This window comes from Flavobacterium labens (genome assembly GCF_048286755.1).
Lineage (GTDB): Bacteria > Bacteroidota > Bacteroidia > Flavobacteriales > Flavobacteriaceae > Flavobacterium.
Genome location: NZ_JBLVPL010000006.1, coordinates 115,343 through 173,013, shown reverse-complemented (window position 1 = coordinate 173,013; position 57,671 = coordinate 115,343). Strand labels below are relative to the sequence as shown.

46 protein-coding genes and 1 tRNA gene (2 of these 47 running past the window's edge) are annotated in these 57,671 nt (G+C 33.5%); 15 read left to right on the top strand and 32 right to left on the bottom strand.

Features of this window, described 5'->3' with window-relative positions:
- The 11 genes from ACNQF8_RS13195 to ACNQF8_RS13145 all read right to left on the bottom strand — a co-directional run.
- Window positions 1-763, bottom strand: partial view of an LptF/LptG family permease gene (locus ACNQF8_RS13195; RefSeq protein WP_417953719.1) — the 5' portion only. 671 nt of this gene lie to the left of the window's left edge; only the first 763 of its 1,434 coding nucleotides appear in the window; the start codon lies at window positions 761-763; its stop codon lies beyond the left edge, outside the window.
- Between the two features lie 8 nt (window positions 764-771).
- A complete protein-coding gene (gene lolA1 / locus ACNQF8_RS13190; protein WP_470303435.1) occupies window positions 772-1,416 on the bottom strand; it encodes an outer membrane lipoprotein periplasmic chaperone LolA1 in 645 nt (214 codons plus the stop codon).
- Between the two features lie 49 nt (window positions 1,417-1,465).
- Window positions 1,466-3,913: a DNA translocase FtsK gene (locus tag ACNQF8_RS13185; protein WP_315212088.1), complete on the bottom strand. Its 2,448-nt coding sequence runs from the start codon at window positions 3,911-3,913 to the stop codon at window positions 1,466-1,468.
- An 18-nt stretch (window positions 3,914-3,931) separates the two neighbouring features.
- Entirely contained in the window at window positions 3,932-4,306 is a 375-nt protein-coding gene (locus ACNQF8_RS13180; RefSeq protein ID WP_282712649.1) for a diacylglycerol kinase family protein, read from the bottom strand.
- 10 nt (window positions 4,307-4,316) lie between these two features.
- Window positions 4,317-4,814 carry a thiol peroxidase gene (gene tpx, locus ACNQF8_RS13175; RefSeq protein ID WP_417953718.1) on the bottom strand — a complete coding sequence of 166 codons (498 nt, stop codon included), beginning with the start codon at window positions 4,812-4,814 and terminating at the stop codon, window positions 4,317-4,319.
- 186 nt (window positions 4,815-5,000) lie between these two features.
- Window positions 5,001-5,258 (bottom strand): DUF6952 family protein, encoded by a 258-nt coding sequence (locus tag ACNQF8_RS13170; RefSeq protein ID WP_315212094.1) that lies wholly within the window; start codon window positions 5,256-5,258, stop codon window positions 5,001-5,003.
- 111 nt (window positions 5,259-5,369) lie between these two features.
- A complete protein-coding gene (locus tag ACNQF8_RS13165; RefSeq protein WP_091172170.1) occupies window positions 5,370-5,678 on the bottom strand; it encodes a thioredoxin family protein in 309 nt (102 codons plus the stop codon).
- 85 nt (window positions 5,679-5,763) lie between these two features.
- Window positions 5,764-6,402 carry a peroxiredoxin gene (locus ACNQF8_RS13160; protein WP_338645011.1) on the bottom strand — a complete coding sequence of 213 codons (639 nt, stop codon included), beginning with the start codon at window positions 6,400-6,402 and terminating at the stop codon, window positions 5,764-5,766.
- Window positions 6,403-6,543: 141 nt separating this feature from the next.
- On the bottom strand, window positions 6,544-8,154 hold the full coding sequence (locus ACNQF8_RS13155) for a glycoside hydrolase family 3 protein (protein WP_417953717.1): 1,611 nt from the start codon (window positions 8,152-8,154) through the stop codon (window positions 6,544-6,546).
- Between the two features lie 202 nt (window positions 8,155-8,356).
- Window positions 8,357-9,625, bottom strand: a complete 1,269-nt coding sequence (locus ACNQF8_RS13150) for an MFS transporter (RefSeq protein WP_417953716.1) — start codon at window positions 9,623-9,625, stop codon at window positions 8,357-8,359.
- A gap of 27 nt (window positions 9,626-9,652) precedes the next feature.
- Window positions 9,653-11,185, bottom strand: coding sequence for a glycoside hydrolase family 10-like protein (locus ACNQF8_RS13145; RefSeq protein ID WP_417953715.1), 1,533 nt, complete (start codon window positions 11,183-11,185; stop codon window positions 9,653-9,655).
- 246 nt (window positions 11,186-11,431) lie between these two features.
- Here ACNQF8_RS13145 and ACNQF8_RS13140 point away from each other — a divergent pair, with 246 nt between their 5' ends.
- Together ACNQF8_RS13140 and ACNQF8_RS13135 are read left to right on the top strand one after the other, a co-directional pair.
- Window positions 11,432-14,347 (top strand): FAD-binding and (Fe-S)-binding domain-containing protein, encoded by a 2,916-nt coding sequence (locus ACNQF8_RS13140; RefSeq protein WP_417953714.1) that lies wholly within the window; start codon window positions 11,432-11,434, stop codon window positions 14,345-14,347.
- A gap of 274 nt (window positions 14,348-14,621) precedes the next feature.
- Entirely contained in the window at window positions 14,622-16,553 is a 1,932-nt protein-coding gene (locus tag ACNQF8_RS13135) for an amino acid permease (RefSeq protein WP_417953713.1), read from the top strand.
- Window positions 16,554-16,755: 202 nt separating this feature from the next.
- On the opposite strand, the gene ACNQF8_RS13130 is transcribed toward ACNQF8_RS13135, so the two are convergent.
- Complete coding sequence (locus tag ACNQF8_RS13130; protein ID WP_417953712.1) at window positions 16,756-17,607, bottom strand: EamA family transporter; 852 nt, start codon at window positions 17,605-17,607, stop codon at window positions 16,756-16,758.
- A gap of 182 nt (window positions 17,608-17,789) precedes the next feature.
- A tRNA-Arg gene (locus ACNQF8_RS13125) sits at window positions 17,790-17,863 on the bottom strand.
- Between the two features lie 102 nt (window positions 17,864-17,965).
- Here ACNQF8_RS13125 and ACNQF8_RS13120 point away from each other — a divergent pair.
- The gene (locus ACNQF8_RS13120) at window positions 17,966-18,478 is read left to right on the top strand and encodes an adenine phosphoribosyltransferase (protein ID WP_417951539.1); all 513 of its coding nucleotides are present in this window, start codon (window positions 17,966-17,968) and stop codon (window positions 18,476-18,478) included.
- Here the strand turns inward: ACNQF8_RS13120 and ACNQF8_RS13115 are convergent.
- From ACNQF8_RS13115 to ACNQF8_RS13100, 4 genes are all read right to left on the bottom strand, one after another.
- Window positions 18,475-18,615, bottom strand: a complete 141-nt coding sequence (locus tag ACNQF8_RS13115; RefSeq protein WP_417953711.1) for an SsrA-binding protein — start codon at window positions 18,613-18,615, stop codon at window positions 18,475-18,477. The genes ACNQF8_RS13120 and ACNQF8_RS13115 overlap by 4 nt on opposite strands.
- Window positions 18,616-18,693: 78 nt before the next feature.
- Window positions 18,694-20,373, bottom strand: a complete 1,680-nt coding sequence (locus ACNQF8_RS13110; protein WP_417953710.1) for a M56 family metallopeptidase — start codon at window positions 20,371-20,373, stop codon at window positions 18,694-18,696.
- Between the two features lie 23 nt (window positions 20,374-20,396).
- Entirely contained in the window at window positions 20,397-20,765 is a 369-nt protein-coding gene (locus tag ACNQF8_RS13105; RefSeq protein ID WP_417951542.1) for a BlaI/MecI/CopY family transcriptional regulator, read from the bottom strand.
- A 146-nt stretch (window positions 20,766-20,911) separates the two neighbouring features.
- Complete coding sequence (locus ACNQF8_RS13100; RefSeq protein WP_417953709.1) at window positions 20,912-22,129, bottom strand: MDR family MFS transporter; 1,218 nt, start codon at window positions 22,127-22,129, stop codon at window positions 20,912-20,914.
- 96 nt (window positions 22,130-22,225) lie between these two features.
- On the opposite strand from ACNQF8_RS13100, the gene ACNQF8_RS13095 reads away from it, so the two are divergent.
- The 5 genes from ACNQF8_RS13095 to ACNQF8_RS13075 all read left to right on the top strand — a co-directional run bounded on the left by ACNQF8_RS13095 (window position 22,226) and on the right by ACNQF8_RS13075 (window position 25,879).
- The gene (locus ACNQF8_RS13095; RefSeq protein WP_417953708.1) at window positions 22,226-22,828 is read left to right on the top strand and encodes a DUF1684 domain-containing protein; all 603 of its coding nucleotides are present in this window, start codon (window positions 22,226-22,228) and stop codon (window positions 22,826-22,828) included.
- A complete protein-coding gene (locus tag ACNQF8_RS13090) occupies window positions 22,828-23,493 on the top strand; it encodes a TatD family hydrolase (RefSeq protein ID WP_417953707.1) in 666 nt (221 codons plus the stop codon). Before ACNQF8_RS13095 ends, ACNQF8_RS13090 begins: the two co-directional genes overlap by 1 nt.
- A gap of 18 nt (window positions 23,494-23,511) precedes the next feature.
- The gene (locus ACNQF8_RS13085; RefSeq protein WP_417951546.1) at window positions 23,512-24,225 is read left to right on the top strand and encodes a tRNA threonylcarbamoyladenosine dehydratase; all 714 of its coding nucleotides are present in this window, start codon (window positions 23,512-23,514) and stop codon (window positions 24,223-24,225) included.
- A gap of 82 nt (window positions 24,226-24,307) precedes the next feature.
- Window positions 24,308-24,982, top strand: coding sequence for an HAD family hydrolase (locus tag ACNQF8_RS13080; protein WP_417951547.1), 675 nt, complete (start codon window positions 24,308-24,310; stop codon window positions 24,980-24,982).
- Window positions 24,983-25,033: 51 nt separating this feature from the next.
- On the top strand, window positions 25,034-25,879 hold the full coding sequence (locus tag ACNQF8_RS13075) for a DUF2911 domain-containing protein (RefSeq protein ID WP_315207726.1): 846 nt from the start codon (window positions 25,034-25,036) through the stop codon (window positions 25,877-25,879).
- A gap of 257 nt (window positions 25,880-26,136) precedes the next feature.
- Here the strand turns inward: ACNQF8_RS13075 and ACNQF8_RS13070 are convergent, their stop codons facing one another.
- The 12 genes from ACNQF8_RS13070 to ACNQF8_RS13015 form a co-directional block, all read right to left on the bottom strand.
- Window positions 26,137-27,861 (bottom strand): sodium:solute symporter family protein, encoded by a 1,725-nt coding sequence (locus tag ACNQF8_RS13070; RefSeq protein WP_417953706.1) that lies wholly within the window; start codon window positions 27,859-27,861, stop codon window positions 26,137-26,139.
- 122 nt (window positions 27,862-27,983) lie between these two features.
- Entirely contained in the window at window positions 27,984-30,515 is a 2,532-nt protein-coding gene (locus tag ACNQF8_RS13065; protein WP_417953705.1) for a PIG-L family deacetylase, read from the bottom strand.
- 140 nt (window positions 30,516-30,655) lie between these two features.
- Complete coding sequence (locus ACNQF8_RS13060; protein WP_417951550.1) at window positions 30,656-31,192, bottom strand: hypothetical protein; 537 nt, start codon at window positions 31,190-31,192, stop codon at window positions 30,656-30,658.
- Between the two features lie 175 nt (window positions 31,193-31,367).
- A complete protein-coding gene (locus ACNQF8_RS13055; RefSeq protein WP_315207717.1) occupies window positions 31,368-31,871 on the bottom strand; it encodes a hypothetical protein in 504 nt (167 codons plus the stop codon).
- 177 nt (window positions 31,872-32,048) lie between these two features.
- Window positions 32,049-32,366: a hypothetical protein gene (locus ACNQF8_RS13050; RefSeq protein WP_099715266.1), complete on the bottom strand. Its 318-nt coding sequence runs from the start codon at window positions 32,364-32,366 to the stop codon at window positions 32,049-32,051.
- 192 nt (window positions 32,367-32,558) lie between these two features.
- Window positions 32,559-34,379 (bottom strand): hypothetical protein, encoded by a 1,821-nt coding sequence (locus ACNQF8_RS13045; RefSeq protein WP_417983524.1) that lies wholly within the window; start codon window positions 34,377-34,379, stop codon window positions 32,559-32,561.
- Window positions 34,380-34,494: 115 nt separating this feature from the next.
- Window positions 34,495-35,694 (bottom strand): AI-2E family transporter, encoded by a 1,200-nt coding sequence (locus ACNQF8_RS13040; protein ID WP_417951554.1) that lies wholly within the window; start codon window positions 35,692-35,694, stop codon window positions 34,495-34,497.
- A gap of 190 nt (window positions 35,695-35,884) precedes the next feature.
- Window positions 35,885-36,415 (bottom strand): mechanosensitive ion channel domain-containing protein, encoded by a 531-nt coding sequence (locus tag ACNQF8_RS13035; protein ID WP_417953732.1) that lies wholly within the window; start codon window positions 36,413-36,415, stop codon window positions 35,885-35,887.
- A 12-nt stretch (window positions 36,416-36,427) separates the two neighbouring features.
- A complete protein-coding gene (locus tag ACNQF8_RS13030) occupies window positions 36,428-37,012 on the bottom strand; it encodes a Maf-like protein (protein ID WP_417951555.1) in 585 nt (194 codons plus the stop codon).
- Entirely contained in the window at window positions 37,005-37,928 is a 924-nt protein-coding gene (locus tag ACNQF8_RS13025; protein WP_417951556.1) for a geranylgeranylglycerol-phosphate geranylgeranyltransferase, read from the bottom strand. The genes ACNQF8_RS13030 and ACNQF8_RS13025 overlap by 8 nt, the downstream gene beginning before the upstream one ends.
- Window positions 37,929-37,969: 41 nt before the next feature.
- Window positions 37,970-38,497, bottom strand: a complete 528-nt coding sequence (locus ACNQF8_RS13020) for a KdsC family phosphatase (protein WP_315207708.1) — start codon at window positions 38,495-38,497, stop codon at window positions 37,970-37,972.
- Complete coding sequence (locus ACNQF8_RS13015) at window positions 38,481-39,254, bottom strand: Rossmann-like and DUF2520 domain-containing protein (protein WP_315207706.1); 774 nt, start codon at window positions 39,252-39,254, stop codon at window positions 38,481-38,483. The genes ACNQF8_RS13020 and ACNQF8_RS13015 overlap by 17 nt, the downstream gene beginning before the upstream one ends.
- 200 nt (window positions 39,255-39,454) lie before the next feature.
- Between ACNQF8_RS13015 and ACNQF8_RS13010 the strand changes: the two genes are divergently transcribed.
- Entirely contained in the window at window positions 39,455-42,661 is a 3,207-nt protein-coding gene (locus tag ACNQF8_RS13010; protein ID WP_417951558.1) for a cytochrome c biogenesis protein, read from the top strand.
- A gap of 54 nt (window positions 42,662-42,715) precedes the next feature.
- Here the strand turns inward: ACNQF8_RS13010 and ACNQF8_RS13005 are convergent, their stop codons facing one another.
- Window positions 42,716-43,456 carry a helix-turn-helix domain-containing protein gene (locus tag ACNQF8_RS13005; RefSeq protein ID WP_417951559.1) on the bottom strand — a complete coding sequence of 247 codons (741 nt, stop codon included), beginning with the start codon at window positions 43,454-43,456 and terminating at the stop codon, window positions 42,716-42,718.
- Between the two features lie 728 nt (window positions 43,457-44,184).
- Between ACNQF8_RS13005 and ACNQF8_RS13000 the strand changes: the two genes are divergently transcribed.
- The 3 genes from ACNQF8_RS13000 to ACNQF8_RS12990 all read left to right on the top strand — a co-directional run bounded on the left by ACNQF8_RS13000 (window position 44,185) and on the right by ACNQF8_RS12990 (window position 53,519).
- Window positions 44,185-44,655, top strand: a complete 471-nt coding sequence (locus ACNQF8_RS13000) for a T9SS type A sorting domain-containing protein (RefSeq protein ID WP_417951560.1) — start codon at window positions 44,185-44,187, stop codon at window positions 44,653-44,655.
- A 429-nt stretch (window positions 44,656-45,084) separates the two neighbouring features.
- The gene (locus ACNQF8_RS12995) at window positions 45,085-50,412 is read left to right on the top strand and encodes a beta strand repeat-containing protein (RefSeq protein ID WP_417953703.1); all 5,328 of its coding nucleotides are present in this window, start codon (window positions 45,085-45,087) and stop codon (window positions 50,410-50,412) included.
- Window positions 50,413-50,438: 26 nt separating this feature from the next.
- Window positions 50,439-53,519: a fibrinogen-like YCDxxxxGGGW domain-containing protein gene (locus tag ACNQF8_RS12990; RefSeq protein ID WP_417953702.1), complete on the top strand. Its 3,081-nt coding sequence runs from the start codon at window positions 50,439-50,441 to the stop codon at window positions 53,517-53,519.
- A gap of 88 nt (window positions 53,520-53,607) precedes the next feature.
- On the opposite strand, the gene ACNQF8_RS12985 is transcribed toward ACNQF8_RS12990, so the two are convergent.
- A complete protein-coding gene (locus ACNQF8_RS12985; protein WP_417953701.1) occupies window positions 53,608-54,393 on the bottom strand; it encodes an anti-sigma factor in 786 nt (261 codons plus the stop codon).
- Entirely contained in the window at window positions 54,393-54,923 is a 531-nt protein-coding gene (locus ACNQF8_RS12980) for an RNA polymerase sigma factor (RefSeq protein WP_099715280.1), read from the bottom strand. The genes ACNQF8_RS12985 and ACNQF8_RS12980 overlap by 1 nt, the downstream gene beginning before the upstream one ends.
- Before the next feature lie 230 nt (window positions 54,924-55,153).
- Here ACNQF8_RS12980 and ACNQF8_RS12975 point away from each other — a divergent pair, with 230 nt between their 5' ends.
- The 3 genes from ACNQF8_RS12975 to ACNQF8_RS12965 all read left to right on the top strand — a co-directional run.
- The gene (locus tag ACNQF8_RS12975) at window positions 55,154-55,807 is read left to right on the top strand and encodes a DUF4331 family protein (protein WP_417951564.1); all 654 of its coding nucleotides are present in this window, start codon (window positions 55,154-55,156) and stop codon (window positions 55,805-55,807) included.
- A gap of 73 nt (window positions 55,808-55,880) precedes the next feature.
- A complete protein-coding gene (locus ACNQF8_RS12970) occupies window positions 55,881-56,435 on the top strand; it encodes a DUF4331 family protein (protein ID WP_282713455.1) in 555 nt (184 codons plus the stop codon).
- A 94-nt stretch (window positions 56,436-56,529) separates the two neighbouring features.
- Window positions 56,530-57,671, top strand: the 5' portion of a protein-coding gene (locus ACNQF8_RS12965; protein WP_417951565.1) for a tetratricopeptide repeat protein. Its footprint extends 154 nt past the window's final position; 1,142 of the gene's 1,296 nt are visible here — the first part of the coding sequence; the start codon lies at window positions 56,530-56,532; the stop codon falls past the right edge of the window.

Here is a 57,671-nt window from a genome sequence, read left to right as displayed (position 1 = left end):
TTACATCGGTCTTGTTTAATTCAGATAAATCGATGTTGATGATTTGTTTTTTAAAGGAACTTTTAGCAAAAGGCATTTTACTGCGATCTTCATATTTTTTAGGAACAATATCCTCATAGTAATATCCGTCGTTTAATACTAATTGTAAAATACTGGATTGTTCACTACTGATTAATTCCCCATCTTTTGCTTTAATTACGGTTTTACTTCCGTCACCAATTTTAGATTTTTTGTGAATTGTCACACCGGTAAGAATATTGCCTTGTTCGCCGGATTTTTTATTTACCTTAATGTTGTAAAAACCCACATCATTAAACTGACCTTCGGCTATAGCCAATGCCGGTTTTACCTGTGCAATGTTTTTTCTGAAATTGATGAATTTGTATTCAGCATACGGAATCACATTATTCGAAAAGAAAAAAGCAACAATACTTAATAAAACGATGAATACTGTCAAACTTCTCATTGCTCTTTGCAATGATATCCCCGAAGATTTCATTGCTGCAAATTCATAATTCTCAGCCAAATTACCAAAAGTCATTATGGAGGCCAATAGTATAGAAAGCGGTAATACCAATGGTACAATTCGAGGCATAGAAAATGCCAAGAATTTAATAATCATTAATAAGTCTAAATCTTTACCCGCCAATTCAGATATGAATAACCAGACTGTTTGAAGTATAAAAATGAAAAATAGGATTACAAATACCGTAGCAAATGTAGTCAAGAATGTTTTTAATAAGTATTTGTCAAGAATTTTCACCTAATAAATTAATCTAATTTGTTGATGTAGTAATTTGGATATTTACTTTCCGCAAATGTAAATTGATTTTTTGACAAAGGTTGGTTGGTTTTGAAAGAATTAACCGTTAATGTTGTTTTTGTACCTTTTTTACCCAGTTCTATTAAGTTATAGATGTGTTTTGTTTGGATATCAATCCCAAGTAATACTTCTTTTCTCTGATCTTTTGAATTGGTAGGAACTAATTTTATATACTGAATTTTTCGGCCTTTTACGTTTTGTAAAATATCCATATTGTATTTATATCCCGTATTGAAAAAGGTTAACATTTTCGAAGGAGTAATCGCATTATCATCTTTTTCGTTAACTTTAGAAATAGTAATCTCCTCATCTTCTGGAACAATAGTATATGTCTTTTTACCATCAAAAATTTTAGTCACTCCCATAAAATTCAATACATATTGATTTCCTTTCATGGTTACATTTCCTTTACTGTCTTGATTGATGTTTTCTTTAGCGTTATTTAAAGAATACTTGAAATCGATTACGATTGTATTGTAACTTTTAACTTTAGCGGTAACTTGATCTAGAAGTTCTTTTGCTTTTTTGTCTTGTGCTTGTATTGAGAAACTAAAAAATAATAATGCTGCAATTAAAAGAAATTTTTTGCCCATACTTTCTGTATTGTTTTTTTTAGATTCTTGAATTTTTGATTTCATGGTATTAATTGTTTTGTTCATTGTTGAAAAATTGATCAAGAGAACTCATGTCCAGAATGTTTACACTTCGTGCTTTACTTCCTTCAAAAGGGCCTACAATTCCTGCAGCTTCGAGTTGATCAATCAATCGACCTGCTCTGTTGTAGCCTAATTTTAGTTTTCTTTGTAACAATGAAGCTGAACCTTGTTGTGCATTTACAATGATTTCGGCGGCTTCTCTAAACAAAGTATCTCTATCGGAGATATCCATATCAAGATTAATGCCACTTTCCTCCCCAACGAACTCAGGAAGTAAATAAGCTGTTGCATACGCTTTTTGAGAACCTATAAAATCAGTGATTTTCTCCACTTCGGGAGTATCGATAAAGGCACATTGTACACGCACGACATCATTACCGTTAGTATAAAGCATATCACCACGTCCTATCAATTGATCTGCACCCTGAGTATCCAGAATAGTTCTTGAATCAATTTTTGAGGTCACTCTAAAAGCTATTCTCGCAGGGAAATTGGCTTTTATTAAACCTGTAATTACATTTACCGATGGTCTTTGTGTGGCTATAATCAAGTGAATTCCAATGGCTCGTGCCAATTGTGCTAAACGGGCGATAGGAACTTCGACTTCTTTACCGGCAGTCATAATCAAATCGGCAAACTCATCGACAACAAGAACGATGTAAGGTAAAAATCGGTGTCCGTTTTCAGGATTTAACTTTCGAGCCTTAAATTTATCATTGTATTCTTTGATGTTACGCACCATCGCATCTTTCAATAAAGAATAACGATTGTCCATTTCCACACAAAGCGAATTCAAAGTGTTGACAACTTTTGCATTATCGGTAATAATAGCGTCATCCATATCTGGAAGTTTCGCTAAATAATGTCTTTCTATTTTGTTAAAAAGGGTCAATTCAACTTTCTTAGGGTCAACCAAAACAAACTTCACTTCGGCTGGATGTTTTTTGTACAAAAGAGAAGTCAGCACGGCGTTTAAACCAACAGATTTTCCTTGTCCTGTAGCTCCCGCCATCAATAAGTGAGGCATTTTAGCTAAATCCACGACAAATGTTTCGTTCGAAATTGTTTTTCCAAGAGCGATTGGTAATTCCATTTCAGCTTCCTGAAATTTGGCAGAGCCAATAACACTTTTCATCGAAACCATCGTTGGATTCTTATTCGGAACCTCGATTCCTATTGTTCCTTTTCCCGGAATAGGAGCGATGATACGAATTCCTAATGCCGAAAGTGACAATGCAATATCATCTTCTAAACTCTTGATTTTTGAAATACGAATTCCCGCTTCGGGTACAATTTCATATAACGTTACCGATGGTCCTACGGTCGCTTTTATTTGTGCAATTTCTATTTTGTAATTGCGAAGCGTATCAACAATTCGGTTTTTATTTTCTTCTAATTCTTCTTGATTGATTGTAATTCCGCCAGTCGAATATTCTTTTAATAAATCGATCGTAGGAAATTTATAATTGGATAAATCCAAAGTTGGGTCGAATAATCCAAAATCAGCGACTAATCTTGAAGCTAGATTTTCCTCTATAATATCTTCTTCCGGAGCTGTTTCTATTACAAAAGATTCATCAGCATTTGAAATAACTTCTGGAGTTGCAACCGGTGTAACCTGCATGGCAAGCGGTTTTGCAACAGGATCTCTATTGATGTCAGATGAATTACTGATGGTTGGCTTCAACGCTTCTTTGTTAATTTCGAATTGTGATCCATTTGTTTTTAAATGAATATCGTCCAGCTCGTCTTCAACAACAGCAAATTCTTCCAGATTATAACCACTTTTTCCATTATTAACTGGATTGGTGATTGGAACTGCTTTCATTTCTTTTTTAGTAGTATCAAAAAAGGACTGAATACTCTCTGGAGAAAGTTTGATTTTAAAAATTATATAAATGATTAGTCCGAATAGTAAAATCAATAATGTTCCTGTTTTTCCAATGTAGTCCTGCAGGAATAGATTCAATTCATATCCAACAGTTCCTCCTAATTCAGGCGCTGAAGTAGCAAAAAATCCAAATAAAACGGATAAGATAATGATTACGAATAAATCCCAAAACCAAATGTTCTTGAGCTTTGCTAAAGCAATACCAAGAACCATGTATATTCCGGTAAGGAAAAATAAGCGCACAAAAATAAATGCAGCAATTCCAAAACCTTTATAAATAAGTAAATCAGCTAAAAACGCACCAAATTTCCCCAACCAATTGTGAACTATTTCAGCTCTGTTAGTTAATTCTCTAACAGCGCTTTGATCTTGTTGTCCATAAATGAAAAAGGAAATAAACGCAAATAATAAAGCTATTGAAAACAATACCAAAAGAGAACCAAAAACAATTTTGTGTTGTTTAGTAATTTTTAATGGATTATTTCCCTCGGCTTTAGCGTCGTTCTTTTTATCTAAAGGAGCTGTTTTTTTTATTTTTGCCATTCTGGATTATAATAATATCTAAAGTAATATTGGGATATATATGATTAAACCGATTGCTATTGCTGTTAAAGCTGCAAAAAATACTGCCCCTGCTGCAATATCTTTGATGAATCCAATTCTTTCATGATAATTAGGATGAATAAAATCAGCTACTTTTTCAATTGCTGTATTTAAACCTTCAATACTCATGACCAAACCAATGGCTAAAGTTTGAAAAAGCCATTCTGTTTTAGAAATGCCAAAATAAAACCCAGCAATGGTAATCAATATTCCTATTGAAAATTGTACCATAATGCTGTGTTCTGTAGTAATTAATTTTACGGCACCTTTAAAAGCGTAAGAAACGCTTTTTAATCTTCCGGTAAAGAAAGTATTATCTTTTTGAAACTCCATCAAGATGTGATTAAAGTACCGCTAATGCAGCTTCGTAGTTTGGTTCATCTGCAATTTCAGCAACTTGTTCTGTATGCGTGATTATTCCGTTTTCATCAACAACAATAATAACTCTTGAATGTAATCCGGCCAACGGTCCGTCAGTAATTTCTAAACCATTTGCTTTACCAAAACTTCCTTCTAGAAAATCAGATAAATTGACAACATTTTCAAGTCCTTCAGCTCCACAAAAACGTTTTTGTGCAAAAGGTAAATCTCTTGAAACACATAAAACTGTTGTATTTTCTAAAGTACTGGCACTTTCATTAAATTTACGAACAGATGCTGCACACGTTCCGGTGTCAACACTTGGAAAAATATTTAAAACTAATTTTTTACCTGCAAAATCACTTAATGAAGCTACAGAAAGATCTGTTTTAACTAATTTAAAATCAGCAATTTTTGTACCTACTTTTGGTAATTCTCCTGAAGTGTGTATTGGATTTCCACCTAATGTAATTGAAGCCATAATGTTTGTTTTTTAATGAGGTTCAAAAGTATGAAAATTATTTAAGAATTTGTCCTCAAATGTCGTGATAAGTTTACCATTTTGGTTCAAATTATCAACCACAAGATTTCAATGTGTTTTTAGTTTGTTGAATAAAAAAACGCACTCGTTGCGGAGTGCGTTTTAGAAATATTGAATTATTTTTTTTTATTTATCGATGGAACCCATAACACGTTTCATGAATGTGTTTAAAGCTTCTTTTTTATCAGTTCCGGTTTTTACCAGCTTATTGACTTCTAAAGCGCCATACATATTAGAAATTAATTCCCCAATAACATCTAATTCTTCATCTTTCAATGATGAAATTTCAGTCATTGCTTCCAGAACTTCGATTGTTTCTATGATGTAATCTTCATCATTCTCTTCTATAAACTGCGTTAAATGCTTAATTACAGGTAATTTCATATTTTTTTAAAGTTTCAAGTTTAATGTTTTAAAAGTTTAAGGTTTTGAACTGCTGTTACCTTAAATTTATTTATAAAGTCAGGTAACTTTAAACTTTAAACTAAGAAATCATTAAACTATTTCGTTCACTAATTCAATTAACACTTCTTGTTTATTTGTTTGTGTTTCGTTTACCAGTTTTCCATTTACAAAAGTGGCAAAAGTTGGTAAATTACTAACATTTGCTAATTTTCTGGATTCCGGGAAATTCTCAGCATCAACAAGAGCAAAAGTGATTGTTTCGTTTTCTGAAGCTAATTTTTTGAATTTTGGCTTCATAATTCGGCAATTTCCGCACCATGATGCCGAAAATTGAACAACTACTTTTTCGTCTTTTGCAATTAAATCCTGTAACGTATCTTCGGTTAATTCGATTAACATATTTTTAAATTTAAAAATGCAATTGCAATGACAATATTCAATATTTTAATTGAAATTTGGTATTGCAATTGACATTGTTATTGAATTAGTTTAAGCTTAAGTATTCAGCAGTACTGATTCTGTCTGCACTCATAGCTTCTTTTCCAGCTTCCCAGTTTGCAGGACAAACTTCTCCTTTTTCTTGAATGTGTGTGTATGCATCAACCATACGTAAATACTCGTTTACGTTACGACCAAGTGGCATATCGTTAACACTTTCGTGGAAAATTTTTCCAGTTTCGTCAATTAGGTAAGTCGCTCTAAAAGTCACATTAGAACCTTCAATAATAATAGAATCAGTTTCTTCAGAATATTCAGTTGAATCGATATCAAGAATTCCTAAGATGTTAGATAAGTTTCTGTTAGTATCAGCAAGAATTGGGTAAGTAACACCTTCAATTCCACCGTTGTTTTTTGGCGTATTTAACCACGCAAAATGTACTTCGTTAGTATCACAAGAAGCACCTATAACAATTGTATTTCTTTTTTCGAATTCTGGTAAAGCAGCTTGAAAAGCATGCAATTCAGTTGGGCAAACGAATGTAAAATCTTTTGGGTACCAAAATAAAAGTACTTTTTTGTTATTATTTACAGCTTCTTCGAAAATGTTGATTTTTAAATTATCACCCATTTCAGAGATAGCGTCTACTGCAATACTTGGAAATTTTTTACCTACTAATGACATTTTATTTACTTTTTTAGTTATTTTTTTGATGGTGCAAAAGTAGGTATACAAAAGATTAATTTGAATAGTATTTGATTATAAATACTTATTTCAAAATAGGGAATTACTATGCTGTGATTTTTAAACGATTTAAACTATTAATTACAAGTAGTTAACCACTACAGGTAGAGTTCCTTCGCATTTTGTATTTTCCAAAAGTTGCTGTGCAGCGGCTTCTTGAAATTCTGGAAAATCTTGATAAATTTCTATAATTCCCAATGCATGCTCCAGATTTGGGATAACTTGTAGTGCATACGGATTTCCAAAAACATACAAAACACATTTTTTGGTGGTCAATACGTTGCCTAAAAATTGAAGTACGGAGTCTTCAATATCAAAATTATTTAAAGGTTTTGCCTTTGGAACAAATAAAGAAATGACTAGCGTGTCAAATCTATTTAAATTTTTTTCTAATTCATTCAGTACGGATTCACCGTCTGTTTCATAACTAAATTCAGGTGAAGTCAAAGCATGAGTCAAGCTTTTAAAAAATACATTATCAGTGTTTTTGTAAATACTGATTTTAGCAAGATCTTCTCTATTTTTTGCATCAAAAACGGTTACTGTATTGTGATTGTCTTTGATTTTTGTAATGCAGTTTTGAGCAATTTTCAGGTTTAATTTCGACGTAGTTTCAAAATCAAAATCATTTTCTGAGAGGTTTGGCAAGCTAAGATTTCCGTCTATGATTCTTGCTTTTTGTTTGCATTTCCAGATGCGTTGAAAACTGGCTTCAATTCGCTCTGGAGTTGCATTTTTTAGGATTTCCTGAATTCCTTCAGGAACATTTTTAGCAAAGCATAATACATCATTTCCAGCATTAAAAGCTTCCCATTCCAATTGTCCTTTTTGATCGTATAATTTAGAAACGCTATGCATGTTCAATGCATCCGAAATCACTAATCCATCATAACCTAATTGCTTTCGCAAAAGCGTTTCGATAACGGATTTTGACAAGGTTGCCGAAGTATCTTTTCCATCGTTCAGAGCAGGAACCGCCAAATGACCAATCATAATTGAATCGACATTATTCTCGATTCCTTTTATAAATGGAACTAATTCATTGGCTAGTAATTCTTCGAGAGTTTCTTTTAAAACGGGTAATCCTAAATGTGAATCGACATTTGTATTTCCGTGTCCGGGAAAATGTTTCAGACAACCCAAAATCCCGACATCATTCATTCCTTTGAGATATTCCAAGGCAAAATCAGCTACTTTTTCTTTGTTTTGACCAAATGAACGGTACCCAATTACAGGATTATTTGGGTTATTATTAATGTCCGCTAAGGGAGCTAAATTATAATGAATCCCAACGGATTTTAAGTCTAGACCTATTTGTTTCCCCACTTCGTACACCAAATGTTTTTCGCTGTCAGGCAAAGCACCAAGGGTAATTGCATATGGATATTGAGGTGTTTTTTCGACGCGCATTGCTAATCCCCATTCGGCATCAATACTCATTAATAATGGAGTTGTAGCACAATTTTGATACCTGATGATGAGTTCCTTTAAACGTTGAAAACTATCATCATTTAATACTATTTTTTTCTTGGTTTCATAATTGGTTGCTGCGCTGGCTCGACTATGAAAAAAAGTCAATCCGCCTATATTGTGCTCTTTGATTAATCGTTCTGTAGCCTGAATATTTTCTTCGGTATCATTGATGAAAACGGCAGGAAAGAAAAATTGTCCTATTTTTTGTTCTAATGTCATTAGTTAGAATTTTATGCTTTTATGGTACGCAGATAAAATGGATTCGCTATCACGAAAACGCAGATAAAAACGGATTTTTTAAAACTGTTTTTATTGGTTTAACCAAAGTGCTTTTTGTATTTGTTTAAATTTTAATCTTTAAGGATCTGTTTTTTATTCGTGTCTTTACGAAGTAAATCCGTGTTATCCGTGTGCTATTATATCATTTGGTTTTCTTACCAAAATCGGCTGGGAAAATCAAGAATCTGGATAAAATTAATCCTGGAATGGTTGCCAAAAACACCCAAATAAAGAAATTTCCATACCCAAGATATTCCTGAATATAACCACTCAGCATTCCCGGAAGCATCATTCCCAAAGCCATAAATCCGGTTGCGATAGAGTAGTGAGACGTTTTTGATTCGCCATCAGCCACATAAATTAAATACATCATGAAAGCGGCAAAACCAAAACCGTAACCAAATTGTTCCGCGATTACTGTTGCATAAATATAGAAAACGGAACCAGGGTGAAAATAGGACAGTAAAATGAATCCTATTATGGGTAAGTGCATCGCTAAAATCATGGGTAACATCCATTTTCCTAATCCATCTCTAGAAATGACAATACCGCCTAAAATTCCACCAATAGTAAGCGAAATCACACCAAAAGTCCCATAGATTACACCAACATCCTGTGTGGTTAAACCCATTCCGCCTGCTGTTATTGGATCTATTAAGAAAGGAGTCAGCATTTTTAATAATTGCGATTCCCCTAATCTGAATAACAGAATGAAAGCCAAAACTAAACCAATTTGTTTCTTTTGAAAAAAAGTAGCAAATACAGCTCCGAAACTCTTATTTGGAACTGATTCTTTTTTCGTTTCTGCTATTTTTCCTTCTATTTTTGGAGTAGAAAAATAATTGTAAATTGTAATTACAGTCATAATAATACCCACAACTACCATTGTATACGACCAAGCTTTTTGTTTATCGCCATATTCTTGCTCTAAATAACCGGCAATAACCACGATTAATCCATTTCCGGTGAGCATGGAAAGTCTATAAAAAGTACTTCTAATTCCAAGGAAAAAGGATTGTTGGTCTTTTTCTAAAGCTAACATATAAAATCCATCACTCGCCACATCATTAGAAGCGGAAGCAAATGCGGCAACCCAAAAAACAGCTAAACTGATAACGAAAAAATTACTCAATGGAATCGTTAAGCCCACAATCAAAAAAGCGAGGGAAATGAGCAATTGCATGCTTATAAACCACTTTCTCTTAGTCGAATAGAGATCAATAAATGGGCTCCACAACGGTTTAATTACCCAAGGTAAATACAGTAAACTTGTATAAATTCCAATGTCTTCATTGTTGATTCCGAGGTTTTTATACATGATTACTGATACCGAAATAATAATGGCATACGGTAAGCCGGAAGCAAAGTTTAAAACTGGAATCCAATACCAAGGTCTATTGTCTGTTTTCATGAAAGGCAAATTATATTCGATTAAATTTTATAGCGTAAAGTTCACTAAAGTTGGGTCACTTTCATTACCATAAAAATCAATGAATGTAATCGCGCAGGTTGTATTTTTGTCTAATTTGTAAGTTGGAATCACAACTTCAACAGTATCACTATCGTCTTTAAATGCTATTTTATCAATAATTTGACTTGGATCGTTGACATTAATTTTTGAATTGAATTTAGCGCCATAAACTATCACATAACGCACTTTACTGAACAAAGGATATGTAACATTAAATCTAGATGAAATTGGATCTATCAAAATATTATTTGCTGTAGGTACGATAGCCATTTTTTTTACGGAACTAGGTACTACAGTAGGAAGAGCAGGATATTTGTATTGGTTTTCTGTTAGTAATTTAGTCACACTTTGATTTTTATTCAAAAATGATTTGGCACTAAAAAAAGCATTTCCCTGAATGTTCTTGTAGGATCTGGTGATGTCTATTTGATTCGGAATTTCTTGTGGATTATTCCATCTTTTATCAGAATCCGCATTAATTTTATAGGTTCCGTTTCCAATGTAAACGGCCGTATTCGTTGAGTTTTCAGACCACCAACGCAATAATTTTGAATAAGAAGCCTTAGGGTGATCCATGCTCCAATACAATTGTGGAACTAGGTAATCAATCCATTTGTTTTGCATCCACGCTAACGGATCGGCAAATAAATCATCGTAATTTGTTTGTCCCGCTTCCGTTTCAGAACCTCTAGGATCCACTGATTTATTTCTCCATACTCCAAATGGGCTGATGCCAAATTGTACCCAAGGTTTTATGTTTTTTATCGAAAGGGAAACACATCGTACAAAATTATTCACATTTGAACGTCTCCAATCTTCAATACTTAGACCATTTCCATATTTATTAAACGAAGCAGTATCATTAAATAATTCTCCTTTTATTCTGTACGGATAAAAATAATCATCAAAATGTATCGCATCAATATCGTATTTTTCCACAACTTCCTCTACAATAGCTAGTAAATGGTTCTGAACTTCGGGTAATGCCGGATTGTAATAATATTTACCGCCATATTTAATCATCCAATCTGGATGCTTGAAAAAATCATGTTGCGGACTCAAAAGCGACGTGTTGTAATCCATTGTAGCTCTATACGGATTCATCCAAGCATGAAACTCAAAACCTCTGGCATGAGTTTCAGCAATCATCCAAGCTAATGTGTCAAAGTAAGGTTTTGGAGCCTGGCCTTCTTTTCCGGTCAAAAAACGAGACCATGGTGCTAATTCGGTTGGATAAAAAGCATCGCCAACGCTTCTAATTTGTACAATTACAGCGTTATAATTTAGTTTTTTATAAGCGTCTAAAATTTCAATATAATCTGCTTTTTGTTTGGCAACATTATCAGTACTGGTTTTTGGCCAGTCAATATTTACCACGGTAGCAATCCAAACGGCTCTAAATTCATTTTTTGGATTTGTAGCCAATGCTTGTGCATTACCATTCCAAAAAGAAAGTAAAAGGAACGTAATAAGCAAAAGGGTGTGCTTGTAATTTTTCATTATAGTCATGTTTATAAAGTATTCAAAAATAGTTTTTTTAGTGAAATTTACCAGTTAAAATGGTTTTAAAATTTGACTTATTTTAGCAGCGCAATTTCTTTGCCAATTTTTCAAGAAGTGGTTTGAATGCACTTTCTGACAAACAATAATGGATTTAAATATTTTAAATTTTTCTTATTTGATTTTTTAACTTATAATAAGGTATATATTTATATTTGTGAAAATAACAGCAATTTACTCCACTAAATGTCAATCACGCCTCAATTACAAGAATTATCTCAGTCATTAAAAGGAACACTTTTATATGATGATCTCCATAAAACATTGTATGCCACAGACGCTTCCGCGTATCGAATTATGCCAGTTGCTGTAGCGATTCCAAAAACCGAGGATGATATTGTCAAAATTATTCGCTTTGCAGCAAAAAATAAGATTTCAATTACGCCCAGAACTGCAGGAACTTCACTGGCAGGTCAAACAGTAGGTAACGGAATAATTGTAGATGTGTCGAAACATTTTATCAAGATTATCACTTTTGATTCCGTAAAAAAAACGGTTACCGTGCAGCCGGGAGTAATTCGGGACGAACTGAATTTATATTTAAAAGAACACGGATTATTTTTTGGACCCAATACTTCGACCTCAAATCGCTGTATGATAGGAGGAATGGTAGGTAATAATTCCTCGGGAACCACATCGATACGCTATGGAGTTACCCGAGATAAAATAGTGGAAATCAAAGCGGTTTTGAGTGATGGGACTTCGACAGTATTTAAAGAAATAACTTCTGCTGAATTCATTGAAAAAACAAAAGGAAACACGCTCGAAAGTTCGATTTACAAGACTATTTATGAGGAGCTTTCGAATATAGAAAACCAAAAAGAGATTATAAAAGAATTCCCGAAACCTGAAATTCATAGAAGAAATACCGGATACGCAATTGATTTATTATTGAAATCGGAACTTTTTGGAGGAACCGAAAACACTATAAATTTAGGAAAACTCCTTTGCGGAAGCGAAGGAACGTTAGCTTTTACCACCGAAATCACGTTGAAAGTGGATCATGTACCGCCAATATATAATGTGATGGTAGTGGCTCATTTTCATACCATTCAGGAAAGTTTGGAAGCTGTAGTTACTGCGATGAAACATCATTTGTACACCTGTGAAATGATGGATGACACGATATTGAATTGTACCAAAACCAACCGAGAGCAAGCCAAAAACAGATTTTTTATTCAAGGCGAACCAAAAGCAGTTATTATGCTCGAAGTGGCATCGCATAACAGTCTGGAAGATGCTGAATCACAAGCTAATGATTTGATTGCTGATTTGGAACGAAATAATTTTGGGTATGCTTTACCAAAAATTTATGGTGCAGATATTGATAAAATAAATGAGTTACGAAAAGCAGGTCTCGGACTTTTAGGAAGTATAGTCGGTGATGATAAAGCCGCTGATTCTATTGAGGACACCGCTGTTGAGTTGAGTGATTTGCCGAATTACATTGCCGAATTCTCCGCTATGATGGAGCGTCACGGACAAAGTGCCATATATTATGCACATGCCGGCGCCGGAGAAATTCACTTGCGACCAGTTTTAAACTTAAAAACAAAAGAAGGATTACATCAATTTAGAAACATCGCAACCGAAGTGGCTATTTTGGTGAAAAAGTATAGAGGTTCGCTGAGTGGGGAGCATGGAGACGGAATTGTACGAGGCGAGTTTTTGCCCTTTATGATAGGAGATAAGAATTATGAATTATTGAAAAGAATCAAACATGCTTTTGATCCCAACACCATTTTGAATGTAGGTAAAGTTGTAAACGCTTTCAAAATGGATGAGAATCTTCGGGTGGAAGCGGGTAGAGTGGAACCGGAAATACAAACGATTCAGGATTTCTCGGATAGCATGGGAATTTTGCGCGCTGCGGAAAAATGTAATGGTTCTGGAGATTGTAGAAAATTACCTTCGGCAGGCGGGACTTTGTGCCCAAGTTACCGCGCTACCCGAAATGAAAAAGACACCACTCGCGCCAGAGCCAATGCGCTGAGGGAATATCTGACGCATTCAGAGAAAGACAATAAGTTTGACCACGAAGAATTGTATAAAGTATTTGAATTGTGTGTAAGTTGTAAAGCTTGCGCCAGCGAATGTCCCAGTAATGTGGATGTGGCAGCTTTAAAATCAGAGTTTTTATACCAATACCAAAAAGCAAATGGGTTTTCATGGCGCAATAAAGTGTTTGCTTTTAATGCGAAACTTAATGGTCTGGGAAGTATCACTCCAAAGTTTACGAATTTTATGGTGAATTTGCCTTTGGTGAAAAAGAGCATGGGAATTGCTCCTAAAAGAGAAGTACCGCTTTTGGCTCCAAAGACATTTCGAAAATGGTACGAGAAAAATTGGAATCAGGCGCCAAGTGATTCTTTTGTAAACGGCAAAGTATGTTTGTTTTGTGATGAATTTACTAATTTCTATGATGTTTCAGTTGGAATTGATGCGTATGAGCTATTGACAGCATTAGGATATGAAGTGATTCTGGTGGATCATGAAGAAAGTGGAAGAGCTTTTATTTCGAAAGGTTTTCTCGAAGAAGCAAAAGCAATTGCGAATATAAATGTTGCTGTTTTTTCGAATTATATTACGGCTGATTTTCCTTTGATAGGAATAGAACCTTCGGCGATATTGACCTTTAGGGACGAATACATTCGATTGGCGGATGATACAGAAAGTGCTAAAAAATTAGCCAAAAATGTATTTACGATTGAAGAGTTTTTCAAAAATGAGATTACAAAAGGTAAAATTCATGCAGAACAATTTTCTGAGGAGGAAAAAACAATAAAAATTCACGGACATTGCCACCAAAAGTCATTGAGTACCATGGAGGCGACTTTTACAATGTTAAATGTACCGAAAAACAGTTCGGTTACTATTTACAATTCGGGTTGTTGTGGAATGGCAGGTTCTTTTGGATATGAAAAAGAACATTATGAAATCAGTATGCAAATGGGTGAAGACACTTTATTTCCAAAAATTAGAGCAACTGAACCGACGACGGCTATTGCAGCAGCCGGCACGAGTTGTCGCCACCAAATTTTTGACGGAACAAGTAGAAAGGCTTTGCATCCGGTGACAATTTTAAGAAGTTGTGTGAAATAATTTTCAGCTTGAAATGAATTCTAGAAGGAATAGTAGTTCTCTGTCCGTTTAAGTGATTTTTCTTTTATTGATTGAATTGTATTAGATTTGACTTTTTAAAATAATAAAAAAAATCATTTTGTCTTTTTTGAAAAATAATATAAAAAAAAAGCTCGAGAAACTTTATTAGTTCAATTTGTTTTATACTTTTGATTTTTCAAGATAATCTGCATTATTTTTAAGATAAGAGCATATAATTTACAGTATATTAATTTTTAATGATAAAATTTACAATATGGCATTAAAGGGTTTATTCAGAAAGAAAACAGTACAAGATATTTTAAAACAGGTTGAAAAAAGGGATGCAGATGGACATAATGCTTTAGGCAAACATTTGACAGCGCGAGATTTGACAGCCTTTGGTATTGCGGCAATTGTAGGAGCAGGTATTTTTAGTACCATTGGAAAAGCGAGTGCTGATGGAGGTCCTGCAGTTATCTTTCTTTTCTTGTTTACTGCTATAGCATGCAGTTTTGCTGCTTTTGCTTATGCTGAATTCGCCTCGATGGTTCCCGTTTCAGGAAGTGCTTATACGTACTCGTATGTTGCTTTTGGTGAAATTATAGCTTGGATTATTGGTTGGGCATTGATAATGGAATACTCTGTAGGTAATATAACAGTTGCTATATCTTGGAGTGATTATTTTACAGGTTTACTAGAGAGCGGTGGCCTTCATTTGCCTCAATGGGTTCAGATGGATTTCTTATCCGCTTCCAGAGGATTTGATGATGCCACAGCACTAATGCAAGGAGGAAAAGAGTATGCCAACTTAAGTCCTGCTTTGCAAGATGCTTACACGGCATGGACAACTTCACCAGTTATTGGTTCGTTTCATTTTGTAGCAGATCTTCCTGCATTATTAATTATCGTTTTAATCACGGCATTGATTTACCGTGGAATGAAAGAATCCCGAAATGCAAGTAATATCATGGTTGTGGTAAAATTATGTATCGTTCTTTTAGTAATTGCTGTAGGTGTTTTCTATGTAGATACCGCTAATTGGGATCCATTTGCACCTAATGGAGTTACAGGCGTTTTGAAAGGAGTTTCAGCAGTATTTTTTGCTTATATCGGTTTTGATGCTATTTCAACAACAGCTGAAGAATGTAAGGATCCGCAACGTGATTTACCAAGAGGAATGATGTGGGCTATCATTATATGTACTATTTTATATATTGCAATAGCGTTAGTGTTAACAGGAATGGTTAGTTATGACTTATTGAATGTAGGTGATCCATTAGCTTTTGTATTTGAAAAATTAGACCTAAAATGGATGTCGGGAATTATTGCAGTTAGTGCAGTAGTGGCTATGGCCAGTGTTTTACTGGTTTTTCAAATGGGACAACCGCGTATTTGGATGAGTATGAGTCGTGATGGATTGTTGCCAAAGCGTTTCTCAAAAGTACATCCAAAATATAAAACGCCTTCTTACGCGACTATTGTTACTGGTTTTGTGGTTGCTGTTCCAGCTTTGTTTTTGAACTTAACATTGGTTACGGATTTGTGTAGTATTGGAACTTTATTTGCTTTTGTATTGGTTTGTGCTGGAGTTTTGGCTTTGCAAAACAAGACTGATATTCCACGAGGAAAGTTCAAAACACCTTATGTGAATTCAAAATTTATTATGCCGGTTTTGCTTATTATCGGATTGGTATTTGCTTTTGGATACAATAAGAAAGCGACTATGGATTTCATTACCAATGAAACTCAAATCAATAATTCTGCGGATATAATCACATCGTTAAATAAAGAAGAAACTCAAAAAGTATACGACTATTTAGTAACTGTTGATGCTAAAAACAGTACGACTGAAACGCCGGATTTAGAAAATTTGTTAAGCCAATACCAACAAGATGATGCAAAATACGCTACAGTAATTGCTGGCTTGCCAATTGCAGATTCTGTTAAATATGAAAGTGGTTTTGGTTTATTTAAACACAAAATCCCAATGTGGATTTTCCTAATTGTTTTAGTTGGATTAACGGTTTGGTCATACAAAGAAAATTTATCTTTAATTCCATTATTAGGCTTAATTTGTTGTTTGTATATGATGGCAGAGCTTAGCGTTTGGAACTGGATTTATTTTGGGGTTTGGCTTTTAATTGGTTTAGTAATCTATTTTAGCTTTAGTCGTAAAAACAGTAAGTTAAATGGTGTAGAAATTTAAAAATATATATTTATACAATCAACCGTCTCGTTAAAAACGTGACGGTTTTTTTGTGCTTTTTAGTTAACTATTAAAAAGAGGTATTGCTTCCAAAATTAGTTCATTAAGCTCAAGACATATATTGGTTTACTGGCTGTTTGATAGGTTTGCAATATCCTAAAAGAAGATTGATGAATGTGATTTAAGCTTTGTAAATCTTGTTTTAATGTTGTGAGAGTACGATTAAAACAATTGCTATTAAAGCCAGAAACAGCCCTATAAAATTCATTCTACTCAGTTTTTCTTTAAAAATTAAAACACCTACAAGACTACCCATAATAATCACACCCATATTCATACCCGCAAAAACGGTTGAAGGACTTTTTGAAAATTCCTGATGTGCTTTAAGGTAGAAAAGAATATTTCCAAAATTAAAAATACCCACCAAACCCCCAAAAATAATGTTATGGATCTTTACTGTCACTTTTTTGAAAACTACTTCATAAGCAACCACAGTAATCATTATGGTCATCGCTATTCCTAAAATTACAAATAATGAAGTAGTGTAAGGCAAACTGGTATAAGTGGCAATTTGTTTGAAGAGAATATCTATAACTCCAAAGCCAATCAAAACTACCGCTGGATAACCCCATTTATTTTTAGTGTTTTCGGTATTTTTAGTAAGAATAAGCAACAGTGCCGGTATTGCCAATACGAAAGCAGAAATTTTCAGAATACTGAATTGTTCTTTGAAAAGTAGCCAAGCCGCTAGAATAGGAATGAATAAAGAGAGTCGTTGGGCAGTATCGGTTTTTACTATTCCCATGTGTTTAATGGATGCAGCTAAAAAAAGGAAAATAGAAGGTAATGAAATTCCAATAGTTATATAAAGCCACCATGGCGCTGTAGTTTCAACTGTATTTAAATCTGGACTGAATGACACATAGCAAAGCATACATGCAAACACATAATTCCAAGCGACTATTTGGGTGTGGCTAATGGTATATTTACGAGCGACTTTAAATATCACGCCCACGGTCACACTACAAATAATACTTAAGATTAGAAATAACATAGATTTATCTATTTATGCTGTAAAATTACTATTTATATGTTTGGATTGCGTATCTATCATCTGAAAAAGGAATCGTATTTGTTTTTTGACTTACTTTTTTTTAAATTGGCAGTACTAATGGAAATGTAGCAAGAATACTGGGATATAACCATAAAAAAACCCCAACTTTTGTTGGGGTTTTGTGACCTTGACTGGATTCAAACCAGTAACCTCTTGAGCCGTAATCAAGTGCGCTATTCAGTTGCGCCACAAGGCCTTTTTCGCTATTGAAGGGTTTTTTAAAGCGCCTTATTGCGGGTGCAAATATAGGTATAATTGTGTAATTTGCAAGTCTAAATTTATAAAAAAATAAAAAAATATGCTACTAAAGAATTATATACGTGATATTCAGGGATTTCCTAAAGAAGGAATTTTGTTTAAAGACATTACTCCCTTGTTAATTGACCCCGAAGCAAGGAAAAAATGCCTGAATATATTGGTTTCTTCGCTTGCTGATAAAAAAATTGACAAGGTAATAGGAGTGGAAAGTCGAGGGTTTTTCTTTGGAATGTTGATTGCACAAGAATTAAATGTTGGTTTTATTCCGGTTCGAAAACCAAATAAGTTGCCTTACGAAACCATTTCAGCGACGTATGATTTGGAATATGGAACAGATACTTTGGAAATTCATATCGATGCGATTCAAAAAGGAGACCGAATTCTGATTCACGATGATGTTTTGGCAACCGGAGGAACAGCTAAAGCTGTATGTGAATTGGTCGAAAGATTGGGTGGCGAAATCGTACAATGCAATTTCTTGATGGAATTAGCTTTCTTGAATGGAAGGGCGAAAATAAAAGGGAATGAAATTTTTGCAGCTATTACATATTAATCTAATGCACGTGTGGTTACGTAATATCTAAAACCAATAATTGCCATCTGCCATTTCTTGGCTTTAGCCAAATCCAATTGCTGTTTGGTGAAACTAGGTAAAATGACTTTGTTGATTTGTGCCAAGATTTTATACATACAGTTTTGTTTTGGACAAAGATATAAAAAAAGACGGTCTTGATTAGAACCGTCTTTTTTGGATATTTATGGGAGTTATTATTTTTCTTTTTTAGTGATTATTTTAATTGTATTTTTATACGTGTTGGATTTATTCACATCCATTCGTTCAATCATGTCTGGATTTATTTTATCTAATTCCGTTTTGTTTGATTTTATGCCATCAATATAAATTTCAGTTTCATCTGGTACGTCAATCTTTTTTTGGGTAACTATTTTAATAGTACTGGTTGTTTTGGAAGTTTGTTTATTATTGATATTTATGGGGTCAATTTTTTCTAAATTCAATTCGGTCATATTAACTCCGTGTATAAGCACTTTTGAATCATCAGGAATATCGGTTGTTTTATTTTTAACCCATATTGAAATAGTATTGTCGTCTTTTTTAACATCAACTCGCTCAATTACATTCACATCTAATGAATCTAAATCCGCCTGACTTCCTTTTTTACCATTGATGAAAATTTCTTTTTCAGTTACTGATGGTGCATTTGGGGCAATAAGAATATTTTTTTGATTACTAATTGTTTCTTGTGAACCAAAATTTACAGTAAGCATTCCATTATCATTTTTAGATACTATAATTCCAAATTCATTTATGGCCTGAGTTCCTTTTATTTCCATTTTCTGGGCAATTTCTTTTCCCTTTTTTAAATCAACTTTTATAGCGGTCAATTCGTTTTTGGAATTTCTTTTGATTCCGGAAAAAGTAACAATTATGGCATAGTTTTCTTTTAAATTGCTCGATTTTTCTTTTAGCTCCTCATCAGTAGTATTTTTATTTATTTTATATACATCTACTGAATTTTCATTTGTTTTTGAAGGTCCCGTATTAATTTGTTCTGATTTTTTTTCCTGTGCAAAGGTTTCAATTTGAAATAAAAACACAAATGCGACTAATGCCGGAAGAATTAAAATGTACTTCCAGGAATTCGATTTTTTTGATTGATTTTTGTTTAACATAGCGATTCGTTTTTTGATTAATGATTGATAAAAATGATTGGTAATGGCAACACAATTTTGATGTGTTGTTATTTTTAAAAGCGTGAACTGATACGCTTTTTTGTCAGATATTTTTTTGGTAGCTTCGCTGTCAGCAATGAATTCCAAGTTTTGTAAGATTGCTTTTTTATATAACCAAATAAATGGATTGAACCAAAAAAGGATGCAAAAGAGTCTTGAAAGCAATACGTCAACAGTATGATTTTGTTCACTGTGTACTTTTTCGTGTTCCAGAATATTTTCTAATTCGGAACTGCTGTACAAAGACGAATTGTAAACGATAGTATTAAAAAAAGAGAAAGGAGCGAGGTTGTCTTGTAAGTCTATAAATTTAAAATCCGCTTGACGTTTTATTATTTTTCCTTTAAATACTTTTTGTAAACTGTAAAAATCAATACCAAATTTAGTTAATAGATACAATACTCCCATACAATACAACACTGCTAATCCCAGATAAATATATTCTTCTGTATGATCTTCATTTACAGTTGTAGTTATGGGCAATGATGACCAATCATAATTTACAGGAGTAGGTTCAACCCATATTATTTTAGTAAAAATAACCAACGGCAAAAGAACCGAAGTAAATAAACCCATTAACAGAAACCAACGATTGCTGGCAAAAAAGGTTTCTTTTCGCAACATAAAATGGTAAGCCAAATAAAACAGCGCAATTAATCCACAGGATTTCATAAGATAAATATAGAATGCTTCCATAAATAGTGTTGTTACTATAAAGTTTATATTTCCTCTTTTTGATTTTCAATCATGGCTAAAATTTCCCGTAATTCAGCAGCAGAAATTTTTTCTTCTTTGGCAAAATGCGATACCATATTTTTATAGGAACTGTCAAAATAATTATCGATGGCTGTACTCATAAAACGCTTTCTATAATCTTCTAATCTCACGATAGGATAGTACTGGTGCGTGTTTCCAAAAGCATTGTGCGACACAAAACCTTTTTCTTCCAGATTCCGCACAATAGTCGAGAGTGTATTATAATGAGGTTGATCTTCTGTGATTTCTGCCAAGACTTCTTTTACGAATGCTTTTTTTAGCTTCCATAAAATGTGCATTATTTCTTCTTCTTTGTTGGTCAGTTTTTGCATGATTTTTTTATTTGAATCAAACTTACAACTATATTTTTAGTTACACAACTAAAAATATAGTTAATTAACTAAAAAAACAGGTTTAGTACTGATGTCAAACTTATTTTAACACAAAAACATTTTAATCAAGTAAGTAAATTGGGAAACTATTTATTTTCAAGTTTAATTAATTTTTGCAGCCAAATGCAACCAGCTACCGAGAGAATTCCTAAACTTCCCATGACAAACCAATTGGTTTGGTAGCCAAATGCAGCAATAATTTCCAGTCCGGTTTTAGAACTTGCAATGTGTGCTAAGCTGAAACTCATGGTAAACAAAGCCATATAGCGACCTTCATGGCCTTTTGGCGCTCTGCTTAAAGCAAAAGAATTAGAGAAAGGGAAGATGAACATTTCTCCAAAAGTGATAAAAAGAATACTGACAATTAGTATTCCCGCCCAAACATCAATCATTAAAACATAGAAACTAATAGACATTAACAGCGAACCCCAAAGAATAATTTTGAGTTTATCGATATTATTTCTTTGGCTGATACTTACAATTGGCATTTCCAAAAAGAAAATCAACAGTCCATTCAAGGATAACAAAAGTCCGCTTTGAAATTCAGTCAGCCCAAATTTTTCATTGTGGTATAAGGGTAAAGTGGTGAAAAGTTGAAAGAAAAGCATGGCCGTTACAAAGCAGATAAAGAGAAAAATCCAAAATATCTTGTCTTTAAAAACGGAAGCAGGTATTTCGGTTTCACTATTTGCAGAGTCTAAATCGGCTGGTTTTTTACGTTCTTTTACTAATAATGTAAAAATCAAAATAGATACAATGCAAGAACTTCCATCTACCCAAAATAATCCGCTGTAGCCTAAATTCATAATGATTAAACCTCCTAAAGCCGGTCCTGCAGTAAATCCTAAATTTACCGCTAGTCGAACTAAAGTCAATGCTCTGGTACGGTTTTCAGGTTTTGCATACGTGCCCAGAGATACGAACATGGCGGGACGAAACATGTCAGCTACAGTCATAATGACAAACATTCCAATACACAATCCCCAAAATGTTCGGATGTATTGCACTAAAAACAGTAATATTCCGCTGGTGAATAAACTGAAAACCATGATTCTGTAAAAACCTATTTTATCGGATAATTTTCCTCCAAGCCAAGACCCTAGCATAGAACCAAAACCAAAAGCAACCATAATCCATCCTACTTGAGCATAGGAAAAACTCAAATCTTCTTTTAAATATTTGGATAAAAAAGGCAAAACCATCGTACCGGCACGATTAATAAAAGTAATCAGCGTAAGAATCCAAATTTCTCTTGTAAATCCTCTGAAATTATTTATGTAGCGTTGAAAAGCAGTTTTGAGCATATCTAAAGTTATAATTTCACAAAGGTAGAAAACTTTGTACCGATGCGTCTTTGTGTCCTAGTAACTTTTAAACTATTTTTGCATAAAAATAATAATATGAGAACGCTATTCACTTTGTTTATTTTATTACACTTGAATTTAGGCTTTGGCCAAGAAAAATTTGATGTTTCGGCTGTAGCCAAATTCCAAACGGAATTGAACGAAGAATATGCGGATGCAAAGACAAGTCCTTTGACTGCAGAAGATTTAGCGGAATTCAAAACACTTGATTTTTATCCTATTGACGGGAAGTTTTTTGTGACAGCTGCATTTGTCAGAACAGAAAACGAGAAGCCTTTTGAAATGAAAACGTCAACAGACAGAAAACCATTGTATGTAAAATATGGGGAACTTGCTTTTACAATTGACGGTCAGGATTTAAAGCTGAATGTGTACAAGAATATTGAGCTTTCGAAAAAAGAAGAATATAAAGACTATTTATTTTTACCGTTTTCTGATTTAACTTCAGGCAAGGAAAGCTATATTGGCGGGAAATATATCGATTTAAAAATCCCAAAAGGAGATACGATTGTGATTGATTTCAATACATCGTACAATCCATATTGCGCTTATAATCACAAGTATTCTTGTCCAAAAGTTCCTTTGGAAAATGATTTGGATATCGAAATAAAAGCAGGAGTTAAAAAATTTCACGACTAATGGAATTCTTTAATCTGCATACGCATAAATGGACCAATCAGCCCAATGTGTTAGAATTAGTGAATCAATATCCACAGGAATTTGATGCAACAATTCCTTATTATTCCATCGGGATTCATCCGTGGTTTATCGTTGAAGGACGAATAGAATCTGACTTGGCTATAATCGAAAGTAAATTGCAAGAGGTAAATTGTCTCGCTGTTGGCGAATGTGGATTGGACAAGCGCATCGAAGTTCCAATGGAATTGCAACAAATGGTTTTTGACAGACAATTGCTTTTGGCACAAAAATATCAAAAACCGGTTGTGATACATTGTGTCGCGGCTTTTCAGGAATTGATTGCCATTAAGAAAAAATTGAATATTTCAGTTCCAATTTTGATTCATGGATTTTCGAAAAATATACAAGTCGCCAAGCAATTAGTGGACAATGGATTTTATATCTCATTTGGAAAATATTTATTGCTAAATCAGGAACTGGAATCGGTTTTTAAAAGCGTTCCCAATAATCGATTTTTTCTGGAAACAGATACGGTTCAAGAAGGAATTGAAGCAGTTTATGAATTGGCTGCAAAATACAAAGGAGTTTCTGTCAAAGAAATACAGGAAATAGTAAATGCAAATTTTAATGAAGTTTTTGATTTCAAAATTTTTCAAAAACATTAAACTTTAAACAAAAAAACAATGGCAGAGTGGACAGAAAGAGCCGAACTTTTATTCAAAAAAGAAGGTTTAGATAATTTGAAAAATGCAAATGTATTGGTTGTAGGATTGGGTGGTGTTGGTTCTTTTGCAGCCGAATTTTTGGCAAGAGCAGGAGTGGGATCTATGACTATTGTTGATGGTGACGTAGTTGATATTACTAATATAAACCGACAATTACCGGCTTTACATTCGACTGTGGGACAACCTAAGGTGACTGTTGTTGGAGATCGATTGATGGACATTAATCCAGAATTAAAATTGACTCGCGTACAGGAATTTCTTTCGCCGGAACGTGCTTTCGAAATTGTTTCAGAGGAATTTGATTATGTTTTAGATTGTATTGACAGCGTAACTCCAAAGCTAAATTTGATCATTGGTGCCAAACGAAAAAGAGTCAAAATCATAAGCAGTATGGGCGCTGGCGGGAAAATGGAAGCTTCTAAAGTGAAAGTAACGGATATTACCAATACCGTGAATTGTTATTTTGCTAAAACCATCCGAAGACGATTGAAAGAAGTGAAAATTGATAAATTGAAAGTGGTTTTTTCTTCTGAAATTCAGGACGAATCAAGTTTAAAAATGACCGATGGATCCAATTTTAAAAAATCATTTTACGGAACAAACAGTTATATGCCAGGATTATTTGGATTGTATGCTGCAGAAACCGTGATTCGTTATTTACTTAAAAAATAGTGGTCAGAATTAAGTTTCTAATATTCAGTTCTAAATATCTAAGAAGTCTTAAAATCTAAAAAGTCTAATAATCTAAAAAAAAATGATACAAACCGTAATTTTTGACATGGATGGTGTAATTGTCGATACTGAACCCGTACACCGTTATGCTTATTTCAAACAATTCGACGAATTAAATATTACTGTTACAGAAGATATGTATACTTCGTTTACCGGTTTTTCTACTCGAAATACGTTTCAGAAATTGAAAGAGGTTTTTGTGATAGAACAAGAAGTAGAAGATTTAATTCAAAGAAAACGAACTATTTTTAATGATGCTTTTGACAGTAAAGCAGATTTGGAATTATTGCAAGGTGTTGAAAATCTTATTAAAGAATTACACCAAAACGGAATGCAATTGATTCTGGCTTCTTCGGCTTCAAAAGTTACTATTGAACGCGTGTTTAGTAGGTTTAAGTTGCATGAGTATTTTACGCATGTGGTAAGCGGTGAAGATTTCCCTAAATCGAAACCACATCCTGCTATTTTTGAACATGCAGCAAGTTTATCAGTTGCGCCAAAAGAAAATTGTATTGTCATTGAAGACAGCACAAATGGGATAAAAGCGGCGAAAGCAGCTGGGATTTTATGCGTAGGGTATAACAGTGTTCATTCTGAGGCGCAAGATTTATCGGAAGCTGATGTTGTAATTAATCATTTTAACGAATTGGGTTTTGATGCGCTAAAGAATATTGATTCTAAATTAAGGAATAATTAACATTTGAAAGCCACTGAATTTGTAAATTTGGAAATCATAAAAATTTAAAACATGAAAAAAATAATCATTGTATTTGCCATTATTATAGCAAATTTCACCATTGAGGCGCAGGTAAAAACACCTCAATCCAGTCCAAAATCTACCATCATGCAAGCAGTAGGTTTGACAGATGTAGAAATTAATTATTCAAGACCAAGTGCCAGAGGAAGAGCCGTTTTTGGTAATTTGATCCCTTTTGGAAAAGTATGGAGAACTGGCGCTAATGAAAATACAACTGTATCTTTTAGCGACGATGTTGTTATTGATGGAAAAACGTTGAAAAAAGGAAAATATTCTTTGTATACTATTCCAAAAATAGAAAGCTGGGAAATAATTTTTTATAAAACTACTGATAACTGGGGTAATCCAGAAGAGTGGAAAGAAGAAAATGTAGCGCTTAGAGCTGCTGTTAAACCAGAAACTTTAAATAGAAGTGTGGAAACATTTACTATTGGAATCAGTGGTTTAGATAACAATTTTGCTTTTTTAGAAATATATTGGGAGAACTCGTATGCAGCTTTAAAATTTGAAGTGCCTACACAACAAAAAGCAACGGCTAATATCGAGAAAGCATTAGCAGGACCAACTGGTGCTGATTATTTTTCTGCTGCTCAATTTTTATTCCAATCGAATGGTGACAATGCAAAAGCATTGGTTTATGTAAATAAAGCGTTGGATATGTCTAAAGACAAACCATTTTGGTATAACAGATTGAAGTCATTGATTCAAGCTAAACTTGGAGATAAAAAAGGAGCAATCGAAACTGCAAAATTATCTCTTGCAGCAGCTGAAATTGCTAAAAACCAAGACTACGTAAAAATGAATAAAGATAGTATTGCAGAGTGGAGTAAGAACTAATACTCTATCTTTTTTATATAAGAAGATCCCGTCTCTATTTAGAGACGGGATTTTTTTTTGAAATTTTGGACTGGGTAATTTATTAAATGTTTGCATATAGATTATCCATGGGCTCATCATTACTTCGCCAGTTCGCTATTGCCAGTTTCTGCGGAAGAAGAGATTTTTAAATAAGAACTTCTGCAGGAAAAACATAACCGCATATTCACAGATTATCAATATCTAAATCTGTGAATATGCGGTTAATAATTTTTTATTTAGGCTGTTATCGCTCTCTGTTTTCTGAAAATGGTCCACTGCAATAATAACGAAATCACAATTGTAAGCATCGCTCCGATGAAATTTAGCCATAAATAACCCAGTTTTTCTTCTCCGCTTGGAAAGATGTAAATGGCGTAATAGTAAATGATAAAAATAGTAAGCTGACTAATAACGGCGCTGTAGAATATAGCTTTGGATTGGACTTTATGGATATAAAAACCAACTAAAAAGATTCCTAATACAGTTCCGTAAAAGATGGATCCAATGATATTTACCAACTGAATTAAATTTTCAAACAGCGTCCCGATGCAGGCAAAAAGGATCGCAATAATTCCCCATAATAAGGTAAAGAATTTAGTGGCATACAGATAATGACGTTCTGATTTTTCTTCTTTTACATTTCGTTTGTAAATATCAATTGCTGTAGTAGATGCTAATGCATTCAGCCCGGAAGCGGTCGATGACATGGCCGCTGAAATGATAACGGCTAACAATAATCCAATAAGTCCTCGAGGTAAATAATTTAATATAAAGTGAAAAAACACATAATCTTTGTCATTAGTTTCACTGTTACTGTCGGCTTTTAGGATTATTTCTTTGGCTCGATCTCTTAAATCTTTTTCTTTATTAGACAAAGCCACTAATTCTTTTCGAAGGATTGGATTGTCATAATCCTGATTCAGCTGATCGATGTACAACAAGTTAATTACTTTTTTATCTTCGGACAAATCGTCTAGTTTTTGCTCCAAAGCATGGTATTCGCCTTTGTAAGCCGATTTTTCAATCAAGGCTTTGTTGTTTGGATTAAAATTTAACGGAACAGGATTAAATTGAAAAAAAACAAAAACCATAACTCCGGTCAATAAAATAAAGAACTGCATAGGAACTTTTAAAAGTCCATTCATAATCAGTCCCATTTGGCTTTCACGAACTGATTTTCCTGATAAATAACGTCCTACCTGCGATTGGTCGGTTCCGAAATAGGCTAATGCAAGGAAAAAACCTCCTGTGATTCCGCTCCAAAATGTATATTTTTCTTCTGGGTCAAAAGAGAAATTAACAATATTCATTTTGTCATTTGCTCCAGCAATATGCAGCGCACTGGTAAATGTCATATCATTAGGAAGATAATGTAATATCAGAAAAAAGGTGATAAACATTCCCGACATGATCACAAACATCTGCTGTTTTTGAGTTACGTTCACCGCTTTTGTTCCACCTGAAAAGGTATAAATGATAACTAATACTCCAATAATAATATTCATGTAAGTAAGATTCCAACCCAATATTGCCGACAAAATAATCGCCGGAGCGTATATAGTCAATCCAGTTCCAAGACCTCTTTGAAACAAAAACAAAATAGCTGCAAGGGAACGCGTTTTTAAATCAAATCTTTTTTCGAGATACTCATAAGCGGTATATACTTTGTATTTGTGGTATAAAGGGATAAATGTGACACATATTACTACCATAGCAATTGGCAGTCCAAAGTAGAACTGTACAAAACCCATTCCGTCGTGATACGCTTGTCCGGGAGTAGAAAGAAATGTAATGGCACTCGCTTGAGTTGCCATCACGGAAAGCCCTACAACATGCCAAGGAGTTTCATTGCTTCCTAGAATAAAGTCTTCTACATTTTTACTTCCTTTGGTTTTCCACGCGCCATAAATTACAATGAAAAGTAATGTAAAAATGAGTATAATCCAGTCAAATAATTGCATAATTTAAGCGTATAATTTCATGATGAGACAAAAGATCAAGATGTAAATAGCGTTGGCTACAAGCACCCAAGTATAGTTTTTCTTCCAGGTTTTTATTTTTTTTGTTTCCATTTTAGACTGGTTTAGTTTTTGATTTTTTGTGGAGGAACGGTTTCGGATGATTTCAATGAGATGATATTTGAAATTAATTTATACGCACCAGTAACACCCTCAGGTAATTCTCTAAAAAAGCTTAATCCCGTATAAATATAGTGCCCTTTTCCGTAAGGAGCAATCAGCAAAGCGCCATTTTTAGGTGTTTCTCCTTTATCATTTGAAGATAGAATAGGAGTGAAGGCTTTGTCGTACTCACTTGGATAATACAACCCTTGTTCTTGTTTCCAACCTTGAAAATCTTTGCTTGTAATTTTGTTCGGATAATTCAAAACGGGATGGTTTGGTGCTAAAAATCGAACTTCGGCATCTTCTTCGGTTACACGGTCGCGGGACAATTTCAATGGATAAGGCGCGATATTTTCAGTTATAAGATCACCCGCAGTATTGTACTGAACGAGCATTGTTTTTCCGCCTTTTACAAAGTCAAAAAGTATCGTTTGTTTATTTGCTAACGCTGTAACGGTATTGTAAGCACGAACACCAGTCATTACTACATCAAAGTTTTCTAATTTCTCGGGTGTTATTTCTTCGGGTTTAAGCAGCGTAACAGTGTATCCCAATTGCGTCAGACTGCTTGGAACTTCATCTCCAGCACCCATAATATATGCAATCCTCTCTTCGTTGGTTTTTAAATCTGTTTTGATGCATTTTGCTTCAGCTGATTTTAAAACTTGCTGTTTAGTGATGTGGTCATAATTAATGATAATTTGTTCTTTGTCAAATCGTTTATTGTCAATTATCGCCACGCTTTTAGCTACAGCTTCTTCGGATTTATTTGGCGCAGTTACTTCAAAATAAACAATTTGTTCCGTTCCCTTTTTAAGTATATTGAAAGGAATGGATTTAGGTGAAACATTCCAACTTTGAGGCAGTTCCAGTTGTAGATTTCCTTTCACGGAATCTTTACCCGCTTTGATTTTTACGCCTACGTATTTTATTTTTGTATCTTTAAAAAGCAATACTTTGTCTACAATTGAAGTGGTAACCTCAGGAACGATGTCGAGATAATTATACACTTCTCCTTTTACATCATCATTGTATTTATAAACTATAGTTCGCTCAAACGGGATTTCGATTCCGTTGATTTGAACGTTAAAAACTACTTTAGCTTCTCGAATAATATCTGGAATTCCTATGTTTTGTTGTTGGTTTACGTCATACATACCAACAGTTCCATTTTCTCTTAACCAATAGGGTTGTGTGTAGTTAATTGATTCTGGTAATTTTAAATCTAAGTTGATATTATTAAGAATATTATTTTTTAACTCGCGATTTTGAAGTGTATTTGTTTTTTCTGGTAAAGTGGTCACGCTCATTAATTGTATTGGCGCTGAACTTCTGTTAATGGCTTCAAGTTTCAGTTTAACAGTGCTTCCGGGAGTTGCTTCCTGATTTTGGGCAACGGCCTCAAGATACAAACCGGAACAGGCTGCTATAATTTCTTTAATAGCTTCGGATTTTAGTGGTGCCCAATGATTTTCGTCCAATGCTTTCATCATAGTGTAGGCTTTTGCCAAATTTGGAATACTTGCCGAAGGATTATTATGGTCGAATTCATTGGCAATAACACTCAATAAATCTCCAATGGCTTTTCCTCCTTTTACACGGTTCCAAGAAGTATCAATTCCTTCAAAAAGAGATTTTTTTTCTTTTAAAGCACTTCCATTTATAAACTCTAAATATTCTGTTTCTTCGCCACGCGCACCAGTGCTTCCAAAACCTTGTGATTGATGACGGCTGCGACTTAATGCGGCTATTTCCTGATTTGATTTTCCTAATCCAGCATAATAAACTCCTGTTTGCAACGCAATTAAATTCGTTTTATCGGCAGCATTAAATTTTTCGATAGTTCCATAAAACCACCAAGAAGTATTAAAAAACTGGCGTTTGGCTTGCCAAGGTTTTACAAATTGCAATTGTTCCGGAAAAATAGTTGGGTTATTGGCTAGTTCAAAACTTTCTACGCTCAACATTGCCGATGATGTATGATGACCGTGTGTGGTTCCTGGAGATCGATGATCAAATCGGTTTACAATTACATCTGGTTGAAATTTTCTGATGGCCCAAATAACGTCAGCCAATACTTTTTCTTTATCCCAAATGGCTAATGTTTCTGTTGGATTTTTGGAAAATCCAAAATCATTGGCACGGGAAAAAAACTGTTCTCCGCCATCAATTTTTCTAGCTTCAATAAGTTCTTGCGTTCTTATGACTCCTAATAATTCGCGTAATTGTGTACCTATTAAGTTTTGACCACCATCACCGCGTGTCAAAGATAAATAGCCAGTTCTTGCTTTTTGTTCATTGGACAAGTAAGAAATTAATCGAGTATTTTCATCATCGGGATGTGCTGCTATATAAAGGACAGAACCTAGGAAATTAAGCTTTTGGATTTGATTGTAAATTTCAACAGAATTTGGTTTTTGGGGTTGTTGTGCATTTGTTATTTGGCAACATAAAAGAAATATTAGAATAGCTGATACGTATTTTTTTTGCATTTTTTAAAATTTGATTTGCAGTAACTTCAAATGTAGGAATTAAATAATTTCTTGTGAAATGTTTTGGGTTTTCTTTAATAATAAAAAAAAAGAGAGAAAACCAATTTAGGTTCTCTCTCTCTTTTTAAACAAACAGGTGATTAATCTCTATCTCGTCCGTTTCCATTTCCACGACCATTTCCATGTCCGTTGCCGTTATTTCTATTATCGTGTTTTCTGTATTCTCTGTGATTATCATTATCATATCTTCTATGATTGTCATTATCTCTTTGCTTTACATATACTCTACGGTTATTGTTATAGCCTATATTTCTTTGTTCTCTTCCATGATATCCTCTGTAATATTTTACTTTATGATTCTTAAAGTTGCTATATGGTCTCGAACCATGATAATCGTTTAATACTACTTTGTACCCACCATATAAATCATAGTTTCTATATTGATTTGGTAGGTATCTTGAACGTATCCATCTTCCTCCACCAAAATAAATGAACTGTGTTGCTCTTACATCATAATAAGCTTCTACATCCGGCAAATAGTAATATTCTGCTTCTGCATATCCTACTGGTCCCCATGATGGAGCTCTACCAATATTTACATTAACTGAAACTTGTGCTTGTATTGTGCTTGATGCAAAAAGTATAATTCCTAAGGCGATTAGTTTTAATGTTCTCATTTTTTCAAATATTTAATTAGTAATAATTTTTTTGTAATAGCTCGTTTTGCGTTGCTTTTTAATTAAAGCCAACAACTGTGCCAAAATTAAAATGTTAACATTTAAATAAGGTATAGGGCTAAAAAAAGAGAGCCTCATTGCTTAGACTCTCTTTATAAATTATATGAAATCAGTATTAATGTTTTCCATTTCCATTCCCATGGCCATTATTTCCTTTTCCACCTTTATTTCCATTTCCTTTATTTGCATTGCCATTATTGCCATTGCTTTTGTATACTTTGTTATTACTACTACGATTGGAACCTATTGATTTTTGAGGTTTACCTTTGTATCCTTTGTAATATTTTACTTTATGGGTATTAAAGTTATTGTATGGGCTTGAACCATGGTAATCGTTTAGGACTACTTTATAACCATTGTATAAGTTATAGTTTCTGTATTGATTAGGAAGGTTTCTTGAACGAATCCATTTTCCTCCACCAAAATAAATAAACTGTGTAGCTCTGATATCATAATAAGCTTGAATATCTGGTAAATAATAGTAATCTACAGAGGAGTAACCAACTGGACCCCATGCTGGTGGACTACCTATATTTACATTTACTGAAACCTGTGCTTGCATCGTATTTGCCGATGCAAAAAGTATAATTCCTGCGATGATTAATTTTAATGTTTTCATTTTTCAAAATTTTAATTAGTAATTAATACCTAGTAATTTTAGTTACTGTATTATCTCTTTTTATAATAAAGCCAACAACTGTGCCAATATCAAATAATTAACAATTAATTGTGTTATTTTACTTCATAAAAAAAGGAAACGAATTTTCGTTTCCTTTTTCTACAGTTATAAATTTATTTACAATAAAAGTATCAATAAAAGGATAACTATTATAATTGCACCTACAGATAGATATACACCATTTCCCGTAGATTTTAATTCTGCTTTAATAGCACGAACTTCTTTACGTAGTTCTTTTTTTTCTGAAGAATTCAAAGAAGATTTATCCATTGCTTTTATTTCGTCAAGACGATTAAGCAACACTTTAACTTCTGCAGGAACTTCTTTTGGGTTGTTTGAAACCGAAGTTGGGTTTTTTTCTGCAGCTAACATTTGGGTTGGAACAACACTTAATGACAATACCATCATCATTAAATAAAAGGTAACTTTTTTCATTTTTTTTAGGGTTTTAGTTATTAACTTAATTATACTATAAAAGTAAGCAATAGTAACAGATGTAATCTTATATAATTATAATATTAAATTATATAATTTACACTATTGGATTATGAATGCTGATGTAATGTTTTTAAAATTAGAGGTTTAAAATAGTTTTGATCGAAGCCGAGATTACTTAATGTAGCTTTATTACTTAAAAATCACAGTACGTGGCTTGCCTAGCTCAAAATCCTGAAAACCAAAATCAGTGGTTTCAAAAGAGTTGGTTTTGAAAATATTTTCGCCATTACCAGGTATGGATGGATAATAGGAAAGTGAAATTTGGAAAGAACTAAATACTAAAAAATCATTATTTATTATTAATCCAATCCCAATTTTAGAATATGCTTTATTTTCCAATAATCCTTTTTCAGGATTTCCCATCATCGCAACAGAATAGTTAAAATAAGGATTTAATCGAAATCCCCAAAGATTCCAAGGTGCATACGCTTGAGTTTGTAAAGTCAGTATTGCTTTTTCGGTACCATAATAAGCACTATTAAATCCTTTAATACCGTAATTTTCATTAATATTAAGTTGATCGCCAATAACGTTTACGCGATTAGAACCAATAATTAGTTGTGGTTTGATAAACTGTCGCAATTTCCATTTTCCAAGACTAATCAAGTTCGTAAAGTAATTGGCTTGAAAAGAAAAAGCATTCTGTTTCGTATTTGATTTTTCTAAAAAAGTACCCAACTCAAAATTGGCACTTAGAAATCCCCATTTATAAAAATTTCCAAATGATGCCTGTGCTCCTAAATAGTAGCGACCTTGATTGTTTTTATGTTGATAGCCAGAAGTTATTCCAAATATTTTTCCAATGGGTACATCTTCAATAATTCCGTTCTTGAAAATATAGCTGTCTTGAACGAACTTACGGGAGGTGATACCAATTCCTATAAGTGAAAATTTTTCATCAGAATAAAAATCATTGGGATCGTAATCAATTGTTGGACTTTCTAAGTATTTTACATTTAAAAACCGACCGGCAACGACTAAATTTGTAGTTCTGTCACTCTCAGTATTACTTTTAAAAATCCTAAAGGCACGACCAAACCATAAATCCTGTGAGTTGTATTTGAAATTTTGGTAAGCAAATGCTGCATTACTATCAGGAAGTGTATCTTTTCTAAACTGTTTGTCAAAATAGATTCCGCCAGCCCATTTTGTAAATGGAGAATAAAATAATCGTTCAATATTAATGCTTTTACCATAATAATCATCTAAGTCAATACGATAATTTACAGTAGTTTTAATAAATGTATTTTTGAAGTTGGGAATAGTGTACGCAACGCGATAAGCATTTTTACCATCACTGAATCTGTTTCTGAATTCATTATTAAATTCATGACCAGAACCCAAAATATTTCGATCATTCAGTTCAAAATTACTGCCAGAACCTGATATTGAACCTTTAGGAATAATACTCCACGAATCTAAAACCCGAATGTAAATATCTACGGAATCCTTATTGTTTTTAATCAATTGCGGAGATACATCAACGCGACTGATATAGCGCTGTGTTCTTATTAAACGTTCTGACTCTTTTACTAATAAGGAATCTAAAGGCTTGTTTTTTTTAATAAGCAATAAATTCTTAATTGCAAGTCTGTTCGTTTTAATGTGAATTCTGTTTCCGGTTCGTTCAGCCCAATTTCGAGCTTTTTTTGTAGTGTCAATTTCTGAATAACCAAATGGGTCTAAAGTAACAATATTGATGTTTCGGATAATTTTTCCTTCAAAATTTTTGAATTTTTTTAGAACTACTTTTTTCTTTTTTCTTTTTACGTTAACAGGTCTGAAAACTAATTTATGAAGGAGTTTGGTAAATTTGTTTTTCTTGGAATAGGTCTGGATTTGTTTATACACTTCTGAAGAATCTTTTCCCTTTTTGTCTACTTGAGAAAAAGAAATCTGATAACAGCAGAAAATCAAAATTAGTAGAACCAGTCTTTGTTTTTTAAACATGATAAAAAATAATAATTTTAAACATTGTTAACGAAACAAAAGAAAAATCTTTTAAGTATTAGTTCGAATTAACAAAATTCAGAATTTGAATAGTCGAAATATACTATTTTAAAAATTATTCATTGGTTCTAGTAGTGTCATTTTCAGTTGTAGTTTCAGTAAATACTGGAACTACAATATCAGTCTTGATAACTATTTTTTTTGGTGTTGATTCAGAATCAAACAACGGTAATTTAATATTGCGCCAAGTATATGTTTTGGGTAAATGATCACCCATTAGGTATCCCCAAGGTTCTAAAGACTCCACTCTATCAAAAATCACTTTGAGTATTGCCAAGATAGGAAGTGCTAAAAACATACCTGAAACTCCTGCAATTGCCCCACCTATGATAATTCCAATAATCGATACAAAGGCGTTTATTTCTACTTTAGAACTTACAATCAAAGGAACCAAAATGTTATTATCAATTAACTGAACAATTATAGTAATCACAATTACGCCAACAATTATCGATAAATCCGGAGAACCTGTAAGTGAAGCTACAATACTCAGCACTCCCGCAAAAAGGATTCCTATGTAAGGAATCAAATTTAAAATTCCCGTGATAATTCCCAATAAAATGGCATATTTTACACCAATGACCATAAACCCAAGTGTAGTCATTGTTGAGACTAAAATCATTTCAATGATTAAACCTACGATGTAACTGTTGATTGCTACTCTTATGTTTGTCAATATATCTTTTAACTGCTCATGATTCTCTTTTTTGAATAACTTGGATAAAAACAGTAAAAAATGGGTTCTGTATAAAAGAATTAAAAAAGTATAAATAGGTATTAATGTCAAATTTACCAAGGTATCCGTAAACGACATTAAAGTGGTACCAATCAATTCTTTTCCTTTTTCCATGGAATCCTCAGTAGCGGTATCAATATATTGTTTTTGTTCCCAAGAACTTAAATGAAAATTGTCTCTGACAAATCCTTGAATATTGCGGAGATGAATGTTGATGTTTTTTTCAATTTTATCAAAATCAGCTGCAAAATCACTAATTTGAAAAGATAGAAAAACAAAAAGTCCAATGAAGATTAACACGAATAAAATTACTGCTATCATCACCGCCAAAACATGCGGAAAATAGAGTTTTGATTTAAAAAACTGAACAATTGGATACAATAAAATAGCAAATAAAAACGACATCATTATGGGAACTAAAATATCCTGACCAATATAAAAAATAAAAATCAGAGCTATTAAACCCAATAAAACAAGGGTTAGTTTGGCATAAAATGGAAATTTTAAGATGTCATTCATATTCTATTATTTTTAAAATAACGTATTTACTATTCAATTATGAATCGTATTGTTTCTAATTGACAAATATGAAGAATTAAAGAAATTAAAGTATTATATATTTCTCATCAATAGTTGTAAAATTATCACTTTTAATCAACTGATTTGCAAAATAGAATCACTTGATAATTAAATTTTTATAAAATGCTGATTAATCCATGAATTCTTTATCATCAAAATGGTCTTTCAGTATCGAAATCCCTTTTTGCAAAAGCAGATTGTTTGGATAAATAATTTTTTCTCCGTCAATAGTTTTTAAATACACATGAAAAGCACCAATATCCTCAATCTCTGCTTCAATGGGAAAGTCTTTATCATGGATTTTTATAACATCTCCAATTTTAAACGGAAAAGAAAAGAACAAAATAACACCTGATGTGATGTTACTTAAAATAGACCATTGGGCAAACATAGCAACACCTACAACGGTTGTGATGGAAGAAAGTGCAATAAAAATATCTTTGGTCTGAACTCCCCAAATTATTATTAAGGCAATAGTTACCAAAATATTGATAAATAAGTGAATGTATTTAATCACTAAATTGGTTCGATGTTCCAGAGTTTGGTTTGATTTTGCATAACTTCGTACTAGTTTTGTAGAAATAATACGGAATAATACCAGCAAAATTCCCAGAATTCCAGTTGCAATCAGTTCTCTTGTGTATTCTTGAAAAAAGGCCATGTTCATGTTTAATTACGCTAATTTAATCAAATATTCATACACTTTGTCTGTAGGCATTCCCATCACATTCGCATACGAACCTTCAATTTTTGAAACACCTATAAAACCAATCCATTCCTGGATACCATAAGCTCCGGCTTTATCATAAGGTTTGTAGTTTTCTAAATAATAATGAATCGATTCGTCGCTTAATTCGTTAAAAGTAACTTTGGTAAACTCATGTATTACATCTGCTTTCTCATTGGTTTTAAAACAAACAGAAGTGATTACTTCGTGTGTTGTATTTGATAATGATTTCAGAATTTCAAAAGCATCTTGTTCGTCTTTTGGTTTACCCAAAGCCCTATTGTTATGCCAAACGATGGTGTCGCTGGTAACTAGGATTTCATTTGGTTTTAGCTCTCCTTCAAAAGCACTGGCTTTCAATACAGCCAAATAATTAGTGATTTCCTCTGCTTTCAATTCCGGAGGATAAACTTCTTCAATTTCTTTCAATCGAATTTCAAAATTCAAGTCTAAATCCTTGAAGAATTGCTGGCGTCTCGGTGAACCCGAGGCCAGAATTAAAGTGTATTTTTCTAATTTATTTCTAAGCATTATATTTTATATTTAAACTTATTACAATAATTGATAGAATTCCAAATAACAGAATCCATTTTAAAAGCATACTCAGCGTATGGAACTCTTTTTTAGATTTTGCGGTCCAAATTTTTACGGTAAAATAAAGCAATGGTCCTACAACAAAAAGCAATAAATATACAGTTGTAAATACTAAATCAAGAAGATATTTATTGATGTAATAAAGCATAAAAAGTATAGGAAGAAAGCTCAGTCCAAAAACTATTTTTGAAGTTCTCGATTTGCCTATTGCAATTGGCAAAGTATTAATTCCTTGGTTATAATCACCATCAACATCTTCAATATCTTTAACTATTTCCCTCATAAAATTAAGAAAAAAGGTAAACAGTGCGTAATCTAAAAGAATAGAAAAAACAATTCCCATTTGTTGTTGATTTCCTTCATGAATCGTTGGGAATAAATCAAAAATCCCAATGATAACAACGCTAAAAGAAAGCAATAATGCTACGATAATATTACCAATGATCATCATTTGTTTAAGGCTTGTCGCGTACAAATAAAGTGTTGCTGCAATCAAAATAAAAATAGATGCAAAGCCTGGTTTCAATATAACGTTTGACAAATAAAAGCCAATGGCTACACCAGTAACAGTAAGTCCAATGTATAGATTGTAAGCATTGGTTTCAGAAATGGTTTTGCCTACAATTACATTATTAGGTTTGTTTATAGTATCAGTATTTTGGTCAAAAACATTATTGATAACATATCCTCCAGCAGCAATTAGAATAGTTGATAGAACCAATAATACATATTGCCAATCAGCTAATGCCAAAGGAATATCTTGAAATTTAAAAAAAACATACCTGAAAATAAGTTGCATAAAAGCAAGCATCAGTAAGTTCTGGTATCTGATTAGTTTTAAAAATGGAAACATTGATGTTATTTATAATTTATAATTTAACATTTAAAATAGTACTAATCGTGTTTCCCATCAAAATAAGCCATCCATTTTCCTTGTGCTTTCATCACTTGTTCTATCACATCTCGTACAGCTCCTTTTCCTCCGTTTTTATGCGAAATATATCTGGAAATAGCTTTAATTTCAGGACTTGCATCTTGTGGACAAGCGGGTAATCCTACTAATTTCATCACGTGATAATCCGGAATATCATCGCCCATGTACAAAACGTGTTCTGGATTGATATTGTAAACATCAGTATATTCATCAAATGTTTCTACTTTATTTGGTGTGCCTAAATGAATATCTGTGATTCCCAGATTTCGTAATCTAATGCGAACACCTTCATTGCTTCCTCCCGAAATAATACAAACGTTATAACCGCTTTCTACCGCGGCTTTCATGGCATAACCATCACGAATATTCATGGTGCGCAAAATCTCTCCTTCATTGGTTACAAAAACAGAACTGTCAGTTAGTACGCCGTCTACGTCAAATATAAACGTAGTAATATCATTCATTATTTCTTTATAACTTTTTGCCATTATGCTGTATAGATTGTGTTAGTGTTTTATAAATTTTAAGGTGATTTTCATTGGATAAAAAAGCCTCATGTGCCTCAATTGTTGCAGTGTCATTGCGTTTAGCCGGTCCAGTTTGCGCTTCTGACGGCGAAAGTAACATTATTTTTTGAGCTGTTTCTGTAATTAAAGGAGTTAAAATTTCAAAAGGAACCTGATGCTCCTGACAAATTTCCTGACCTATTTGGTACAAATGATTCGTAAAATTATTGACGAAAACTGCCGCAACATGCAATGCTTTTCTCTGTTCGGAGTTAATAGCAAATATTTTGTCAGAAATTGATTTGCCCACTTTATCCAATAATTGAAAATCCGTTGCATTTTCGCTTTCTAAACAGATAGGAATACTTCTAAAATCAACTGCTTTGTTTTTAGTAAAAGTCTGTAAGGGATAGAAAACTCCTTTTCGGTTATTGTCATCCAAAGCATTCAAAGAAACACTTCCTGAGGTATGAACCACCAAGCGATTTTTGAAAGGAAGTTGCGAAGAAATAGCAGCAATCGCATCATCAGAAACGGCAATAATATACAAGTCAGCTTCAGTTAAAGCAACTAAATCATTTGTAATCTGACTTGAATCGAGTAGGTGAGAGACGCTTCCTATTTGTCTCGAAAAAACTTGAACCAATTCGATTTCAGCTCCCATATTTTGAGAATTTTGGAATGCTGCAATCAAATGTTGTGCTACATTTCCTGAACCAATAATAATAACTTTAGTCATGGGACAAAATTAGCAAAAAAATATTAAGAGTTTTATTCAATTTTGGATTGGCTAATAAACTGTAACTCCAATTAAAATATACTTTTATTCCAAAAAATGAAGCTACTTAATTTTGGATTAAATTAACAAATGTGCGAATATAGAAGTCAACATTTTTAAGTACTTTTGTGGCACTTTTATAAAAACATAATCCCTTAAAAATGGATAAAAAAATATTTTCTTTTTTGTTTTCTACTCGATTAATGGCTTTTTTATTTATTGTATATGCAGTTTCCATGGCTACTGGAACTTTTATCGAAAGCAAGTACAATACCGACACAGCAAAAATTTTAATTTACAATGCCTGGTGGTTTGAGGCCATACATGTATTTTTTATGATTAATTTCATTGGAAATATCAAGCGTTATCAGCTATTAAAGAAAGAAAAATGGGCTACTTTATTACTCCATTTGTCTTTTATCTTCATTATTGCCGGTGCATTTATAACCCGTTACATCAGTTACGAAGGAATGATGCCTATTCGCGAAGGCGCTGCTGAAAATCAAATTTTTTCAGATAAAACATTCCTGACTGTTTTTGTTGATGGCGAATATAAAGGGGAAATGAAACGCAGGGTTTTTGAAAAACAAGTGTTGCTTTCTCCGGCTGTAAATAATAATTTCCGTATTTCCGAAAAGTTTGCTGACACACCATTTGAAGTAGAATATGAAAATTTCATTATGGGAGCCAAAGAATATATAAAACCTGATCCAAAGGGAACAGTGTTTTTAAAAATTGTAGAAGCTGGAGATGGCGGTCGTCACGAGCATTTCTTGAAAGAGGGCGAAGTACAAAATATTCATAACGTTTTATTTTCTTTAAATAAATATACGGATGGTGCCATAAATATCAATACGACTGGAAGTGGCTATACGATTCAAACACCTTTTGAAGGTAATTTTATGCGAATGGCAGATAAATTACAGGGTAAAGTGACTAAAGATAACGCCCAACCCTTGATGATGCGTTCGTTATACAGCATAGGAGAGATGCGATTTGTATTTCCAGATCCTGCGGTAAAAGGAATTGTTGATTATGAATCGGATAATGATTTTAAAGCTAAAAATCATGAGGATGCGGTAACGGTAAAAGTTATTGCTGAAGGTCAAGAAAAAATAGTTACCGTTTTAGGTTCTAAAGGTAAAATAGGTGAGGCCAAAACTGTAAAAATTGGGAATATCGATTACTCTTTTTTCTATGGAAGTAAAGCGTATGTGTTGCCTTTCAAGATAAAATTGAATGATTTTATTGCCCAGAAATATCCAGGAACAGAGAAAAGTTATTCTTCATTTGAAAGTAAAGTAACCGTTGAAGATACGGAACCATTTGATGCCAGAATTTATATGAATAATGTATTGGACCACAAAGGATATCGCTTTTTTCAGTCTAGTTTTGATCCTGATGAAAAAGGAACTGTTTTGTCTGTAAACCATGATTTTTGGGGAACAGCGCTAACTTATGCCGGTTATTTTATGTTGTATTTTGCAATGATGGCAATTATGTTTACTAAATATTCTCGTTTTGCAGACATCAAACGCAAGCTAGAAGTGGTTAAAACTAAGAAAGCTAAATTGTTGACCATTTTAGTTTTTATGTTCAGTTTCAGCAGTTTTGCACAAGAACAGGAACACAATCACGCGGATCACGAAGGACATGCGCACACGGAAGCTGAAGCAGCACCGGCAACGCACGCTAATCATACCAAAAAAGTATTGAGCCAGGATGAACTGAATGATCTGATTAATAAGTATAAAGTTCCTGCAGAACATGCGGCAAAATTTGGTAGACTTGTAATTCAAGACGGAGGCGGTAGAATGAAACCGATTAATACGTTTTCATCTGAATTATTGCGTAAAGTAAGCCAGAGTGATTCATACAATGATATGAATTCAGACCAGGTTTTCTTGTCTATCACTCAGTATGCTAGCTATTGGATTGAGATTCCAATTATTCATTTAAGAAGAGGAAATGACAGTTTAAGAAAAATAATCGGGGTTGATAAGAAAGCTAAGTTTGCACCTTTTGTAGCTTTCTTTGATGCTAAAGGGAATTATAAACTTTCTAAATACTTAGAAGAATCATTTAAAGCGGCTAATCCCAATCAATTTGAAAAGGATTTTATCGAAACCGATAAAAGAGTAAACTTGATGGAATCGGCGTTAAGCGGTCGAATATTGAAAATTTTCCCTATTCCAGAAGATAAAAATAACAAGTGGGTTTCTTATTTAGAACTCAACGAAGCTGGCTTCAAAGGAATGGAAGCGACGTATACTAAAAATGTATTGCCTTTATATTTTGGTTCTTTGGCAAACGCTTCAACTTCTAATGATTACAAAACTGCCGATGAATTACTGGAAAGTATCAATGGTTTCCAAAAACGTTTTGGCAGTAAAGTGAGACCAAGTGAAGAAAGAATTACATCAGAAGTGTTGTATAATAAATATGATGTTTTCAATAAACTTTTTTATTGGTATGCTGTAGCGGCAATTTTGATGTTGTTTTTTACAATTATGCAAATCTTCAAAGAGCGAAAAGTATTAGCTATAACAGTAAATACAATGCATATTATTATAGGATTATTATTTGCATTGCATACTGTGGGCTTAATTGCCCGTTGGTATATTTCCGGTCACGCACCTTGGAGTAATGCGTATGAATCAATTATATATATTGCTTGGGCTACCATGTTTTTTGGTTTGGCTTTCGACAGAAAATCAAAACTTACTGTGGCTTCATCAGCTTTTGTAACCGCAATGATTCTTTGGGCTGCAAATCTAAACTGGATTGATCCGGAGATTGCAAATCTGCAACCAGTTTTAAATTCCTATTGGTTGATGATTCACGTTGCGGTAATTGTGGCTAGTTATGGCCCATTTGCATTAGGGTTTATTTTAGGAGCAGTTTCATTGTTGCTGATTTCATTTACAAATGAAAAAAACAAAGCCAAAATGGATTTGAATATTCAGGAAATCACTTACATCAACGAATTAGCATTAACGATAGGTTTGATAATGTTGACTATAGGAAACTTCCTTGGCGGACAATGGGCCAATGAAAGTTGGGGACGTTACTGGGGATGGGATCCAAAAGAGACTTGGGCTTTAATCAGTATTATGGTGTATGCATTTGTAATTCATGCTCGATTTGTGCCTTCTTTGCGTGGAAAATGGGTCTTTAATTTAATGAGTATGTTTGCTTTTATATCTATTTTGTTCACCTATTATGGTGTTAATTTTCACTTGGTAGGATTGCATTCTTATGCAAGTGGAGAAGCACATTCATTGAGTTGGATTTGGTATTCTCTTGGAGCAATTACTTTGTTTGGAGCAATTTCCTATCCAAAATATAAAAAGTATTATAAAAAATAAGATTTGTTTATTTTAGATACTAAAAAAGGTTCAACTTCACGGTTGAACCTTTTTTTATTCCTCAAATTCTGTTCTGTTCATTTTATAATATTCTAATGGAGATAAACCTACAATTTCTTTGAAACTAGTAAAAAAGGGGTTGTATGAAGTAAATCCAACCTTTTTCGATAATGAATCTAAAGTGTTGTTCTTTAAATAGTTTAGTTCGATTTGTTTGATGGCATCGTGTATTCGAATTACTTTTTTATATTCAGAAAAAGAAATTGCCGAGTGGTATTTAAATAAATACGAAATATGGCTTTTGGGAATTTGTAGGTTGTTAGCTAAATCAGTTATTGTCAAATTTGAATTTCTAAACAATTCAAATTTCAACGATATAGTTTCAATTTCCTTTATGTAGTCAATAATATTTTGATCTATTTTTTCTTTAAGAACTAAGTGCTGGCTATTATTCAATTCAATGTTAGGAGTAGTCTTCCAAATATCGTTCAAAACTAAAGTATTGTTTTTATTCTCATTGATCTTTTTGTGTAAGACATTATACCCATAAAGAATTTCAGGAGAAATTAATATTTTAAATAATATGGTTAACCAAATTATAGCTGATATCCATTGATAACTGTGTCCTTTAATGCTTTCTTCAAAGTATATTTCTACGATGATTGCTATAAAAAGTCTGGATATAGTAATTACAAGAGCAATAAATAGAAATAGTGTCCACTTCTTAATTAATTTATTTTGCTTTTGAATTACTTTGATTTCATCTTTTCTAGTCCAAATTTTAGTCTTTAACATTCGAAAGCATAAAATAAGATAGACTATAGCAAATATAAAAAATAGCCCATATAAAATCATTTCTATCCTTTCAGAATCAAAATAGAAATGATTGCGATTAATTATAAATAGGAAAAAAGATGTGGGAAAGATAAAATGCAATAGCTCCTTTGAATTGGTTTTATTTTTATTTTCAGACAAATTTTTAAAATACAGATAGCAAATAGGGATAACAACTAATGAGATGTTTGAATATTTAAAATAAGTATTTCTAAAGTCTGTATCGAAAATGAAATATGTTAAACCTGATAAGAAGAAACGGAATGAAATTATAAGTATTAATAGAATGATGTATAGGTTCATTATTCTATTGGATTTATAATTCGTAAAAATTAAAAAAGTAGTTATAAATCCGATAATTCCAGTTACAATGAAAAGTAAATTTGAAAGCATTTTTGTTTGATTTTTACACTTTAAAAGTACAATTTTTATCTTAAAGCGGGATGATTAGGTTACTAAAAACTAAAAAATAGCACGCTTCTAGTTAAGAGTTGCTTCCTGTTAAAAATCATTTTATGGAAAATAGCATGAGTTTATTGTCCTATTTAATGATTTTCTTTTGTTCTAAATACAATTTTAGAGTTACTAAAAACTGAAAAGTTCTTACTAATTATTTATATTTTCGTTTAAAGGCATTTTTTATCGATGAAATACATTAATTTAGTGTAATATTGTTTAAAATAAATTTTATGAGGTACTTACTTATATTTTTTACCGTCACCTTCCACGGACAAGTTTTACATCATCAAATACTATCTTCACAAGGTACATCTAAAAAATTACCCGATGGAATAGTGATAACTCAAACTATTGGACAACAAAGTCTCACCGGAACTTCTAATAATAGTTATGTTGTTATGCAGGGGTTTCAACAGAGTTTTTGGGGAAAATATATTGCTTCAAATACAACCGAAGTTATCAAGACAACAACATTCCCTAATCCATTTGTTCAAACGATAAATTTTGAATTTTCAAAAGACATTACCGAAGAAATAAATATCAACGTTTTTGATTTAAGCGGACGCTTGGTATTTGAACAAAAGAAAAAAGCAGACAACATGATTCTGACTATTGTACTTCCTTTATTACCAAGCTCAGAATATTTGGTTCGATTGAATACTTCAAGCTTTAGTTATTACACTAAAATTATTAAATTATGATAAAAAAATACTTTTTATTTATTACTCTTATTGCAGCATGTCAAGTCTTTTCTAAAGAAGTTTATCGCAGTATAGAAAAGGACTTTACTCTGTATGCTTATGAAACCAAATTTGGAAAATCAAATTTAAGTCCTTTTGACTTCTTCACCAATTCCTGTTATTTAAATTTTACTAGCTCATTTGATGATGTTAGCTGTTATTCCTTTTTTTCGTGTTGTAATAAGTCCTCAACGAACCTTGATTATTTAATTCGATCTGGATTCATAGGGTCTACCACATATTTAAGGAAAGGAAGAACTGCATAATAATTCTTTAGGTTAAGTATTGGTTTTAATTATTTGCAAATTAAACACCTTTAATACTGCCGAAAAAAATTATCATTTAATACTAATCGAATTTTGAATTCCTTCACCATAAATTAATTTAATCATGAAAAAAATAATTTTACTTTTTATATTTTTTTTATGCGCTAAGAGTTTTGCGCAAACCAATGGAATAACATATCAAGCAGTAATTTTAAACCCTAGTGGAGTTAAAACATCAAATTTAAACAATTCAAATTTGCCACTGGTTAGCAAGGATATTTGTATGCTATTTAAATTTGTTGATGAGTTTTCAAATATTGAATATCAAGAAGTTATTAAGACTAAAACAGATCCATATGGAATGGTTAATCTGATTATAGGAACAGGAACTCAAACTTCAGGATACGCCACTTCGTTTGATAAAATTTCATGGGATTCACTTAATAAGAGTTTAGTAGTTGGTATAAATATAAGTGGAGACTGTTCGTCATTTACAGAAATTAGTAACCAACCTTTCAATTACGTTCCTTTTGCTTATTCATCAATAAATGCGGTTAATGTTACTGGTGTAGTTGCTATAGAAAATGGAGGTACAAATGCAATTACAGTCCTTGGTGCTAAAACTAATTTAGGATTAGCGAATGTGGATAATACAACAGATTTGAATAAACCAATTAGTAATGCTTCAAAATTAGCACTAAATTTAAAAGAAGATGCTGTAAATAAAAGTACGAGTATTATTATTGATGGAAATTCAGACATTAAATTCCCGAGTGTAAAATCTGTTAAAACGTATGTAGACGCTACTTTGTCACCAAACTCAGCAGCTTTAGCGACTGAAGTTACCAGAGCTACAACAGCCGAAAATGCTATCGCTGCAAATTTGGTTACGGAAGCCAATAGAGCAAGTGTAGCGGAAACAACTTTAACAACGAATCTAGCCACTGAAGTCACCAGAGCAACAACTTCTGAAAATACTATTACAGCAAATTTGTTTACTGAAACCAATAGAGCGACTTTATCGGAAACAAATTTAGCCACAAATCTAGCCACTGAAGTTACCAGAGCAACAGCAGCAGAAGCGACTAAAGAAGCTACAGCAAATAAAAGTACAGATGGAACATTGGTAAGTAATTCAGATGTGAAATTTCCAACAGAGAAAGCGACAAAAACATATGTTGACGCAAGTACATCATCCAATTCAGCAGCTTTAGCCACTGAAGTTACCAGAGCAACAACTGCCGAAAATGCTATTGCTGCAAATTTGGTTACGGAAACCAATAGAGCAACTGTAGCGGAAACAACTTTAGCCACGAATCTAGCCACTGAAGTTACCAGAGCAACAACAGCAGAAGCGACTAAAGAAGCTACAGCAAATAAAAGTACTGATGGAACATTAACAAGTAATTCAGATGTGAAATTCCCAACAGAAAAAGCGACAAAAACATATGTTGACGCAAGTACTTCATCTAATTCTGCAGCTTTAGCCACTGAAGTTACTAGAGCTACAACTTCTGAAAATACTATTGCTGCAAATTTGGTTACTGAAACCAATAGAGCAAGCGTAGCGGAAACAACTTTAGCCACGAATCTAGCCACTGAAGTTACCAGAGCAACAGCAGCAGAAGCAACGAAAGAAGCTACAGCAAATAAAAGTACAGATGGAACATTGGCAAGTAATTCAGATGTGAAATTCCCAACAGAGAAAGCGACAAAAACATATGTTGACGCAAGTGCTTCATCTAATTCTGCAGCTTTAGCCACTGAAGTCACCAGAGCAACAACTGCCGAAAATGCTATTACAGCAAATTTGGTTACGGAAACCAATAGAGCAAGTGTAGCGGAAACAAATTTAGCCACAAATCTAGCCACTGAAGTTACCAGAGCAACAACAACAGAAGCGACTAAAGAAGATACAGCAAATAAAAGTACAGATGGAACATTGTTAAGTAATTCAGATGTGAAATTCCCAACAGAGAAAGCGACAAAAACATATGTTGACGCAAGTGCTTCATCTAATTCAGCAGCTTTAGCGACTGAAGTTACCAGAGCAACAACTTCTGAAAATACTATTGCGGCAAATTTGGTTACTGAAACCAATAGAGCAAGTGTAGCGGAAATAACTTTAGCCACAAATCTAGCCACTGAAGTTACCAGAGCAACAGCAGCTGAAGCGACTAAAGAAGCTACAGCAAATAAAAGTACAGATGGAACATTGGCAAGTAATTCAGATGTGAAATTCCCAACAGAGAAAGCTACAAAAATGTATGTTGACGCAAGTGCATCATCTAATTCAGTAGCATTAGCGACTGAAGTCACCAGAGCAACAACTGCCGAAAATGCTATTGCTGCAAATTTGGTTACGGAAACTAATAGAGCAACTTTAGCGGAAACAACTTTAGCCACGAATCTAGCAACTGAAGTTACCAGAGCCACAACAGCAGAAGCGACTAAAGAAGCTGCTGCAAATAAAAGTACTGATGGAACATTGGCAAGTAATTCAGATGTGAAATTCCCAACAGAGAAAGCGACAAAAACGTATGTTGACACAAGTGCTTCATCAAATTCAGCAGCTTTAGCCACTGAAGTTACCAGAGCAACAACTACCGAAAATGCTATCGCTTCAAATTTGGTTACTGAAACCAATAGAGCAACTGTAGCGGAAACGACTTTAACCACAAATCTAGCCACTGAAGTTACCAGAGCAACAACTTCTGAAAATACTATTGCTGCAAATTTGGTTACGGAAACCAATAGAGCAACTACAGCGGAAACAACTTTAGCCACGAACCTAGCCACTGAAGTTACCAGAGCAACAACAACAGAAGCGACGAAAGAAGATACAGCAAATAAGAGTACTGATGGAACACTGGCAAGTAATTCAGATGTGAAATTCCCAACAGAGAAAGCTACAAAAACATATGTTGACGCAAGTACTTCATCTAATTCATCAGCTTTAGCCACTGAAGCTACCAGAGCTATAACTGCCGAAAATACTATTGCTGTAAATTTGGTTACTGAAACTAATAGAGCAACTACAGCGGAAACAACTTTAACAACGGATCTAGCCACTGAAGTTACCAGAGCAACAGCAGCAGAAGCGACTAAAGAAGCTACAGCAAATAAAAGTACTGATGGAACATTAGCAAGTAATTCAGATGTGAAATTCCCAACAGAGAAAGCGACAAAAACATATGTTGACGCAAGTGCTTCATCTAATTCAGCAGCTTTAGCGACTGAAGTCACCAGATCAACAACTTCTGAAAATACTATTGCTGCAAATTTGGTTACTGAAACCAATAGAGCAACTACAGCGGAAACAACTTTAGCCACGAATCTAGCCACTGAAGTTACCAGAGCAACAACTTCTGAAAATACTATTGCTGCAAATTTGGTTACTGAAACCAATAGAGCAACAGTAGCGGAAACAACTTTAACAACGGATCTAGCCACTGAAGTTACCAGAGCAACAGCAGCAGAAGCGACTAAAGAAGCTACAGCAAATAAAAGTACTGATGGAACATTAGCAAGTAATTCAGATGTAAAATTCCCAACAGAAAAAGCGACTAAAACATATGTTGACGCAAGTACTTCATCTAATTCAGCAGCTTTAGCGACTGAAGTCACCAGAGCAACAATTACTGAAAATACTATTGCTGCAAATTTGGTTACTGAAAGCAATAGAGCAACTGTAGCGGAAACAACTTTAACAACGGATCTAGTCACTGAAGTTACCAGAGCAACAGTAGCAGAAGCAACTAAAGAAGCTACAGCAAATAAAAGTACTGATGGAACATTGGCAAGTAATTCAGATGTAAAATTCCCAACAGAAAAAGCGACTAAAACATATGTTGACGCAAGTACTTCATCTAATTCAGCAGCTTTAGCGACTGAAGTCACCAGAGCAACAATTACTGAAAATACTATTGCTGCAAATTTGGTTACTGAAAGCAATAGAGCAACTGTAGCGGAAACAACTTTAACAACGGATCTAGTCACTGAAGTTACCAGAGCAACAACAGCAGAAGCGACTAAAGAAGCTACAGCAAATAAAAGTACAGATGGAACATTGGCAAGTAATTCAGATGTGAAATTTCCTACAGAGAAAGCGACAAAAACATATGTTGATGCAAGTGCTTCATCTAATTCAGTAGCTTTAGCCACTGAAATTTCCAGAGCAACAACTGCCGAAAATGCTATTGCTGCAAATTTAACGACATCAATTTCTGTAACCCAAACTTTGTTAGATTTAAAAGCACCATTGGAATCACCAACATTTACAGGAACAGTTTCTGGAGTTACAGCTGCAATGGTTGGATTAGAAAATGTGAACAATACAAGTGATGCAAACAAACCCGTTTCTGCAGCGACACAAACGGCTTTAGATTTAAAAGCACCTTTAGAATCACCAACATTTACAGGAACAGTTTCTGGAGTTACAGCTGCAATGGTTGGATTAGAAAATGTAGACAATACAAGTGATGTTAACAAACCCGTTTCGGCAGCGACGCAAACGGTATTGGATGCAAAAGCTCCTTTAGCTTCACCAACGTTTTCGGGAATACCATTGGCACCAACTCCTACAGCCGGAATTTCTACTACACAAATTGCTACTACGGCTTTTGTAACTGATGCTATTACAACAGTAAGTACAAATACAAGTACTAATTTTGTTAATTTAACAACGAATCAAACTATTGCCGGAACTAAAAATTTCACATCAGATGCTACTATTAATGGAGTTACAGTCGGAAGAGGTAAGTTTAATGAAAATTCAAACACAGCAATTGGATTAGGAGCTTTGGAAGCTAATGCTGGTTACGCAAATACTGGAATAGGTAGCGGAGCTTTAGCATTGAATAATAGCGGAAATGGAAATACTGCACTTGGATATATAGCGCTATCAAATAATGTATCTGGTGGAAATAATGTCTCGATAGGAGGTTCAAGTTTAATAAATAATATTTCGGGTTCACAAAATACAGCTATTGGTACTAATGCAGATGTCGCTTTTGATGGAATTAGTAATTCAGTTGCCATTGGTGCAAATGCAATAGTAACAGCATCTAATACGATTCAATTGGGTTCTGACGGAACGGGTTCACATAGCGCCATTACCGATGTTAAAACAAGTGGTAGTTTAACGGCTGCAGGATACAAAATTCCAAGTGGTACTTCTACTCAATTTTTAATGGCTGATGGAAGTATTTCAACAAGAACTACTGAAGTTAGAGAAATGGCGGATGAATTTAGTGCTACAATTTCGCAAACGGAATTTACTTTAAACAAATCTCCATCAGCTAATAGTAAAGTAAAAATGTACGTAAATGGGATTCGAATTAGTAACGCGGCTTATAGTGTAAGTGGAAGTACATTAACATATATTCCTGCAAATAACGGTTCGTATTCATTATCGATAAACGATAGAATTCAATTTGATTATTTTTATTAATAAATAGCTTCTAATACAGTTATATCATGAAGTTTTATAAAAAAATATTTTTCTTTTTTTTGATTGTTGCTACTTTAGAAGGTTATGCTCAAAACACGCTAGACAATTTAGGGCTTACTAGTGCTACACCAGCGGCTGGAGCTTATAGTTTGAGGAAATTAAGCAGCTCTTACGCTGGTAGTGCCGTACAGGTAAGACGAAGTACAGACAATACCACTCAGGATATTGGTCTTGATGGTAATGGAGATTTAAACTCGGCTGCTTTATTGACTTTTGTTGGTGTAAATGATGCTTTTGTGACTATTTGGTACGATCAAAGTGGGAATGGAAGGAATTTGATCAAAACTGATAATAACGTTCAACCAAAAATCGTATTTAATGGTACTTTTAAATACATTGGAACAAGAGTAGCCATTGATTTTTCAGGAAATAAAGGGCTGGTTTATTCTGGATCATTAAGTTTAGCAAGTATTACTACAGTAGTACGCTCAGAAAGTACTATTTGGCCAAGCTATCATACCATTTTGGAGGGAAGTCCTAGAATTGGAGGAATATTAGAAAATGGAGGAACTACATTTCATTCTAATGTTTTTCCACTTGCTATTTGGAAAGATGGAATTTCAAAAACAACTGCCGAATCACTGGCTCCCGTTAATAATGCAATGGTTTTATCTATTAGCCCTCGAACGGATAACTTAAATCAAATTTTTATAGGTAACTACGATGGAGGTAATGGAGGAGGGTCGATATTACAAAGCGAGGCAATAGGATTCTCTCCTTTAATTGCACCTAATATTCGAATGTCAATAGAATGTAATCAAGGTAGTTATTATGAAATTGCCATGACTTCGTGCACTACAGCAATAGTGATAAATCCTTCGGGTTCCAATCATTTTGAATGTGTGGGAACAACTGCAACTCCTTTGACTGTTCAAGCTTCGGGACAAAATTTAACCTATCAATGGTACAGTAATTCTAGTTCCAGTAACAGTGGAGGAACTTTTATTGCCGATGCTACTGAAGCTACTTTTATTCCGCCAACTACACTTAGCGGAACTAAATATTATTATGTTATTGTTTCCGGTTTGTTAGGATCGCCAGTTACCAGCACTGTTTCTGGTGCTGTAACTGTTGAGACTTTATCTTCAGTTACAATTACTCCATCAGCAGCTACTATTAATTCAGGGGATTCTGTTACTCTTACTGCTTCAGGATGCAGTACTTACTTGTGGGGTGTCGGCTTGACTACACCTTTAGACCAAGTTCCAACCTGTAAGCTAGCTGTAGGCCTACGTTTACTAAGATCTGCTTATACTGGATTTGCAGTTCGTTTGAGACGAGAAAGCGATAATGCAGAAGCCGATTTTGGATTTATGAATACTGATTTAGATACAGAGTCAATTAGCACATGGTTGGGTATTTCTGCAGGTTACTGCGTTAAACTGTACGATCAATCTGGGAATGGAAATGATATGATTCCATCCTCTGTGAGTGCACAACCACTCTATGTTTACAATGGATTGAATAATAAACCTATTTTAAGATTTAATACGACTCAAAATATAAAAAACAACGTGAATTTTATACCACCATATACAGTAGTATATGCGGCAAAACAAACGGGTCCGAGTAGAGGTCGAGTTTTAAATGCAAACAATAACTGGTTGTTAGGTTGGTGGAATGGAAGTAAAAGTCAAGCTCATTTTGATGGTTGGGTTTCTCAACCTGGTGGAATATCAGCAGATAACAATCCATATATATATGCAGCAACAGGAACTGGTAGTGCTTCGACAATTTTTGAAAACGGGATTTCTAAAACTGTTAATACAAATGGGGGATTTAATGGGCCAAATGGTTTAAGGATTAACGAAAGTGAATCTTCGGATGCTGATGTTGCCGATATATTTGCGTTTGATTCTGTATTGTCAGATTCAAACAGAGAGGCTATTGAAAATAGTTCTGCTTCTTATTACGGTATTTATGGACAACCAATGGTAGCCGGCGAAACATTTACAATTAATCCAACAGAAACTACCACCTATGAAGTTACGGGTTATTCTGCTAATGAAGGCTGTTCTGTTTCTAATAGTGTGACTGTAACCGTACTGAACAATCCTAGTTTAAGCAATTTTAATTCACAAATAAAAACGTATTTTGATGGTACTTATATAATTTCACCACCAAGTAGCAGCAGTGTAGGCGCTATTACTTATGCAAGTAGTAATGCTGCTGTAGCAACTATCAGTGGTACAACTGTAACAATTGTAGGCGCGGGAAGTACCACAATTACGGCTACTCAAGCAGCTAATTCGACTCATTATGGTGATTCTATAAGTGCTACTTTGACAGTAAATGCGATTTCTATTTTAACAAAAAACGGCCAAATTTCGAATTCTGATTTTAATTATATCAATAAAAATGGAGCATTGAGTACAAGCAATTCATTAACTAAATTCGGTCAGTCTGTTTCTACTAAATCCAATGACGGATTATCTACAGCCTCGGCAGGAGCAAGTGCTTTGCAGATAAAAACGGATTACCCAAGCGCGACAGATGGTTTGTATTGGATCACAAATCCAAATATAAACGGAGGAACTCCTTTTCAGATTTATGCTGATATGACTACTGACGGTGGAGGTTGGACATTGATATTATGCAATAACAATAATTCCGGATGGGATGGGACTAATGCTATTCTAAGAAATGAAACAATTCCAACGATTAATGGACAATATTCTATTATTGCATATGCCGATTATCTTAAGAAGAGCAGTAGCGGATTTCAATATATGATGGAAGCAACATCTCGAGGGCGTTGGGGTGGAATTTGGACAGCTAATCAAGCGTACAGTTTTGTAAACACAAATAATACTCAAACAGATATTACATTAGATACAAAATTTGATTCTTGGTCTTATCAAGGAAGTGGAATTGAACAAATAATGCCTTGGTATTCGCCGGCATCTTGCGGTAAGATTACAACTAGTAATGATGCAAATGGAGATTGGTGGGGAACTTTAGTTTCAAGTTGTGCTTTTAGTCCCGCACCATGGTTAGGATGTTGTGGCAATTCAGATCCAGGAATTATTTGGTATTGGGTACGATAATACTAATTATTTATAATTCTTGTTTAGCAATAAAAAAGGTTCAACTGCAAAGTTGAACCTTTTTAAGATTATAGAAAAAAGAGTTTTTTTATACTTTTCCTAGTGTATATAACTGTTCCATTGTAGGAGTTAAACTTCCACCTTTTGGCTCTAGTGTAATTCCAAAAGCTTCTGCTTCATTAGCATTATTCACAGCAAATAATTTTTGATCATTTACATCAAAGTCTTCCAATAATCCAATGCTTGTAGGAGTCAACGGGCTTAATTTCAATGCCCAAACTTGATACACCATTCCTTCTGGTGGTTCCGGTAAACCGGCAGCATCAATATAGACCACCTTAGTATCTTGATTCCAATATACTTTTGCAAAAGATTCTGGAGCAACTGCTTGCCCACCTAATGCTACAACAGTGTTTTTAGTGTCTCTAACAACTGCTAAACTTGTTTCGTTAGCCGTGTTTTTTGATTTTAAGACATTAAATTCTTTTTCTAATTTAGCTTTCTCAATTTCAGTATTCGCTACTTGTGTAGTAGTTTCATCCAATTGATTGTATTGGTAACCAATTCCCACTAATAATAACACAGCTGCTGCCCAACCAATATATTGTGACCAATTGCTGGTAGGCTGTAACTCGATTACTTTAGCATGTTTAAGCTCTAGTTTTGCCTTTATTTTTTCATAATTAGCCACAGAATGAAACGGTGAAAAGCTTGATGATAAAGCAACAATGGCTTTTTCAATCGCTATGATTTCGTCGTTAATTTCTTGGTTATTTTTCGCCATGGTGCTTACCTCTTCGTTTTCGGGTTCACTTAGTAAACCGTAAACATAAAGCTCCAGGATTCCTGATTCGATATATTCTTTTGTTTCCATTATACTTTCAAATAATTTCTTAAGTCATTAATACAATTTCTATTTTGTGTTTTTACTGTTCCTAAAGGAATTGCCAATTCATCCGAAGCTTCCTGTTGGGTGTAGCCTTTAAAAAACAATAAATCAATTATTTGAATACATTTCGGTTTTAGTCTTTTTACAAACTCTTGCAATCCGATAGTATCCATTTTGTCAACCAGTTTAGAACTGTCTTCAAAGTGATTTACGAAATTATCAGTAGAAAGGTTTTTTTGACTGTTATTAAAATTTTTGGAACGCAGTTTATCTATAGAAGTGTTTCTGGCAATATTCAGAATCCAAGTGTAGAATCTTCCTTTGCTCTCATGGTACGAATCAATGTTCTTCCAAATTTTAACAAATACTTCCTGAAGCACGTCTTCTGCTTCTTCTCTGTTTTTTACGAGAACATTTATAACCGAAAATAAACTTTTGGAATACATATCATATAGATGTGTAAATGCTCTTTCGTCTTTCTTATAAATTAATACTAATAATTCTTCTTGACTCATATCTTACTATTTTACTTATACAAACTTATACAATCTTATTTAGAAATGATTGATTTAATGATTGTCAAGATAATAAAAAAATTAAAATAAAAATAATTGTATTTTATTTAAGTATTTAGTTAATTGATTTTCAGTTGTTTAATTATTTATTTGATTTTTTATTACCATTTTTAAAACCAAAAGAAACACTTTCCCGTAAATGACTTTATAACCTTTTAATTTATAACAAAATGAAAAAAACAAAAATGATTTTAGGTCTATCGCTAGTGGCGATTTCGGGCTTAATATTGGTAGCTGCGGATCACATAGATGCTCCGGCTACAATGTCTGGCGATGCAGGTGATATTACTGATGTGTACGCTTTTCAAGGTCAAAACACAAGTAATTTAGTATTTGCAGTAAACACACAAGGATTGTTAAGTCCTAATGCTACAGGTGCTGCTACATTTAAAGAAAATGTAATGGTTGAGATCAATATTGATAACACAGGTGACAATGTTGAAGATTTAGTGATTCAAGCCATTAAGAGAGATGACAAGATGTATTTCTTTGGACCAGTTGCTCCAGGAACAACAGGAACATCAAGTACTGTTAAAACGACTGCCGCTACAGGGAATGTTACAATTTCTTCTTATGGTGCAACAGCTTTAACTGCTGAGCAAAATGGAATGAAATTTTTTGCAGGACCAAGAGACGATCCTTTCTTCTTTGATTTAGGTCAGTTTAAAGCTATCCTTGGAGGAACAGCTACAGGATTTAATAATCCGGGTACAGATACATTTGCAGGAACTAATGTAATGTCAATTGTAGTAGAAGTTCCAAAAACAATGTTAGGTTCTTCAAGCACAATCAATGTTTGGGCTGAAACTAAGAAAAAACAATAATTATTTTATTTAAAAAAGTAACAACATGAAATCGAATATTTCCGATTTCCAAAAAACTTAAAATATAAAGATCATGAGTAAAACAAATAAATTCAAAATTATAACAATCGCGCTAGTAGCTGCAGTTGTTTCAGTAAATTGTGATAATGACGATTCAAACGGTGATTCTACTGTAAGCCTAGATTTTTCAGGAACTTATGTTCAGCAAGATCAAATGGCAAGACCGGCAATCAATACTGTATTCGTTGCTTCAGGGCAACCTAAAGATGATTTTAATGCTGCAATTCCTTCGGCAATGGGAGCTAAATACCAATCTATTTTCCAATCTAGATTATTAGCTTTGAATCCAGGATATACTACTAATGCTTTAGGACAAACGGCTGCTCAGCTAACTGGTCTTTTGGCTACAGATGTATTGGGAGTTTCTAAAACAGCTAAAACTACATTCTTTGACGGAACTAATATTTTGACAGGTAGAGCTTTGGCTGATGATGTAATTGATGTTGAATTGTTATTGATTTTTGGTGGATCAGCTGGTACTTCTAATCCAGGTCTTACTAAAGATAATGTGAATGCAAATGATAAAGCATTTGGAACAACTTTCCCTTACCTAGCTTCTGCTTGGTAATATTTTCTCTAAAAAAAAACAGAGCGCTTGCAACAATTTTCGCTCTGTTTTTTTTTATTAAAACAAACAAACAAACAAACAAAACAATTAGAGTATGAAAACTTTAAAAACAATATCATTTTTAGTTTTCACAATCCTATTTATATTCGGTTGCGAGACTAAATCAGAACAAATTACTAAAGCAGAAGACTATAATAAATATTTGACTTTAACAGAAAATAAATCATTGACTTTCGCGTACAAAGAAATTGATTTTTGGCAAAAAAAATATGATGCAGCTCCAAATCAAATTAGTTATTTAAGTCAATTAGCATCAAATTATAGCATGCTTTTCGAATATACAGGAAATATAAAAAACCTATATAAAACGGAAGAACTATTGACAAAATCAAACGAAGCTTACGATTATTCGAGAGTGTCAACTATCCGATCATTAGCAAGAAATTATATTTCGCAACACCGTTTCAAAGAAGCCTTGGAGTTAGCTAATAAAGCATTAACGATTGGAGAGGGTAAAAAAGAAACTCAAAAATTACTTTTTGACGTTCAAATGGAATTGGGAAATTATCCGGAAGCCGTTAAAAATTTGAATGCAATCAGAGACATGAATAGTTTTGATTATTTGATTCGTTTGGCAAAATGGAACGATCACAAAGGTGATTTGAATACTGCCATAACATTCATGGAAAAGGCAAGAGATATTGCTGAAAAAGATGATAATAAAGCACTTAAAATTTGGTCCTATTCTAACCTTGGAGATTTCTACGGTCACGCCGGAAGAATTAAGGATTCGTATGACAGTTTCCTAAAAACGTTAGCATTAGATCCTAATTATTCTTATGCTTTAAAAGGAATTGCTTGGATTGTTTTCTCTAAAGAAAGAAATATAAATGAGGCAAATAGAATTATTGATGCTATAGCCGTTACTCATAATACCCCCGATTTTTATTTATTGAAATCGCAGATTGCTCAATTTGAAGGTAATAAAAGCGAGGAAATAAAAAACAGAAACGCTTATTTTTCTATGATGGAGAAAAATAATTATGGCGCTATGTATAATAAATACAATGCTTTAATTTATGCCGATGACAAAAAAACCGCTTCAAAAGCATTAGAAATTGCTAAAATAGAAGTGGACCACAGACCTACAGCTGATTCTTACGATTTATTGGCTTGGGCGTACTTAAATGTAGGCGAAAATAAAAAAGCATTAGAAATTGCTCAGAATCATGTGGC

What these genes read in the sequence shown, in the direction of transcription:
- ACNQF8_RS13180 (WP_282712649.1), bottom strand. Translation starts at nt 4,306, where the DNA reads ATGGAGTTTCAAAAAGATAATACTTTCTTTACCGGAAGATTAAAAAGC.
- ACNQF8_RS13155 (WP_417953717.1), bottom strand. Translation starts at nt 8,154, where the DNA reads ATGACATTAGAACAAAAAATAGGACAATTTTTCTTTCCTGCCGTTTTC.
- ACNQF8_RS13010 (WP_417951558.1), top strand. Translation starts at nt 39,455, where the DNA reads ATGGATAAAAAAATATTTTCTTTTTTGTTTTCTACTCGATTAATGGCT.
- lolA1 (WP_470303435.1), bottom strand. Translation starts at nt 1,416, where the DNA reads ATGGGCAAAAAATTTCTTTTAATTGCAGCATTATTATTTTTTAGTTTC.
- ACNQF8_RS13150 (WP_417953716.1), bottom strand. Translation starts at nt 9,625, where the DNA reads ATGAAAACAGACAATAGACCTTGGTATTGGATTCCAGTTTTAAACTTT.
- ACNQF8_RS13140 (WP_417953714.1), top strand. Translation starts at nt 11,432, where the DNA reads ATGTCAATCACGCCTCAATTACAAGAATTATCTCAGTCATTAAAAGGA.
- ACNQF8_RS13035 (WP_417953732.1), bottom strand. Translation starts at nt 36,415, where the DNA reads ATGGCCTTTTTTCAAGAATACACAAGAGAACTGATTGCAACTGGAATT.
- ACNQF8_RS13135 (WP_417953713.1), top strand. Translation starts at nt 14,622, where the DNA reads ATGGCATTAAAGGGTTTATTCAGAAAGAAAACAGTACAAGATATTTTA.
- ACNQF8_RS13115 (WP_417953711.1), bottom strand. Translation starts at nt 18,615, where the DNA reads ATGTATAAAATCTTGGCACAAATCAACAAAGTCATTTTACCTAGTTTC.
- ACNQF8_RS13065 (WP_417953705.1), bottom strand. Translation starts at nt 30,515, where the DNA reads ATGCAAAAAAAATACGTATCAGCTATTCTAATATTTCTTTTATGTTGC.
- ACNQF8_RS13170 (WP_315212094.1), bottom strand. Translation starts at nt 5,258, where the DNA reads ATGAAATTACCTGTAATTAAGCATTTAACGCAGTTTATAGAAGAGAAT.
- ACNQF8_RS13005 (WP_417951559.1), bottom strand. Translation starts at nt 43,456, where the DNA reads ATGTTAAAGACTAAAATTTGGACTAGAAAAGATGAAATCAAAGTAATT.
- ACNQF8_RS13095 (WP_417953708.1), top strand. Translation starts at nt 22,226, where the DNA reads ATGAGAACGCTATTCACTTTGTTTATTTTATTACACTTGAATTTAGGC.
- ACNQF8_RS13100 (WP_417953709.1), bottom strand. Translation starts at nt 22,129, where the DNA reads ATGCTCAAAACTGCTTTTCAACGCTACATAAATAATTTCAGAGGATTT.
- tpx (WP_417953718.1), bottom strand. Translation starts at nt 4,814, where the DNA reads ATGGCTTCAATTACATTAGGTGGAAATCCAATACACACTTCAGGAGAA.
- ACNQF8_RS13120 (WP_417951539.1), top strand. Translation starts at nt 17,966, where the DNA reads ATGCTACTAAAGAATTATATACGTGATATTCAGGGATTTCCTAAAGAA.
- ACNQF8_RS13025 (WP_417951556.1), bottom strand. Translation starts at nt 37,928, where the DNA reads ATGTTTCCATTTTTAAAACTAATCAGATACCAGAACTTACTGATGCTT.
- ACNQF8_RS13160 (WP_338645011.1), bottom strand. Translation starts at nt 6,402, where the DNA reads ATGTCATTAGTAGGTAAAAAATTTCCAAGTATTGCAGTAGACGCTATC.
- ACNQF8_RS12985 (WP_417953701.1), bottom strand. Translation starts at nt 54,393, where the DNA reads ATGGAAACAAAAGAATATATCGAATCAGGAATCCTGGAGCTTTATGTT.
- ACNQF8_RS13020 (WP_315207708.1), bottom strand. Translation starts at nt 38,497, where the DNA reads ATGGCAAAAAGTTATAAAGAAATAATGAATGATATTACTACGTTTATA.
- ACNQF8_RS13070 (WP_417953706.1), bottom strand. Translation starts at nt 27,861, where the DNA reads ATGCAATTATTTGACTGGATTATACTCATTTTTACATTACTTTTCATT.
- ACNQF8_RS13165 (WP_091172170.1), bottom strand. Translation starts at nt 5,678, where the DNA reads ATGTTAATCGAATTAACCGAAGATACGTTACAGGATTTAATTGCAAAA.
- ACNQF8_RS13050 (WP_099715266.1), bottom strand. Translation starts at nt 32,366, where the DNA reads ATGAAAAAAGTTACCTTTTATTTAATGATGATGGTATTGTCATTAAGT.
- ACNQF8_RS13015 (WP_315207706.1), bottom strand. Translation starts at nt 39,254, where the DNA reads ATGACTAAAGTTATTATTATTGGTTCAGGAAATGTAGCACAACATTTG.
- ACNQF8_RS13030 (WP_417951555.1), bottom strand. Translation starts at nt 37,012, where the DNA reads ATGCTTAGAAATAAATTAGAAAAATACACTTTAATTCTGGCCTCGGGT.
- ACNQF8_RS13080 (WP_417951547.1), top strand. Translation starts at nt 24,308, where the DNA reads ATGATACAAACCGTAATTTTTGACATGGATGGTGTAATTGTCGATACT.
- ACNQF8_RS12995 (WP_417953703.1), top strand. Translation starts at nt 45,085, where the DNA reads ATGAAAAAAATAATTTTACTTTTTATATTTTTTTTATGCGCTAAGAGT.
- ACNQF8_RS12990 (WP_417953702.1), top strand. Translation starts at nt 50,439, where the DNA reads ATGAAGTTTTATAAAAAAATATTTTTCTTTTTTTTGATTGTTGCTACT.
- ACNQF8_RS13090 (WP_417953707.1), top strand. Translation starts at nt 22,828, where the DNA reads ATGGAATTCTTTAATCTGCATACGCATAAATGGACCAATCAGCCCAAT.
- ACNQF8_RS12975 (WP_417951564.1), top strand. Translation starts at nt 55,154, where the DNA reads ATGAAAAAAACAAAAATGATTTTAGGTCTATCGCTAGTGGCGATTTCG.
- ACNQF8_RS13185 (WP_315212088.1), bottom strand. Translation starts at nt 3,913, where the DNA reads ATGGCAAAAATAAAAAAAACAGCTCCTTTAGATAAAAAGAACGACGCT.
- ACNQF8_RS12970 (WP_282713455.1), top strand. Translation starts at nt 55,881, where the DNA reads ATGAGTAAAACAAATAAATTCAAAATTATAACAATCGCGCTAGTAGCT.
- ACNQF8_RS13055 (WP_315207717.1), bottom strand. Translation starts at nt 31,871, where the DNA reads ATGAAAACATTAAAATTAATCATCGCAGGAATTATACTTTTTGCATCG.
- ACNQF8_RS13045 (WP_417983524.1), bottom strand. Translation starts at nt 34,379, where the DNA reads ATGTTTAAAAAACAAAGACTGGTTCTACTAATTTTGATTTTCTGCTGT.
- ACNQF8_RS13105 (WP_417951542.1), bottom strand. Translation starts at nt 20,765, where the DNA reads ATGCAAAAACTGACCAACAAAGAAGAAGAAATAATGCACATTTTATGG.
- ACNQF8_RS13130 (WP_417953712.1), bottom strand. Translation starts at nt 17,607, where the DNA reads ATGTTATTTCTAATCTTAAGTATTATTTGTAGTGTGACCGTGGGCGTG.
- ACNQF8_RS13000 (WP_417951560.1), top strand. Translation starts at nt 44,185, where the DNA reads ATGAGGTACTTACTTATATTTTTTACCGTCACCTTCCACGGACAAGTT.
- ACNQF8_RS13085 (WP_417951546.1), top strand. Translation starts at nt 23,512, where the DNA reads ATGGCAGAGTGGACAGAAAGAGCCGAACTTTTATTCAAAAAAGAAGGT.
- ACNQF8_RS13110 (WP_417953710.1), bottom strand. Translation starts at nt 20,373, where the DNA reads ATGGAAGCATTCTATATTTATCTTATGAAATCCTGTGGATTAATTGCG.
- ACNQF8_RS13075 (WP_315207726.1), top strand. Translation starts at nt 25,034, where the DNA reads ATGAAAAAAATAATCATTGTATTTGCCATTATTATAGCAAATTTCACC.
- ACNQF8_RS13145 (WP_417953715.1), bottom strand. Translation starts at nt 11,185, where the DNA reads ATGAAAAATTACAAGCACACCCTTTTGCTTATTACGTTCCTTTTACTT.
- ACNQF8_RS12980 (WP_099715280.1), bottom strand. Translation starts at nt 54,923, where the DNA reads ATGAGTCAAGAAGAATTATTAGTATTAATTTATAAGAAAGACGAAAGA.
- ACNQF8_RS13060 (WP_417951550.1), bottom strand. Translation starts at nt 31,192, where the DNA reads ATGAGAACATTAAAACTAATCGCCTTAGGAATTATACTTTTTGCATCA.
- ACNQF8_RS13040 (WP_417951554.1), bottom strand. Translation starts at nt 35,694, where the DNA reads ATGAATGACATCTTAAAATTTCCATTTTATGCCAAACTAACCCTTGTT.